Origin of the sequence: Microvirga splendida (assembly GCF_016427565.1) — a bacterium.
Classification (GTDB): domain Bacteria; phylum Pseudomonadota; class Alphaproteobacteria; order Rhizobiales; family Beijerinckiaceae; genus Microvirga; species Microvirga splendida.
This window is the reverse complement of sequence record NZ_JAELXT010000014.1, coordinates 1-55772: the sequence shown is the minus strand read 5'-3', so window position 1 is coordinate 55772 and position 55772 is coordinate 1. Positions and strand designations below refer to the sequence as shown.

Genomic DNA, 55772 nt, shown 5'->3' with positions numbered 1-55772 from the left:
CACCTGCGGCTCGACCTCGGGCGTGTCCACCACCATGAACCTGATGCAGCTCTTCCAGCAGCAATACCGGATTTTTGGGTCCTTCGGCTGCCGGATCGAGAACATCTCCCAGTCGCTCGACAAGATGGCCCAAGGCATGAGCCCGGTCATCGACGCGGTCTTCCCCCTCGACGAGTTCCAGAAGGGCCTGGAGCGGCTCGAGGGCCGCAAGGTCTTCGGCAAGGTGATCGTGACGTTCTAAGGAGGAGGCCTTGCGCATCGTCACATGGAATGTTTGCGACGGCTTTAACCGTAAGTTCGGGCACCTTGAAAGGCTGGACCCAGACCTCGCGATCATTCAGGAGGTCAGGCCGGGGTGCCTTGCCTTTGCCGGATTGTCTGAAAGGTCGCTCTGGCTTGGCGATGAAGGACAGAAAGGCTTAGCGGTCATCGGTTACGGCGGCTGGAAGCTATCGCCGGCGATGAGCATTTCCGAGCGCTGGTTCTGTCCGGTCATCGCACATAATGGGTCTCAGGTTTTGCATATAGTGGCGGTGTGGGTCGACTCGTCGCAAGAATGCGGCCCACCCACTCTGAGTGCTCTTGCCAAGCTGCGAGACTTTGTTGAAGCCGCTCCGACAATCATTGCTGGAGACTTCAATCATTGCGTTGCGATGGACAAGCGAAAGTCTCCGGGTAAGCGCTTCAGCGATGTGCTGAAGATTTTCGACGAGCTCGGCCTCGCAAGCGCTTGGCACGACCACAAACAAGAGGAGCATGGCCAAGAAACTGCCGCTACGCTTTACTGGACCTGGAACCGTGATCGCCAATTCCATATCGACTTTCTGTTCCGATCGCGCAGCATAGATGTAGAACAGGCTCTGCTTGGCACCTATGAGCAGTATGTTCCCACGAAGATCAGCGATCACGTCCCACTGGTTGTCGATCTAAAGATCTGATATCTGGCCACATTTCCAGCCCGCAGCTCAACGGACGAGCCGAGAATTCGGCCTGATACATCGAACAGGACCATCTTGTGAATTCCTCACACCGCCCCCGCAGCCTCGTCTCGCGCCTCACGGAGACGGTCATGGTCGGCGTCGTGCGCGGCGTGTTCGGCCTGGCGCGCGCCCTGGGTCCTGAGCGCTCCGGCGCAGTCGGAGCGGCGCTGACGCGCACCTTCGGCCCTTTGCTTCGCGCCCACAAGACGGCCCTGAACAACATCCGCGCGGTCTATCCGCAGAAATCGGAAGCCGAGGTGAAGGCGCTCGCCACGGCGGCCTGGGACAATCTTGGCCGCACGGCCGGCGAATACCCACATCTTGGGCGCCTGTTCGATTTCGATCCGGACAGCGACGTTCCCGGCCGCACCGAGGTCGACGGGATCGACCATTTCCTTGAGCTTCGCGACGACGGCAGGCCCGGCCTCATCTTCTCCGCCCATCTCGCCAACTGGGAGCTGCCGGCCATCTGCGCCGCCCGGTTCGGGCTCGACACCACGGCGGTGTTCCGCGCACCCAACGATCCGGCCATCGCCCGCGTGCTGCACGAGATCCGCAGCGAGACCATGGGCAACCTGGAAGCGGCCCGGCAGGGCGCGGCCTTCGCCATGCAGGGGGCGCTGGAGAAGGACGGGCATCTGGGCATGCTCATCGACCAGCATTTCACCCGCGGGGTGATCGTCAGCTTCATGGGCCGCCCGGCCCTGGTGAACCCGATCCTGGGAAAATTCGCCCGCCGCTTCGACTGCCCGGTCCACGGGGTGCGGGTGATCCGGCTCCCCAACCACCGCTTCCGCCTGCAGCTCACGCCCCCCCTCGATCTGCCGCGGGACCCGGACGGCCAGATCAACGTGCAGGGCGCGATGCAGGCCATGACCTCCGTGGTGGAGGAATGGGTGCGGGAATACCCGGAGCAATGGCTGTGGATGCATCGCCGTTGGCGGGTGCCTGCCAAAGCATCGGACCCAAAAGTGGGTCCCGCATTTGGGATCTGATCCGATGCTCCAATCGTTGAAGAGCACATCGTGCGCGGCCCGCTGGGTCCGCACGATGTGCTGGTGCTCAAGGTAAAGTGAGTTCACCTTGAGGCGGAATTCATGTTCCATGGCGGCATCATGGTATCCCAATTGAAAGCGACCCTGGCGGCCCTTGCATTTGCCGCTTCTCTGCAGCCTGCCTGGGCGGAACCGCCCCGTGCGGTGGTCGAGCTCTTCACCAGCCAGGGCTGCTCATCCTGCCCGCCGGCGGACCAGCTTCTGGTCGAATATTCCCGCCAGCCGGACATCGTGGCCCTGTCGCTGCCGGTCAATTATTGGGATTATCTCGGCTGGAAGGACACGCTTGCCCATGTGTCCTTTACCGAGCGGCAGAAGGCCTATGCCCATTCCCGCAACGACCGGCAGGTCTTCACGCCGCAGATCATCGTCAACGGCAAGAAATCCTCCATCGGGTCCGACCGGGCAAAGGTCGAAAAGGCGATCCAGGTCACCACCAAGGGCCGCAGCACACTGCCGGTGAACGTGATCATCACCGAACGGGACGGCACGGTCACGATTGCCGTCGAGGAGACCCCCGACACCACGCAGCGCGAGGCCGAGGTGTGGATCCTGCCCGTGCTGAAGTCCCAGACGGTGCCGATCGAGCGCGGCGAGAACAAGGGCAAGACCATCACCTACGCCAATGTGGTGCGCAGTCTGAACCGGGTCGGCGAATGGCGCGGCGGCTCGGCCCGCTTCGAGGTGCCGCTCGACATGGCCCGCAAGGATGGCGATGCTTATGTGGTGCTCGTGCAGGGCACGGATGCGACCCGGCCCGGCATCATCCTCGGCGCCGCGAAGGGCCCCGGGCTTTAGAGCCGATTCAACGGAATCGGCTCTCTGTCCTTGGACTGCCGCATTTTTTGACGGCGAACCGGATCCACTTCGCCGAAAATGCTCTAATCCAGCAGAATGACCTTGTTGGGCAGCTCGTTCACGTCGTCGACCCGTGGAGGGGCGTGCTCGGCCAGGATCGCGCCCGTGCGCCCGATGGCCTCCTCCAGCCCCTCGATCATCCGGCCCTCCCGGATCGCCGCCGTCAGGTCCGACACGATGCCGGCCCAGATGCCCGGCCCGGCCCGGTCTGCAATGCCCGTATCGGCCAGGATCTCCGCATGGCGCTCGGCGAGCGCGAGATAGATCAGCACGCCCGTCTTCTCCCGCGTGCGGGTCATTCCGCGCCGCAGGAACTCGCGCGAGGCGGCCTCGTGCGCCTGGGCATGCTTGACGGAGCGCGGCACCAGGGCAAAGCGCAGCTTCGGCCAGGAGAGCAGGAGGCTCAATGCGAGTGCGACCGCGAGTTGGATCAGGAAGATGCGCGCGGTGCCGATCTGCGTGAGCCAGATCAGCGGCCAGGGCGTGACGAGGGCCGTGAGCATGGCCCAGATCAGCGGAACGGCCCGGTAGTGCCCGGCCTGCTCGGCGATCACGAGAACCACCTCGCCGGAGGTTCCAGTCTCCACGGTGCTGATGGCGCCGGCTAGGCGGGCCTGTTCCTCGGTTGAAATCATCTACCAGCTCCCCGAAGCGCCGCCGCCGCCCGACGAGCCGCCCCCTCCCGAGAACCCGCCTCCGCCGGACCATCCGCCGCCGCCGCGCGACCAGCCGCCGCCTCCCCACCCGCCGGTGGTGACAATCCACGGGCCATGGCGGCCCCGCCGGATGCCTCGCCTGCGGCCCGCGCCCATCAGACGCGAGATCAGGAAGAACAGGATCAGCAGGATGATGAAGGCCACAACGGGGTCGATGGCGGTGGTGCTGTCCTCGCGCACCTGGGCGCGCCGCTGCCATTCCTCCGCGTCGCCGGTGAGAATCGACAGGATGGCGTCGATTCCCGCATCGATGCCGCCCACGAAATCGCCCCTCTGGAACTGGGGCGCGATGGCCGTGGCGATGATGATTTTCGACAGGGCGTCCGTGAGGGCGCCCTCGAGGCCGTACCCCACCTCGATGCGGACTTTCCGCTCCTGCGGGGCCACGAGGAGCAGGGCGCCGTTGTCCTTGCCCTTCTGACCGAGCTGCCAGTGGCGGAACAGGCGATTGGCGTAATCCTCGATCTCGTAGCCTTCCAGCGAACGCACGGTCGCGACCACCACCTGGTCGGTGGTCCTGTCCTCATGGGCTTTCAGCTTCGCTTCAAGCGCGGCCTGCTCCTCGGGCTTCAGGAGATCGGCCGCATCGACCACCCGGCCGGTGAGGGGCGGGAAGGTCTGGGCGAGGGCAGGGAGGGGGAAGAGAAGGAGCGTGAGAAGGGCGATGATGAGCGCCGCCATTCTTCCCTCCCCCTTGCGGGGAGGGGCAGGGGTGGGGGTCGCGCAGCCGGGCGCACGGCGCAACCAGAGCCCGCTGTAGCGGCCACATGCATTCTGGACAAGGTATGGAGCTCTGACGATCCGACCCCCACCCTCGATCGCTCCCCGCAAGGGGGAGGGAGGATCACCAGTGCCCCTCATCCGCTTAGAATTTCACCGGCGGCGGGCGGTCGGATCCGGCCGTTGCGGTGAACGTCTCCATGGGCTTCGCGTCCGGGTACACGATGGAAGCGACCCAGCGGCCGGGAACCGTGCGCAGCTCCGTGTTGTAGGACTGAACGGCGGAGATGTAGTCCCGCCGGGCGACGGCGATGCGGTTCTCGGTGCCCTCGAGCTGCGACTGCAGAGCCAGGAAGTTGGCGTTGGACTTCAGCTCCGGGTACCGCTCGACGGTGGCGAGCAGCCGGCCGAGCGCGCCGGAGAGCTGGCTCTGCGCCTCCTGGTATTGCCGGAACTTCTCAGGGTCGGTGACCGTGGAGGCGTCGACCTGGATCTGCGTAGCGCGGGCGCGGGCCTCCGTCACCTGGGTCAGCACCTCGCGCTCCTGCTGGGCGAAGCCCTTCACGGTCTCGACGAGGTTGGGAATGAGATCGGCTCGGCGCTGGTACTGGTTCTGCACCTCGCTCCAGGCGGCCTTGGCCTGCTCCTCCAGGGTCGGAACGTTGTTGATGCCGCAGGCCGACAATCCGAACGCCAGGATCAGGCCGGTCAGGGCCATACGGATCCGGGCGGGTGAGAGCAATGCGGTCATGTCTGTCCTTCTCGCGGATTTTGGTTCTTCTTATCCCGTCCGGATCAACACATGGAGCAGGGGCGGCGTTTCAACAAGCGGTTTTCCGGTAGCCGTGCACACGGGATTGAGGCATGATCCCGCCGCTTCGACCGGATCGCATCCATGACCTTCCTGCCCGACGTCAGCACGCTCATCACCTACTCGCTCGCCGCCACCCTGCTGTTCATCACGCCGGGCCCGGACATGAGCCTCTCCCTGGCCAAGACCATGGCGGGCGGGCGCAGGGCCGGCATGGCCGCGATGCTGGGCGCGATGGCAGGCTGCGGCGTCCATACACTGCTGGCGGCGCTCGGCCTCTCGGCTCTGCTGGCCGCTTCCGTCACCGCCTTCACGGTGCTGAAAATTGTTGGTGCGCTCTACCTGTTGTGGATGGCGTTCGACGCCGTGCGCAACGGCTCGGCCTTGAGCGTGAAGGACGAGGGCCGGGCGGAGATCCCGTTCTGGAAGACCTTCTTCCTGGGGGTGGGCATCAATCTCACAAACCCCAAGGTGGTGCTGTTCTTCGTGACCTTCCTGCCGCAATTCGTCGATCCGGCCGACCCGCATGCCGCCGACAAGCTCCTGTTCCTGGGCCTCTACTTCATCGTGCTCACGGCCCCCATGGGCGTGCTCATGATCCTGGGTGCCGACAAGGTGATCGCGCTGCTGCGCGGTCGTCCGAAGCTCATGCGCGGGATCGACTATTCCTTCGCCGGCCTGTTCTCGGTCTTCGCCGTCAAGATCCTGACGACGGCGCGGTAGGGGCGGGCCGCCTCGGTTCGCGCCCGCCGATGATCGCCCAGTAGACGAGGCCGGCGACGGCGCCGGTGAGCCCCAGCACGAAGCTCACATGCAGTTCCTCGGGGCTGGCGATCCGCGCCTGCCCGCGCAGGATCCAGGGCACCGCCGCCGTCAGAACGGCCGTGGCGAGCACGTGCCAGAGGAGGCTGCGCATCCCCAGCACCTCGCTGACGATGGCGACCAGCAGCGGCGGGAAGATCAGCAGCGTGAACATGATTCGGCCGACCGCCAGGAACGCATCCTCCACGACGGGCCCGGGATCCTCAGCGGCAAACACCGCATCGAGCAGAGACCAGAAGCCGACGAAGAGCGTGTCGCCGGTCAAAAGCGCCATCACCGGGTCGACGATCGAGGCGATAAGGAAGAACGTGCCGCTCGCGCCGACGGCGATGAGGAGCGCGAAGGGGATGAGGATGAGCCAGCGGATCATGGCTCATAACTAAAGGAGCCTCGGAGCATCCGCCAGTCAGCCTGTGGAGAAAGCGCCGCGCTGAGGGCAGCGCGGCGCCATTCAGGGCTTACTCCCCGTTCCCCACCGCATACACACCCTCAGCCCCGATGCCCTGTTCGGCCATCATGCGGGCGCGGGCGCGCAGCTTTTCGGTCTCGCTCTTGAGCTGGCCGCAGGCGGCCAGGATGTCGCGGCCGCGCGGGGTGCGCACGGGGGATGCGTAGCCGGCCCGGTAGACGATCTCGGAGAAGCGCTCAATCCGCTCCCAGTCCGAGCACTCGTATTTCGAGCCGGGCCAGGGATTGAACGGAATCAGGTTGATCTTCGCCGGAATGCCCTTGAGCAGCTGGACGAGCTTGCGGGCGTCGGCATCCGAATCGTTCACGCCTTTCAGCATCACGTATTCGAAGGTGATGCGGCGCGCGTTCGACAGGCCGGGATAGGCCCGGCAGGCGTCGAGCAGCTGCTTGATGTCGTATTTGCGGTTGATCGGCACCAGCTCGTCGCGCAGTTCATCGCGCACGGCGTGGAGCGAGATCGCCAGCATGGTGTTGGCTTCCGCGCCCAGGCGCTCCATCTGCGGCACGACGCCGGAGGTGGAGACCGTGATGCGCCGGCGCGACAGGGTCAGGCCCTCGCCGTCCGACATCACGTCGATGGCGGCCACCACGTTGTCGGTGTTGTAGAGCGGCTCGCCCATGCCCATGAACACGATGTTGGACACGAAGCGTCCGCCGTCGCTGGGCACGAAGGCGCCGTCCGGCGGCGTAGCGCCGGGCCAGTCGCCGATGGCGTCGCGGGCGACGATGAGCTGCGCCACGATCTCGGCCGAGGTCAGGTTGCGCACGAGGCGCTGGGTGCCCGTATGGCAGAAGGAGCAGGTGAGCGTGCAGCCGACCTGGCTCGACACGCACAGCGTGCCGCGGTCGACCTCGGGAATGTACACGCACTCGATCTCCGCGCCCTTGTCGAGGGGGCCGGTGGAGGCCATGCGGATCAGCCACTTGCGGGTGCCGTCCTTCGAGACCTGCTCGGAGACCACCTGCGGGCGGGCGAGCGTATAGGCTGTGCTGAGCTTGGCGCGCAGCTCCTTGCCCATGTTGGTCATCTCGGCAAAATCCCTGGCGCCGCGGAAATAGATCCAATGCCAGAGCTGGGCCACGCGCATCTTGAGCTCGCGCTCGGGCACGTCGATGGCAGCCAGCGAATCCTTCAGCTGGTCGCGGGTGAGGCCGACGAGCGAGGCGCCGCCGGGAGCGGCCCCGGCCACGACGTTCAGCTCCGCGGTCTTTTCAATGAACCCGGCCGCGCGCGCGGCATCGCTCACGGCCAGGGGGGCCGCATTGGGGTTGCGCTTGGCGATGTCGAGCACCGTCGCCATGGGAGATCATGCCTTCGTTTTTGGGAATTCGGTGGTCTTATAACACGATTGCGCCGGAAAAGTGAGCGCTTAAACGCAAAATCCGGGCCTCAGGCCCGGAAGATGCTCATCGAAGCGACCTTTTTCAACCGCGCGGAGACCCTACGAAGCGCATTCCTTGCGGGCGTGCTCCAGGGCCTTGGTGAAGCCGTTGAGCGAATAGCGGTCGGTGAGATTCGAGCCGCGGGCCGACTGCGACTTCACGGTCATGGTGCCGCTCTTCGCCATGCTGGCGATGGCCTGGCCTTCCTCAGCCGGGTTCTTCAGCCAGGCATTGGTCGCCTTGGCCACGAGAGCATAGGATTCCTTGCCGACGGAGACTTCGGCCGGGCCGTTCTCCTTGGCCGTGAAGCCGAACTCGAAGGCCACCTCGTTCTTCACGTTTTCCGCAGGGCGGAAGGAGACGAAAAGATAGGCCGGGTCGCGATTGACGTTCTTGGGCGTCCAGTCCTTCGGACGGCTGAGCGCATAGCAGATCTTCGAGCGCCCGGTCTGGGCCATGTAGACCTCCCAGTCGCCGTAGGACGTCACGAGCGAGCCGCCAGGGCTCGCGGCAGCCCGCGCCGGCTTGGCCGCGCCGGCCGCCGCTGCCGCTCCAGCCGCCGCTGCGGCAGGCTTGGCCGGCGAGGTCTTGGCGGCAGAAGGCTTGGCGGCCGAGGGCTTGGCCGGGGAGGCCGGCTTGGCTGCGGGTTTGGCCGGAGCCGAGCGAGTGGATGGCTGCGTCGGACGCTGGGCCTGAGCCAGGGCTGCAGGTCCGGTTCCGAGGACGACGAGGGCGGAAAGGATGCCCGCGGCGATGCCGCGCTGGAGAGATGCAGGAATCATGGGGCGGGACGATACAGGCCGATGGTTAAGAACTTTTCACCATCTCCGATAAGGCCGCATTGCAGGATCGGCGATGCGTCGAAACGTGGCGGTTGCTTCAGGAGTACCGACCGGGCTGAGCCGCAGCCCAATAAAAAGGGCCGCCTGGGCGACCCGATCAGTATCCTTCAAAGCTTGTTCGTTTTTGAAAAGTCGGAGGAGTTGAAATCACTTTAGTGCTAACGGGAATCACTTATAACGCCAAGAAATAACATTGCAATAAGTATATATTCTTCTTGAGCCTGCGCGGGCCAAAACTGTCGCTAAGCTTTCCCTTGCGTCTCGGCCAAGGTCGTCCGGGCTTTCTCCCGGTGCTCTTCCGTGATGGAGCCGGCCACCTGGGTGATGGCGGCCGCCAGCACCGCGGCATCGTCGGCAAAGCCGATCAGGGGCAGGAGGTCGGTGATCGCATCCGTCGGGAACACGAAATACGCGATCGCCCCGATGAGAATCAGCTTCACGCGGCTGGGAGTCGACGGATCGGTCGCACAGTAGAAGGCGGCCACCAGGTCCTCGGCGAAGGGGATCTTGCCCGCCACGCGCTTGAGCTTCTCCCAGAAGCGGCGCTTGAGGCCTTCCTCGTCACGGGTCGCCTCGCGCATGGCCTCCATCTCGGCCTTGGTGAAAGGCTTCACGAAGGGTTCGCTCATCCGGTGTGTTCCTTCCATGGTCTGCGTTCCCGTTCCGTCGAGGATACCGTAAGACGTGTCCCGACACAGGGAGAAAAGCGATGAAGCTCGACAAATTGATGGCAGCAATCGTCACCGGGGGCGCTTCCGGCCTCGGCGAGGCCACGGCCCGCATGCTGGCCGCCAGCGGCGCGAAAGTGGCCATTCTCGATATGAACGCGGAACGCGGCGAGCAGGTTGCCCAGGACATCGGCGCCATCTTCTGCCGGACAGACGTGACGGACGAGGCCTCCATCGATTCGGCGCTGGCGGCGGCGCGCGCGGCGAACGGCATCGAGCGCATCCTCGTCAACTGCGCCGGCATCGCGCCGGGCAAGCGCACGGTGTCGAAGAAGCGCGACACCGGCGAGCTGATCCCGCACGATGTCGCGAGCTTCCGCCGCGCGGTCGAGATCAACCTGATCGGCACCTACGCCATGATCACCAAATGCGCCGCCGCCATGGCGGGACTGGACCCGGTGACGCCCGACGGCGGGCGCGGCGTCATCGTCAACACCTCGTCCGTGGCCGCGCAGGACGGGCAGATCGGCCAGGCCGCCTATTCCGCCTCCAAGGGCGGCGTGCACGGCCTGACGCTGCCCGTCGCCCGCGATCTCTCGGGCTTCGGCATCCGGGTGATGACGATCATGCCGGGCCTGTTCCACACGCCGCTCTTCGAGGGCATCGCCGAGGATTACCGCAAGGCGCTGGAAGCCAACGTGCCGTTCCCCTCGCGTCTCGGGCGGCCCGAGGAATATGCAAACCTCGTCAAGGCGATCATCGAGAACGACATGCTCAACGGCGAGGGCATCCGCCTCGACGGCGCGCTGCGCATGCAGCCGAAGTAAGAGCTTTCAAGGAATATCACCCCGGTTCTCGGGAAAGCTCTTGAGATCCGGGGTGCAGAGCCAGGTCTCGCGTCGTTTCGTCCAGGCCTCGTAGGTCGGCGTGAACAGGCTCGGCTCGTCGAAGGCGCCGAGCTTGATCTCGATCTCGTCCACCGCGTCGCGGTCGAACACCTGCGAGCCGCAGACGGGGCAGAAGCAGCGCTCCGTCTCCGGCGTCGCGGACCATGTACGGACCTCGCCCGTGATCGTCACCTGATCGACCGGGTAGATCACGAAGGCGTTGAAGGGCGCGCCGCTGATCTTGCGGCAGGTCATGCAATGGCACAGGCCCACGCGCTTCGGTTCGCCCTGCGCCCGAAAGGTCAGCTGCCCGCACGCGCAGCCTCCCGTGACTGTTCGGTCGTGTGCCATGGCCTATCTCTTCGTCAGCCCTGCGGCCATCTGGTCCATGCGCTGCGCCAGCTCGACGTCGCGGCGGGTGAGCCCCTTGGCGTCGTGGGTGGCCAGCGTGACCTCGACCCGGTTGTAGGTGTTCGACCATTCGGGATGGTGATTCATCGCCTCGGCGGCGAGCGCCACGCGGGTCATCCAGCCGAAGGCCTGGCTGAAATCCTCGAAGACGAAGCGCTTGGTGATCGCATCGCGGCCCTCCACCATCGCCCAGCCGTCGAGGGCGGGCAGGAGTTCCTGACGCTCGGAATCGGACAATCGGGGCATCGGCGCACTCATCCTGAGAAAAGACACCCTCTAGTGATGAAGCGGCGAGACGCGGTTTCAAGGCCTCAAGGGATGCCGAGCAGGCGGATGAGGCCCAGGCTGATGGCGACCAGCACCAGGAGCGAGAGCGTCACGGCGAGCGTCACCCGCCCGCCGACTTTCCCCAGCACCTTGAGGTCGACGCCGAGGCCGAGCGCCGCCATCGCCACGATGGTGAGAAAGGTGGTGACCGGCATGACGACCTGCAGGAGCGCCTCGGGAATCGCCCCGAGGGAGCGCAGCAGCGCGAGGCTTAAGAAGCCGACGATGAACCAGGGCACGAGACGGCCGAAGGCGAGGCCCGGTTTCGGTCCCTCCGCCTGTCGGCGGGCCAGAACCGATAGCCCGATCACCACCGGCCCCAGCATCAGCACGCGCACGAGCTTCACGAGGGTGCCGAGCTGCGTGCTCACGAGGCCGACCGGCACGGTGGCGGCGAGCACCTGCGGCACCGCATAGACGGTGAGTCCCGCAAGCACGCCGTATTGGGTCATCGACAGGCCGGCGAGCGGCACCAGCAGGGGCAGGGCGATCACGACGATCACGCCGAGAATAGCCGTGAAGGCGATGGAGGAAGCGACATCTGCAGGCTTCGCGCCGATCACGGGCGCGACCGCCGCGATCGCCGAGTTGCCGCAGATCGCGTTGCCGCAGGCAACCAGCACCGCCATGCGCTTCGGCAGGCCGAGCATCCGGCCGATCCCGTAGCTCGCTCCGAGGGCCAGGGCCACCACGACCGCGATGCCGAGGATGAGGCCGGGACCCGCATCCAGCACGGCCTGGAAGCTGATCGAGGCGCCGAGCAGCATCACGGCGATTTCGAGCAGGGTCTTGGCGGAAAAGCCGATGCCGGGAGCCCAGCGCCTGCCTGGATTCCAGAGGGTGCGCAGGAGGGTTCCGAGCAGGATCGCGATGACGAGCGCCTCGAGCCAGGGCCGCCCGGTCCAGTGCTCTTCGAGCCGCTGCAGGCCCATCGCCGCAAGCGCGATGGCTGCGCACAAGGCGATGCCCGGCGCCGTTTCGGCGATGCGGTTGCGGGTCATGGGATTGGTTTAGGTCCTGCGCCTCGTCAGGAGGGGCTAGCCTCGCTTACGTAACAATACAAGCCCGAAGAATGGAAAGCGCCTGGCGACAGGCTTGGAGGTTAAGGTGGAAGCTAGATTAACCTTGTCCGAAATAAAAGTATTGAGACAGGGCGCTTTCATCTAAAGTCCTATCATTATCGTACAGCGAGAACTTTTCTATAGGAAAGCAAATCATGACGGCCGATCCTGTCATTCGCGAGATAAGCGATGAAGATATCGGGCAGGTTGTTGCCATCTGGCACGCATCGGGTGTTGCCAAACCATGGAACGATCCGGAAAAGGACATCGCGTTTGCTCGCCGCAACCCTCATTCAACAATTCTGGTCGCCTTATCGGGCGAGCAAGTTGCAGCGACGGTGATGGTCGGAGAGGATGGACATCGGGGCTGGGTTTATTATGTCGCGACTGCCCCGCAGGATCAGGGAAAAGGGCTAGGGCGAGCCGTCATGGAGGCTGCCGAGCGCTGGTTGGCAAAGCGTGGTGTATGGAAGCTCAATTTGCTCGTGCGAGATGACAATGAGCGCGTGAAGCAGTTCTACGAGCATCTCGGCTACAGCGATACACGCACCACCTGCTTCCAAAAAATAATCCAACCAATTTGAAGCTCAAGCCGAAGCGCGTTCCGCAAACCCATCCTCGATGGCGCGCCAGTCCTGCTCGAGCGTGAAGGTGTCCCGGTCGATGACGATGAAGCAGCCGCCGCCAGGGTGCTGTGGACGGCTCTCCCGGCCGATCTCCACCTGCTGAAGGTGAGCCGTGAGCAGGCACCCGACGGCGCCGTGGGAGACGACCACGATGTCGCCGGAGGTCTGGTCCTCGCGCAGGATGCGGTCGATGGCCGTCACGATCCGCGTCTGCGCGTCGACGGCGCGCTCCCAGCCGCGGATGCTCTCGTGCGGCCGGCCGAAGAATTCGCGCACCACGTCCCAGAATTCCGGCGGGGCGATGAAGCCCGTGGAGGAGCGGTCGTTTTCGCCGAGATCCTCATGCTCCTCGTAGGGTAGCCCGAGACGCTCCGCCACGATGGCGGCGCCATCGCGCGCTTTCCGCTCCGTGCTCGCATAAACGGCCGTGATATTGCGGCCGGCGAGCAGATCCACGAACCGCTCCATGCGCCTGCGTCCGATGGCGTTCAGCGGCCACTCGGTGATCGGCTGGGCGGGATCGATGACCACCTCTGGGTGGGTGATGAAGATGAGCGAAGCCATGGGCGTTGCAGTAACAGGCCTGCATCCGAGCGTCGAGGTCTAGCTCAAAGGATAGGCTGCTTCGATCACGTAGGGGCCGCCGCCCACGGAGGCGCGGGAGGAGTACAGGACGAAGCGCTGCGCCGTGAAGGTGAGCTTCGGGAAGCGCCCATGGGTTGCGATGTAATGGGCCACGTCGACGGGGGAGACATGCTTCAGGCGCGCCAGGGTGACGTGCGGGGTGAACTTGCGCGCCTCGGCATCAAGACCGACTTGCCGAAGGAGACGCTCCTGCTCCCCCTGCAGGTCGTTCAGCTCGCCGTTGCCGGAGGTGCGGGCGAAGACCGCGCGGGGTTTCGAGCCCCCGAAGCTGTCGAGCCCGTCGATGGTGATGGTGATCGGCGCGCGCTGGCGCCTCTCCCCGAGAATCGAGGTGACATCATCAGCCATGCGCTCGTCGATGTCGCCGATGAAGCGCAGGGTGATGTGGTAGTTCTCAGGCTCGACCCAGCGCGCGCCGGGGATCCCGCCGCGGAAGCCCGACAGCGCCAGGGCGATCTCAGGGGGAATCTCGATGCCGGTGAACAGGCGTGGCATGCGGCACCTCCCGAGGCTGGTCGTGTCGAATCAGACGATTGGTGGCGGGGTTTGTTCCGGTTGAACCGTCTTCGCCGTCATCCCCGGACTTGTTCCGGGGATCCACGTCTTAACCCGCGCAAGGACGTGGATGGCCGGGACAAGCCCGGCCATGACGTGAGGGGACGATTACGGGCACGGGTTGCAGTGCTCGACATGGATGGCGTCGATGCGCTTCTCCAACTCCGGCGTGATCGTCACGTCGACGGAGGCGATATCCGTCTTCAGCTGCGCCATGGAGGTGGCGCCGATGATGTTGGACGTGACGAAGGAGCGGGAATTGACGAAGGCCAGCGCCATCTGGGCCGGATCGAGGCCGAATTCCTTCGCCAGCGCCACGTATTTGCGGATCGCCGCCTCGGCGGTGGGGTTCTCGTAGCGCTGGCCGCGGCCGAACAGGGTCGTGCGCGTTCCCGGCGGGCGGGCGCCGTCGAGGTACTTGCCGGTGAGATAGCCTTGAGCCAGCGGCGAATAGGCGAGCAGGCTCACATTCTCCTGCATGGTCACCTCGGCCAGCGCCACCTCGTAGGTGCGGTTGAGGAGGTTGTAGGCGTTCTGGATCGACTGTGCCCGCGCCAGGCCCTTGGCGTCCGCGTGCTTGAGGAACGTCATGGTGCCCCAGGCGCTCTCGTTGGAGAGGCCGAAATGGCGGATCTTTCCGGCCTTCACCAGGTCGGTCATGATCTCGACCGTCTCGGCGATGGGGTGGGACTTGCCTTCCAGATGGCGGAAGACCGTGGGGTTCGAGCCCCAGGGCATGGGGCGGTCGGGCCAGTGGATCTGGTACAGGTCGATGTAGTCGGTCTGGAGCCGCTGGAGGCTCTTGTTCACCGCCTCCTCGATCTGCCCCCGGGAAAGCTCGGCCTTGGAGCCGTCGTCCCGGTACCAGGTGCTGTCGGAGCGGCCGACCACCTTGGAGGCGAGGATCACCTTGTCGCGGGTGCCGCGGGACTTGAACCAGGAGCCGATGATCCGCTCCGTGGAGCCTTGGGTCTCGGGCTTGGGCGGGATCGAGTAGAGTTCGGCGGTGTCGAAGAAGTTCACGCCCTGGTCGAGGGCATAATCCATCTGCTCATGGCCCTCGGCCTCCGTGTTCTGCTGGCCCCAGGTCATGGTGCCGAGGCAGATGAGGCTGACATTGAGGTCCGTGCGGCCGAGGCGGCGATATTCCATAGGTTCAGGCTCCTCGCGGCGACATGATCCGCCGCGTTCAGGCAAGAAGGGGGCGCTGACGACGATCAGCGCTGGGCAATGCGGGCGAGAAATTTCTCGACGCTGGGCAGGATGCGCTCGACGATGATCTCGATTCCCTTGGCCGTCGGGTGAAGCCCGTCGGGCAGGTTGAGGGACCGCTCGCCGGCGACTCCGTCCAGGAAGAAGGGATAGAGCACAAGGTCGTGCTTCTTCGCAATGTCCGGATAGAGGCTGTCGAATTTCTGCACGTAATCCGGCCCGAGATTGCGCGAGGCATACATGCCCGCGAGCATCACCGGGATGTTGCGGGCCTTCAACCGCTCGACGATGGTGTCGATGTTCCGGCGGGTGAGCGCCGGATCGAGCCCGCGCAGCATGTCGTTGGCGCCGAGCTCCAGGATCACCCCGTCGGTACCGTCGGGCACCGACCAGTCGAGCCGGTCGAGCCCGCCCGACGAGGTATCGCCGGAGACCCCCGCATTGGTGATCTCCACATTGTGGCCCCTCGCTTTCAGCGCCCGCTCCAGCACCACCGGGAACGCCGCCTCCTGGGGCAGGCCGTAGCCGGCCGTCAGGCTGTCGCCGAGGGCCACGAGGCGAATCGGCTGGCCTTGCGCCTGGGCCGCCGGGAGGGTTGCGATCATGGCGGCAAGGGCCGCCGCACACGCAAATATGATCGTCATGAATGGGCCGGATTGGCGCTTCATCAATAGGCTTCCCATCTATGCCGGACTAGAACCGGGTTGAATCCAACTTTCCAACAGATCGGGTGAACGGGCATGCAGGACAAGGCCATCGCGCTGCACGATATCGATTTGAGCCTCGGGCGCGGGGCCGCGCGGGTGCATATCCTGAAAGGCATCTCCCTCGATATTCCCAAAGGCGAGGCGGTGGGGCTGGTCGGTCCCTCGGGCTCCGGCAAGTCGACCCTGCTCATGACCATGGCAGGTCTCGAGCGTCCCGATTCAGGGAAAGTCGTCATCGACGGCACCGATCTGTCGGGCCTCGACGAGGACGCCCTGGCGCGCTTTCGCGGCCGCCGGATCGGCATCGTGTTCCAGTCCTTCCACCTCGTGCCCACCATGACCGCGCTGGAGAACGTGGCGCTCCCCCTGGAGCTTGCCGGCGAGGACGAGGCCTTTGAGCGGGCGGAGGCCGAGCTGCAGGCCGTGGGCCTCGGGTCTCGCCTGCACCATTACCCGGCCCAGCTCTCGGGCGGCGAGCAGCAGCGCGTGGCGATTGCCCGCGCCATCGTGCCCAATCCCGCGATTCTCGTGGCCGACGAGCCCACCGGCAACCTCGACGAGAACACGGGCGGATCCATCATCGACCTGCTCTTCGCCCTCAAGCGCGATCGGGGCGCGACCCTGGTGCTCGTGACCCACGATCTCAACCTCGCCCGCCTCTGCGACCGCATGGTGCGCCTGCGCTCAGGCCAGCTGGAGGCCGGCGCCGCCTCCGCCATGGCGTAAGGAAAAAAGCCCATGCACGGCACCCTTCCCGCCTCGCCGCAGAAGCGGTCTTCTTCCGCGTCCCGCCTGCCGCTCCTGCTGCGCCTCGCCTTCCGCGAGCTGCGCGCGGGCCTGAAAGGCTTCGGCATCTTCCTCGCCTGCATCGCGCTCGGCGTGGCGGCGATTGCCAGCGTCTCGTCCCTGTCGCGCTCGCTCACGGAAGGCATCTCCCGCGAGGGGCGGCGGATCCTCGGCGGCGACATGGCCTTTTCCCTGATCCAGCGCGAGGCCGGGGCGCCCGAGCGGGCGTTCCTGGAATCGAAGGGCCAGGTCAACGTGATCGCCACCATGCGGGCTATGGCGGTGGCCGGCGACAAGGGCTCCGGCCTCGTGGAGATGAAGGCGGTCGATAGCGGCTATCCCACGGTCGGAGCGCTCGAGACCGATCCGCAGCTTCCCCCCGCCGACCTCTTCGCCGAGCGGGACGGCGCTTTCGGCGCGGCGGTCGATCCGGCGCTGCTCGCGCGGCTCGACCTCAAGGTGGGCGACCGTGTGACGGTGGGCGCCGCCAATGTGGAATTGCGGGCGCGCCTCGTGTCCGAGCCCGACAAGATCGCCGACGGCATCGGCTTCGGTCCGCGGCTCCTGCTCTCGCAGGAGGCGCTGGCCGCCACCGGTCTCGTGCAGCCCGGCAGCCTCGTGCGCTGGACCTACCGGCTTATCCTGCCGCCGAGCCTCTCCACCGAGGAGGGGCTGACCCAGGTCGAGGCGGAGGCGAATCGCGTCCTGCCGGAGGCAGGCTGGAACGTCCGCACGCGGCTGAATGCCGATCCGCGTTTTGCCCGCAACATCGAGCGCTTCACACAATTCCTCACGCTGGTCGGCCTGACAGCCCTGCTCGTGGGCGGGGTGGGCGTCGCCAATGCGGTGCGCGGCTTCGTCGACCGCAAGCGCGCCTCCATCGCCACCCTCAAGAGCCTCGGCGCGCCGGGCGGCCAGGTGGTGATGCTCTACCTCACCCAGGTGATGCTGATCGCCATCGTGGGCATCGGCATCGGCCTCGCTTTCGGGGCGGCCCTGCCTTTCGTGATCACGGGGTTGTTCGGCCATCTCCTGCCGATCCCGATCCAGCCGACGCTGGCCTGGAGCGAGCTCGGCATCGCGCTGCTCTATGGGGTGCTCACCGCGCTCGTCTTCGCCATCGCGCCCTTGGGCCGTGCCCACGACGTGCCGGTGTCGGGGCTGTTCCGCGACCAGATCGACCCGGAGCGGCGCTGGCCGCGCAAGCGGTACGTGACGGCCCTGGTGCTCTCCGTTGTGGCGCTCGTGGGCCTGTCGCTGCTCGCGGCCTATGACCGGCGGGTGGCCCTGATGTTCGTGGGTGCGGCTGCCGGCTCCTTCGCCCTGCTGCGCATCGTCGCCTTCGGGATCATGGCGCTCGCCCGCCGCCTGCCGCGCCCGCGCAGCACGGCCCCGCGGCTCGCGCTCGCTAACATCCACCGGCCCGGCGCGCTCACGCCCTCCCTCGTGCTGTCGCTGGGCCTCGGGATCACGCTTCTCGTCACGCTTGCGGTCATCGATTCCAACTTCACCCGGCAGCTGACGCAAAGCCTGCCGCAGCAGGCGCCGAGCTTCTTCTTCCTCGACATCCCGAACCAGCAGGCCGATGCCTTCGAAGGCTTCCTGAAGAACCAGGCCGCCGACGCCAAGATCGAGCGCGTGCCGATGATGCGCGGCCGTCTGGTGACCCTGGGCGGCCGTCCGGTCGGCGAGATCAAGGCCGAGGAGGACATCGCCTGGGTGCTCTCGGGCGATCGCGGCATCACCTATGCCGACACGGCGCCGGAGGGCTCGAAGATCGTCCAGGGCGAGTGGTGGCCGGAGGATTATCGCGGCAATCCGCTGGTCTCCTTCGACCGCAAGATCGCGGAGGGCTTAGGGCTGAAGATCGGTGACGAGATCACCGTCAACGTGCTCGGGCGCAACATCAGCGCCACCATCTCCAACCTGCGCGAGGTGGAGTGGCGAAGCATGGGGATCAACTTCGTCATGGTGTTCTCGCCGAACACCTTCGCCGGCGCCCCCCACACGCATCTGGCCACCGTCACCTTCCCGAACGGTTCCGACGATGCGATCGACGCAAAGATCCTCCGCAGCTCGGCCCAGGCCTATCCCATGGTCACCAGCGTGCGGGTGAAGGATGCCCTGGAGGCGGTGAACGACGTGGTCTCGCAGCTCGTCATGGCGATTCGCGGCGCCAGCTCCATCGCGCTGATCGCGAGCCTCCTGGTGCTGGCGGGCGCTCTGGCAGCCGGCCACCGGGCCCGGCTCTACGATGCCGTGGTCCTCAAGACCCTGGGCGCCACCCGCGCCCGGCTGCTCTCGGCCTATGCTCTCGAATACGGGCTGCTCGGGCTCGCCACGGCAGTCTTCGGGCTGCTCGCCGGGACATTGGCGGCCTATTTCATCGTCGACCGGATCATGAACCTAAGCTTTACCCTAGACTTGTCGGGCGCCATCTTGGCTTCAGCCTTGGCGGTTCTCGTGAGCGTCGGTTTAGGCCTGATGGGAACCTGGCGGATCCTAAGTCAAAAGCCGGCGCAGTATTTAAGAAACCTTTAAGCCGCGAAGATACGAGCGCGTTATAAAGGAGCGCCAAAAGCTTAATGAGGAGCAGCAGCTACTCTGCTCTTCATTTTTCTTGTTTCACGAAGATTTGAAGCTTGACCTTGCCTCTTGCGAAAAACCCTCGGCCCTCACATATTCGTGGTGTCGCCAAAAAAGCGGCGGCCGAGGGCTGACCCCAGCCCTTCGAGGGAACAACGGGACACCGCGAGAAAGGACTCCGATGCAACCGTATGAGCAAAACCAACACGCCTATGGCACCGGCTTTGCCCGGACGGCGGCTCAGGTCGACCAGGGCCTGCGCGCCTTCATGCTCGGCGTCTACAACAACATGGTCCTGGGCCTTGCCATCTCGGCCCTGGTCGCGCTCGGCATCAACATGCTGGCCACCACTGGCGATCCGTCGCAAGCGGTTGCCCGGATGGGCGGTGTCGGCCTGACCCAGTTCGGCGCGACCCTGTATGGCTCGCCCCTGATGTGGGTTGTGGCGCTGGCGCCTCTGGCCTTCATCTTCTTCTTCTCGTTCCGGATGGACCGGATGTCGGCGGCGTCCGCCCGCGGCACCTTCTTCGCCTTCGCGGCGGTGATGGGTGCTTCGCTCTCGACGCTTCTCATCCGTTATACCGGCGCGAGCGTCGTGCAGGTGTTCTTCATCACGGCGGCCGCCTTCGGCTCGCTGTCGCTCTGGGGCTACACCACGAACCGCAGCCTGTCGGGCATGGGCTCGTTCCTGATCATGGGCCTCGTCGGCCTGATCCTGGCCTCGATCGTGAACATCTTCGTCGCGTCGAGCATGCTGCAGTTCGGCATCTCGGTGATCGGCGTGCTGATCTTCGCAGGCCTGACCGCCTATGACACGCAGAAGCTGAAGGAGATGTACCTCTACGGCAACTTCGACTCCGAGGCTGCCGCCAAGGTCTCCGTGTTCGGCGCCCTGACGCTGTACCTGGACTTCATCAACATGTTCCAGTTCCTCCTGGCTCTCGTGGGCAACCGCAACGAGTAAGGTTGAGCGGATCGTCTGATCGCGAAGCCCCGGCTGAAAAGCCGGGGCTTTTGTTTTGGGTCTATGTCTGCGCCGACCGGTAGCCGAACCAGGCGCTCGCAACCGCCGCCGCCGCGCAGATCAGGGCCACGAGCCCGAACCCGCCGGCCATGGCGGTGGCATACAGATCCTGCAAGGCGCCGGACGTCACCCCGGAAGAGGGCGGGGGCGCACCGAAGGTCGCCTGCGCGAAGAGACCCGTCAGCTCCGGTTTCGTCCATGCCGCAGCCTGCTGGAATCCGAATGTCGCAAGGGCACCAAGTCCAGCCACTGCCATCAGGCCTGCGACGCGCGAGATCGCATTGTTGATCCCGGAGGCTATTCCGATGCGCTCGTCAGAGGCGGCGTTCATGACGGTCGTGGACAAGGGCGCGACCGTGATTCCCATGCCAACCCCCATGACGGCCATGACCGGCACGACCGCGATCCAATAGCCGCCATGAAAGACGGCAGGAGCCAGAAGCGCGAAGCTTAAAGCCGTGATGAGCGGGCCTACCGTGAGGAGCATGCGGGTGCCGAAACGGTCGGCCAGGACGCCACCGAGGCGGGAGAGCACGGCCATGACGAGGGTGAACGGCAGGAACACGGAGCCTGCCCGGGCGGCCGAATAGCCATGAGCCTCGATCAACGCCATGGGCAGGAAGAACAGGGCGCCGCTCAGCGCAAAATACAGCAGCAGGGTCAGCGCATTGACGTTGGCGAAAGCCGGAACGCGGAACAGGTCGAGGGGCATCATCGGGGCGGCGCTGCGCCTCTCGTGCAGGACGAACAGAACGAGGATCGCCGCGCCGGCCATCGTCAGCAGGAGAGCGATGCTCCGCTGGCCGTCTCGTTCGCCGAGCGCCGTCAGCCCATAGGCGAGAAGGCCCAGGCCCAGAATGGCAAGCGCGGCGCCGAGCCAGTCCATGGTTGTCTCGTCCCGTACCGCACTTTCGGGCACATGCCTCCAGCACAGCCAGAGCGCCAGCGCGGCGACCGGCACGTTGATCCAGAAGATCGCCTGCCACGGGCCGATATCGATGAGCCAGCCGCCGAGGATCGGCCCGAGCGCCGCCGCGATGGCGGAGGCGGCCGCCCAGGTGCCGATGGCCCTGCCGCGCGCCTCCGGCGGGAAATGGGCGCTGATGAGCGCCAGAGAGCCCGGCACCAGCAGGGCGCCGCTGACGCCTTGAAAGGCCCGGGCCACGATCAGCATCCCGGCCGACTGCGACAGCCCGCACCAGAGCGAGGTGAGCCCGAAGGCCGCGATGCCGATCATGAAGATCTTTCGCAGACCATAGGCATCGCCGGCCGCGCCGCCGAGGAGCAGGAAGGCGGACAGCGTCAACGCATAGGCATTGGTGACCCACTGCATTTCGGACAACGATGCCTGCAGGCTCTCGCGCATCTGCGGAATCGCCACGGTCACGATGGCGCCGTCGGCAAACACCATGCTGGAGCCCAATATCGCACTCCAGACCACGTAATTCCGGGCATGTGACCCGACGGCCGGCTGCATCTCGCCTGGGCTGAGCTGGTTCACCGGCAATCCCTTCTCATGAGGCTTCATGCTAATCCTGAAGCAGGAACAAAGACAGTCCCGGCGAGCCGGCGCCTGTTCATCGGGAGCCTGCAGGTTTAGAGATTACCCATGAGCTTCGTCATCCGCCCTTCTCTCGAAACCGACATTCCCGCCATCACGGCCATCTACGATCATGCGGTGAGGCACGGGACGGCCTCATTCGAGCTCGATCCGCCAACGGAAGCCGAGATGGCGCGCCGCCGCGAAGCGATCCTGGAGGGCGGCTATCCTTATCTGGTGGCGGAGCGCGGCGGGCAGATCCTGGGCTATGCCTATGCGGGCGCCTACCGCACGCGGCCCGCCTATCGCTCGACGGTCGAGGACTCGATCTACGTCGCTCCCGACGCGCAGGGACAGGGTGTCGGGCGCGCGCTTCTCATCGCGCTGATCGAACGCTGCGAGGCCTTGGATTTCCGGCTCATGGTGGCGGTGATCGGCGATGAGGAGTCACGCGGCTCCATCGCCCTGCACAGGAGCCTCGGCTTCGAGCCTGTCGGGGTTCTCAAGGGCATCGGCTACAAGCACGGGCGCTGGCTCTCCACCGTGCTGATGCAGCGCCCCCTCGGGCGCGGCATGGCCGAGCCGCCGACCCGGCCTATCCCGGCAAGCTAGTTCGCCACCACCTTCGGCTTGTCGAGCACGCGCAGCACCTGGTCGAGCTCGTGCCCGCGCTTAAGGATCAGGCCGGTCGAGACGATGACGGAATACGCGCCCTGCTTCTTGGCGAGCTTCGGGTCTTTCTCGATGCGGTAGAGGGGCATTTCCGAGGTGCGGCGGAAGATGGAGAACACGGCCTTGTCCGGCATGAAGTCGATGGCGTAATCGCGCCACTCGCCGGCGGCCACCATGCGGCCGTAGAGGTTGAGAATGGCCTGCAACTCGGCGCGGTCGAAGGACACCTGTTTCGGCGCGGCGGGGAAGGGCACGATATGGGCCGAGCCCTGACTCGAGCCGCCGCGCAGCGGCTCTCCGATGTCACCTTCGCTCATGACGCCTCCCATGGCTGTTAACATATCCAGATGATGGGCGTAGGCGGCTAACGGATCAACCCGTCGGGACACAATGAATCACTGCTTCCTTTGCAAATCTTATTCCTGCCTCATTCGCGCCGAAATGGGGCCGCACTGAACCCCGTAAATGCTTAAGTTGCCTCGACGGCCCGGCTCATCGAACGGCTTGGACACGTCAGCCCCCCAGCCCTCCGGGTCGCGAGAGGAGCCGGGCCACTCCAGTCGAGACACAGGGCTGCCTTACGGGGCAGCCTTTTCTTTTCAACGAAGGGCTCGCGATCTGTTCAGATCGCGAGCCCTTCGCATATCCTCCTCTGAGGATCCTCAGAATCCCGAGAGCACGATCTTGCCGCGCGTGCGGCCGCTCTCGATAAGCGCGTGCGCTCGCTTGAGATTGGCCGCGTTGATCGGCCCGATCACATCCGAGAGCGTCGTTTGAATCGTTCCCGCATCCACCAGGCGCGAGGCCTCGTTTAGGATCTCGTGCTGGCGCTCCATGTCGGCTGTCTGGAAGGTCGAGCGGGTGAACATGGATTCCCAGTGGATCGACACGCTCTTGCTCTTCAGGAGGCTGATGTCGAGGGGTGTCTTCGGGTCGTCGATGAGGGCGAATCGGCCTTGCGGGGCAAGGGCTTTCGCGATCTCCGCAAAATGGTGTTCCGTGTGGGTGATCGAGAACACGAAGGCCGGCGCACCGATCCCGAGGGCTTCGACCTGCGCGGCGAGCGGCTGGCTGTGGTCGACCACGTGGTGGGCGCCGAGCTCCTTGACCCAGGCCTGCGTTTCCGGCCGCGAGGCGGTGGCGATCACCGTCAGGTCCGTCAGATGGCGTGCCAGCTGGACGGCCACGGAGCCCACGCCGCCGGCCGCGCCGACGATGAGGATCGCGTTGGCCGCGCCCTTGACCGGGCGCTTCACGTCGAGCCGGTCGAACAGGGTCTCCCAGGCGGTGAGGGTGGTGAGCGGAAGGGCAGCCGCCGCCTCGAAGCCGAGGGATTGGGGCTTGGCGCCCACCAGCCGCTCGTCGACCACGTGGAATTCAGCATTGGTGCCGGGCCTTGTGATGGCGCCGGCATAGAACACCGCGTCGCCCTCCTTGAACAGCGAGACCTCGGAGCCCACTCCGCGCACGATGCCGGCTGCGTCGAACCCCAGCACCTTCACGCCCCCTGCCTCGGGTTGAGCCCGCATGCGCACCTTGGTGTCGACCGGGTTCAGGGAGACCGCCTTGATCTCGACGAGCAGGTCTCGCGGGCCTGGCTCGGGCCGGGGCAGGTCCACGTCCATGAGGGAGGCGTCCTGGTCGATGGGAAGGGATTGCTGATATCCGACGGCGCGCATGGCTTGTCTCCTGTTCGCGCATCGTGCGGACCCAGCGGGCCACGCTAGCGAAAAGTGGACCCGGTTTTCCGGCCCACACGATGCGCATTCTCAAAAGCTGAGCATCGGATGGATCCCAAAAGTGGGCTCCACTTTTGGGTCCGATGCTATAGAGATATAGTTGAGCATAGTGTTTGAGCCCGCAAGAACGCACAAAAACAGTCCATAGTGTCAAAAAGGATACCGTGATGCCGAGGGTGTCGTCGAAAGTTCCGGGAGTTCAGGGTTGCGCCGTCGAGCGCACGCTCAGCCTCATCGACGGCAAGTGGAAGATCGTCGTTCTCTACAAGCTCCTGCGCGGAACCCTGCGCTTCAACGAGCTGCGCCGGCTCATCCCCAACGTCACGCAGCGCATGCTCACGCACCAGCTGCGCGAGCTGGAGGCCGACGGGCTCATCGTCCGCACGGTCTATGCCCAGGTGCCGCCCCGAGTCGAATATTCCCTGTCCGCACGCGGACGGAGTCTTGAGCCGGTGCTCATGGCCATGAAGGAATGGGGCGATACTAATCTTTCGTCTCAAGAGGCTCAGGCAGCATAAAGTGTTCGTGCGCTGCAAGAACTTAACCCTACGCGGCGCGCTTCTGCAGGCTGTCCTTGCGCCGCCTGCCGCTCTGTGGCAACGCTCCCGCAACAACGACAATCAGAGGATGCGCGCATGAAGCTGGATACCCCCACCAGCGGAAGCGAGTTGACGGCCGAAGCCGTCGCCGTGCTGGAAGCCGGACACAAGGCTACCCCTCCGACCTTCGTGCGCGACCTGTACGGGCGAGTGCCGTCCGAGGATCTCGCCTTCTATTCCCCGCAGGCCCTGGCGGATCTCGCAGCGGAAGCCTTCGAGCATCTCAAGGCCTCCCGCACCGCCGACGGGGCGGATATCCGCCTCATCGACGTGGAGGTCGAGCGCGAGGGAAGGCGGCAGGACGTGACGGTGCTCGAGATCGTCAACGACAACATGCCCTTCCTGCTCGACTCGACCCTGGCCGAGATCGTCGACCAGGGCTACGACCCGCTCCTCGTGGCCCATCCGATCCTGGCCGTCGAGCGGGATTCCGGCGGCGCCCTCGTGCGCCTCGTGGGCGAGGCCACGGCGGCCCTGCGGCTCGGCGTGAAGCGCGAAAGCTTCATCCATATTCACCTGCCCCGCATCGACGACGCGGACACCCGCACCCGGCTCATCGAGGCCATGGGGCGCGTCCACAGCGACGTGTCCCTGGCGGTGCACGACTGGCCGGGCATGCGCGCCCGCGTCACCGAGATCGTGCACAATTACCGCCTCAACCCGCCGCCCCTGCCGGACGACGAGGTGAAGGAGGCCATCGCCTTCCTCGACTGGATCGCCCGGGACAACTTCACCTTCTTGGGCCTGCGCGAGTACCGTCTGCCGTCCGGCGACACCGCGGCCGACCCGGTGGAAGGCTCGGGGCTCGGCCTCCTGCGCGACCCCAACGTGCGCGTGCTGCGCCGCGGCCGCGAACTGGTCTCCATGTCGCCGGAAGTTCGCGCCTTCCTGGCGCGGCCCCAGGCGCTCATCATCGCCAAGGCGAACGTGAAGTCCCGCGTCCATCGCCGGGCGCATCTCGACTACATCGGCGTGAAGCTCTTCGACGGCAATGGCCACCTGCAGGGGGAGCTGCGCATCGTCGGCCTGTTTACGGCCAGCGCCTACACCAACACCACCGGCGAGGTGCCCTACCTGCGCCACAAGGTGGCGAAGGTCACGGCCCGCGCGGGTTTCGACCCGGCGAGCTATGCCGGCCGCGCGTTGCTCAACGTGCTCGAGAGCTATCCGCGCGACGAGCTGTTCCAGATCGACGAGGACACGCTCTACCACTTCGCCATCGACATCATGAACCTGTCGGAGCGCCCGCGGGTGCGGGCGCTGGCGCGTCCCGACGAGTTCGACCGCTTCGTGTCGGTGCTCGTGTTCGTGCCCAAGGACCGCTACGACACGCAGGCCCGCCTGCGCATCGGCCAGTTCCTCGCCGGCATCTACGAGGGGCGCGTCTCCGCCTCCTATCCGTCCTATCCGGAAGGCCCGCTGGCGCGCACCCATTACATCATCGGGCGCGACGAGGGGCGGACCCCGCAGGTCGCCCGCGAGACCCTGGAAAAGGGCATCTCGGCCATCGTCCGCACCTGGAGCGATGCGTTGCGCGACGAGCTCGACGCGTCGGTCGGCGGCGCACGGGCGCGCTCGCTTGCCTCCCGCTACGGAGAGGCCTTCAGCGCCGCCTACCGCGAGGCCTTCGGGGCCGAGCAGGTGATCCGGGACATCAACCTGCTGGAGCAGCTCTCGGAAGCCCGTCCCCGCGCGGTCGATCTCTACCGCCGCGAAGGCGATGGCGAGACCCGCGTGAACCTGAAGGTGTTCTCGCTCAACCAGTCGATGCCGCTGTCGGACCGCGTGCCGCTCCTGGAGAACCTCGGCTTCCGCGTGGTGAACGAGCGAACCTACCGGGTGGTCTTCACCGCCTCGGAGCGCGTGTGGCTCCACGACATGACCCTGGAGCGCGCTGCGGGCGGCACGATCCAGATCGACGAGATCCAGGCGCTGATCGAAGCGGCGCTGCTCGCCCTCTTCCGCGGCCTCGCGGAATCCGACGGCTTCAACCGCCTCGTACTCGAAGCGGGCCTCGGCTGGCGCGATGTCGCCATGATCCGGGCCTTCGGCCGCTATCTGCGCCAGATCCAGGTGGCTTACTCGCAGGACTACATCGCGGAAACGCTCGCCCGCCACGGCGCCATCGTGGCCGATCTCGTGAAGCTCTTCTATGCCCGCTTCGACCCGCGCCACGAAAAGGGCCGCGAGGCCGCCGAGGCGGTGATCCGCGAGCGGATCGAGGAGCAGCTGAAGCAGGTCACGAGCCTCGACGACGACCGCATCCTGCGCCGCTTCATCAACCTGATCGATGCGGCGACCCGCACCAATTTCTTCCAGCTCGAGGATAACGGCCTGCCGCGCCAGACCATCGCGTTCAAGTTCGAATGCGCCAAGGTGGAAGGCCTTCCGCTGCCCCGGCCCCTCTACGAGATCTTCGTCTACTCGCCGCGGGTCGAGGGCGTGCATCTGCGCTTCGGCAAGGTGGCGCGCGGCGGCCTGCGCTGGTCCGACCGGCCGCAGGATTTCCGCACCGAGGTGCTGGGCCTCGTCAAGGCGCAGCAGGTCAAGAACGCCGTCATCGTGCCGGTGGGCGCCAAGGGCGGCTTCGTGCCCAAGCTCCTGCCGCCGCCGGGTGACCGGCAGGCTTGGCTCGCCGAGGGCACCGAGAGCTACCGCATCTTCGTGCGCACCATGCTGCAGCTCACCGACAACATCGTCGGTGACAGCATCGTCCCGCCGCCCGACACGGTGCGCCACGACGGCGACGATCCCTATCTCGTGGTCGCGGCCGACAAGGGCACGGCCACCTTCTCCGACACGGCGAACGCGCTCTCCATCGAGAAGGGCCACTGGCTCGGCGATGCCTTCGCGTCCGGCGGCAGCCAGGGCTACGACCACAAGAAGATGGGCATCACGGCCCGCGGCGCCTGGGAGGCGGTGAAGCGCCACTTCCGCGAGATCGACATCGACATCCAGACCACTCCGGTGACGGTGGCGGGCGTGGGCGACATGTCGGGCGACGTGTTCGGCAACGGCATGTTGCTGTCGCGGGCGCTGAAGCTCGTGGCCGCCTTCGACCACCGCGACATCTTCCTCGATCCGAACCCGGATCCGGAAGCATCCTTTCTGGAGCGCGAGCGCCTGTTCAATCTGCCCCGCTCCAGCTGGCAGGATTACGACAAGGCGCTGATCTCGTCGGGCGGCGGCGTGTTCTCGCGCAGCGCGAAATCGATTCCGCTCTCGGCCGAGATGCGTGCGCTTCTCGATATCGACAAGCCGCAGGCCACGCCCGCGGAGGTGATGAACGCCATCCTGAAGGCCCGCGTCGACCTGCTCTGGTTCGGCGGCATCGGCACTTATGTCCGCGCCGCGTCCGAGACGGACGAGCAGGTGGGCGACCGCGCCAACGATGCGATCCGGATCGCCGGCTCCGACCTGCGCGCCAAGGTGATCGGCGAGGGCGCCAATCTCGGGCTGACCCAGCGCGGACGTATCGAGGCGGCGCAGAAGGGCGTGCGCCTCAACACCGACGCCATCGACAATTCGGCGGGCGTCAACACCTCCGACGTGGAGGTGAACATCAAGATCGCGCTGACCACGCCGGAGCGCGACGGACGCCTGAACGAGGAGCAGCGCAACGAACTGCTTGCGGACATGACCGAGGACGTCGCAGCCCTCGTGCTGCGCAACAACTACCTGCAGAGCCTGGCGCTGTCGCTCTCCGAGCAGCGGGGCCAGGCCGATCTCGGTTTCGCCCGCCGGCTCATGCACATGCTGGAGGCGCAGGGCCGCCTCAACCGCACGGTGGAATACCTGCCCGACGACTCGACGCTCACCGAGCGCGCCCGCCGCGGCGAGGCGCTGACCCGGCCGGAACTCGCGGTGCTGCTGGCCTATGCCAAGCTCTCCCTGCACGACGCGCTGCTGGAGAGCCCCGTGCCGGACGATCCGTACCTCGGCAAGGAGCTCGACCGCTACTTCCCGGCCGAGATGCGCGAGCGCTTCCCCGACGCGATTGCAGGCCATCGCCTGCGGCGCGAGATCATCGCCACGCAGCTTGCGAATGCCATCATCAACCGGGGCGGTCCCACCATGGTGGCCCGTCTCGTGGACCAGACCGGCGCGGATGCGCCGACCATCGCGGCGGCCTATGCGGCCACCCGCGATTCGTTCAATCTCACCGAGATGAACATCGCCATCGATGCCCTCGACGGCATCGTGCCGGGCCGCGTTCAGCTGCGCCTCTACGGCGAGTTGCAGGACCTGCTCATGAACCGGATCGTCTGGTTCATCCGCAACGTGGACTTCGCCAACCACTCCCTCGACCAGATCGTCGGCGCCTACCAGACGGGGATCGCCGAGGTCGAGAACAGCCTCGACGATGCGCTCTCGCCCGAAGCCAAGGCGGTGTGGGAAGCGCGCACGAAGGCGCTGGTGGACGAGGGCGTTCCGGAGGACCTGGCGCGGCGCATCGCGTCCCTGCCGGACCTCGTTGCGGCGCCGGACATCGTGCAGACGGCGCAGAAGATCGGCAAGCCGGTTTCCGACATCGCCTGCACCCATTTCGCTCTCGAAGCCTCCTTCCGTCTCGGCGCCCTCATCGGCGCCGCGCAGGAGATCAGCGTCAGCGATTACTTCGACCGCCTGGCGCTGGACCGCGCCATCGACAGCATCGCCTATGCCCACCGGGGCCTCACGGCCGAAGTGGCCTCGCAGGACCAGTCGGGCACGGAAGCCGTGCGCAGCTGGAGCGAGAAGCGCGGCGGCGATGTCAACCGCATCAGAAGCGCGGTCGACGGCATCGTCTCGTCGGGCCTGACCCTGTCGAAGATCACCGTGGCGGCGAGCCTGCTCGGCGATCTCGCACGGACGACCTGATCCATCGCGAGCCCTGCTTCCACAGTGCCAAAGTCGGGAACAACCGACTTGGGGTGGGGGAGGGACGATATCGGTGCACGTGTCATCCCCGGCGGCCGTAGGCCGGGAAGGGGATCCATGGTGCTGAGCGTGTGAGTGGATTCCCTTCCCCTCCGCTGACGCTCCGGCCGGGAATGACACTGAACCTTTCCACATCATGGCCGGGCCTGTCCCGGCCATCCAGATCATGTGAAGCGCAGCGCCTTTCTGATCGAGATCACCGGCACAAGGCCGGTGATGACAGGGGGGAAGCGCTAGAGTGGAAGCCAGACTCCCTTGAGAGACGCCAACACCCTCACTCCCTCACAAAAAGCCTCGCGCCCCGCAATCCTGGGCTGGCTCCTGTTCGACTGGGCGTGCCAACCCTTCTTCACGCTCGTCACCACCTTCGTCTTCGCACCCTATTTCGCATCGGCCCTGGCCTCTGATCCGGTGAGCGGCCAGAGCCTGTGGGGCTACGCGACGGCGGCGGCCGGGCTCGTGCTCGCCATCCTGTCGCCGGTGCTCGGTTCCATCGCCGATGCCACGGGGCCGAAGAAGCCGTGGATCGCGGCCTGCGGGCTCGTGCTGGTGATCGCATGCTCCGCGCTCTGGTACGCCGCGCCCGGACAGCCCTCCGCCATTGCCATTGCGCTCGTGGCCTTTGCCTTCGCGACTGTGGCCGTGGAGGTGGCGGCCGTGTTCAACAATGCGATGATCCCGCATCTCGTGCCGCCGGATCGCTACGGCCGGCTCTCCGGCACCGGCTGGGCCATGGGCTATCTCGGCGGGCTCGTGTCGCTGGTGATCGTGCTGGGCTTTCTCGCCGCCGATCCCGTGTCGATGAAGACCGTGTTCGGTCTGGATCCACTCTTCGGCCTCGACCCTGCCACGCGCGAGGGCGACCGCATCACGGGACCATTCTCGGCCCTGTGGTTCCTCGTCTTCGTGCTGCCGCTCTTTCTCGTCACGCCCGATGTCCCGCGCTCAGGGATGAGCCTCGGACAAGCGGCCCGAAAAGGGCTGGAGCAGGTGAAGAACACCGTCGCGGATGCGCGGCGGCACGCAAGCGTCGGGCGCTTTCTCCTCGCCAACATGGTCTATCAGGATGCGCTCGTGGCGCTCTTTGCCTTCGGGGGCATCTACGGGGCCGGCGTGTTCGGCTGGCAGGCCATCGAGCTCGGGCTCTTCGGCATCCTGCTCACCATCACCGGCACCATCGGGGCGCTGATCGGCGGACGGCTCGACGACCGCCTCGGCGCCAAGCCGGTGATCCTCGGCGCCGTCGTCCTCCTCGCCCTCGTGTGCCTCGGCGTGCTGTCGCTCGGGCGCGACACCATCTTCTTCGTGGTGCCGACGGCGGCGCCAACGCCCGACGATGGCCTCTACGGCTCGGCGCCCGAGAAGGTGTTCGTGCTGCTCGGCCTCGTCATCGGCTCCGTGGCGGGCCCGCTGCAGGCGTCCTCGCGCAGCCTCCTGGCGCGCCTCGTTCCCGCCCAGGAGGCAGGCCGCTATTTCGGCCTGCTGGCGCTGTCAGGCAAAGTCACGTCCTTCCTTGCGCCGCTGGCGGTTGCCATCGCAACAGCGACGTTTCAAACGCAAGCAGCGGGACCGGCGGTGCTGATCCTGTTCCTGCTCGTCGGCTTTGGGCTGTTGAGCGGCGTGAGACGGGTGTGAGGCGCACCCTTGTTCTCCTCAGGCCAAGCGAAGCGAGGGAAGGGGATCCACCCGCACGCACAGCGCTATGGATTCCCTTCCCCTCCGCTGGCGCTCCGGCCGGGAATGACACCGATATGGTTCACTCCAGCGTCACCGCCGTGCCGCTCACCGACACCATCATCATGCCCTCGTTCTTGCCGAGCGCGCCGTAATCGAGGTGAACGCCCACGATGGCGTGCGCTCCAAGGCGCTGGGCCTCTTCGATCATCTCCTGCAGGGCGGTGTCGCGTCCGTCGCGCAAAACCCGCTCGTAGGAGCCCGCACGCCCGCCCACCACGTCGCGGATGGAGGCGAAGAAGTCGCGAAAAACGTTGGCGCCGAGGATCGCCTCGCCCGAGACGATGCCGCGATAGGAACCGATCCGGCGGCCTTCGATGGTGGGTGTCGTGGTCACGATCATAGGTTTCTCCCTCTGCTCCGCTTCAGATGGGGAGCGTGAGGAGAAATGTCATCCTGGACGAAGCGTAGCGAAGATCCGGGATTGTTTTACAAGTGAAGCGCGGATGTCCCCTCCCTCCTTGTGGGGGAGGGTGGCCGCGGCAGCGGCCGGGAGGGGGGTGCTGGCGCTAAGCTGGTTCCAGTGCAGCGCTGCACCCCCCTCTCCATCTCTCCCCCACAAGGGGGGAGAGGGCTGCTTGCGTCATTCCTCTCACGCGATCGCGGGTTCCACTTTGCGGCCCCGGGATGACGCGGTTTTTAGGTTCAGTGCCTGAAATGCCGGTGCCCGGTGAACACCATCGCGAGCCCCGCCTCGTCGGCAGCCTTGATCACCTCGTCGTCGCGCATGGAGCCGCCGGGCTGGATCACCGCGGTGGCGCCGGCCTCGGCTGCGGCGAGCAGGCCGTCGGCGAAGGGGAAGAAGGCGTCGGAGGCCACCACCGATCCACGGGCGAGGGTCTCCGGCAGGTTGGCGGCTTTTGCGGCTTCCGCGGCCTTCCAGGCGGCGATGCGGGAGGAATCGACGCGGCTCATCTGGCCGGCGCCGATGCCCACCGTGGCGAGGTCCTTCGCATAGACGATGGCGTTCGACTTCACGTGCTTGGCGACCCGGAAGGCGAAGCGCAGGTCGGCGAGCTCGCGCTCCGTGGGCGCGCGCTTCGTCACCACCTTGAGGTCCATGGAATCGACCACGGCGTTGTCCCGATTCTGCGCCAGGAAGCCGCCCGCCACCGTGCGCAGGGTCAGGCCCGGTGCACGCGGATCGGGCAGGGAGCCCGCGAGCAGCAGGCGCAGGTTCTTCTTGGCGGCGACGATCGCGATGGCCTCCTCGCTCGCATCGGGCGCGATGATCACCTCGGTGAAGATCTCGGTGATGGCCTTGGCCGCTTCCGCATCGAGCGTCCGGTTCATGGCCACGATGCCGCCGAAGGCCGAGACCGGATCGCAGCGCAGGGCCTTCTCGTAGGCGTCACGGAGGTTCGCGCCTTCCGCCACGCCGCAGGGGTTGGCGTGCTTGACGATCACGATGGCGGCCGAGCGCTCCGGTGAGAACTCCGCCACAGCCTCGTAGGCCGCATCCGTGTCGTTGATGTTGTTGTAGGAGAGCTGCTTGCCCTGCACCTGGCGGGCGGTGGCGACGCCGGGGCGGTTTTCCGGCGTACGGTAGAAGGCAGCGGACTGATGTGGGTTCTCGCCGTAGCGCATCACTTCGGCAATCGCGCCGCCGAGCGCCCGGAACGGCGGGGTGGCCTCGTTGAGTTCGTTCGCGAACCAGTTGGAGATCGCCGCATCGTAGGCGGCCGTGCGCGAATAGGCCTTCTGCGCCAGGCGCCGGCGCAGGGTGAGCGTCACCGAGCCCTCATGCTGCGCGAGATCGTCGAGAACGGCGGCATAATCGGCCCCGTCCACCACCACGGCCACGTCGCCGTGGTTCTTGGCCGCCGCGCGGATCATCGCCGGGCCGCCGATATCGATGTTCTCGATGCAGTCGTCGTAAGGCTTGCCGGCCGCCACCGTGGCCTCGAAGGGATAGAGGTTCACCACCAGCAGGTCGATGGCCTGGATGCCGTGGGCCAGCATCGCCGCCTGGTGCTCCGGGTTGGAGCGGATCGCCAGCAGCCCGCCATGGACGGCCGGGTGCAGGGTCTTTACGCGCCCGTCCATCATCTCGGGGAATCCCGTGAGCTCGCTCACGTCCTTCACGGGCAGGCCTGCTTCGCTCAGAGCTTTATGCGTGCCGCCGGTGGAGACCAGCTCGATGCCGCGCTGGTGCAGCGCGCGGGCGAAGTCCACGAGACCCGTCTTGTCGGATACGGAAAGCAGAGCGCGGGTCACGCGCTTCAGGTCGCTCGGCATGGCGGCCGCTCCATTCAAGGAAAAAGATGCGGGCGCGATACCACGGCGGGAGGGGGATGGGAACCGGGCGGGCCGGAGTTTCGGGCCGCGCGGGCGTTCTCGACGGCCGGGAGAGAGGGAGGGCATAAGCCCTCCCCCGCAGGGTTTACTGACGCCGTGCGCCTTCCTCGAACTTGGGCGCGTTCTTGAGCTGATCCTTGGTGGTCATGACCACGATCACCATGTCGTCCGCGCCTCTGTTGCCGGCGGCGGCCGTGTTCTGCCCGGCCGTCCCGGTCGCGCCTGTGGTGGTCGTCGTGCCCGTCGAGCCGGTGGTGTTGCCGGCGGCGGTGGTCCCAGCCGTGCCGGTCGTGGCGGCATTCCGCTGGTTGGGCCGCATCTGGACCTGCTGCATCGGGATCGCCACATGGGTTTCGCCGATGCCGAGGAAGCCGCCGACATCGACAACGACGGCGCGGACCTGCCCGTTGCGGTCTATCAGCACGTCGCCGATCTCGCCGATGTCCTCGTTGTTGGCGCCCATCACGTCCTTGCCGATGAGCTCGGAGGCGCTGTACATGCCCGGCTCGCGCTGGGTCATGAAGCTGCCGCCCGCCATGGTGGCATTGCCGGCGGCTGCGCCCGTGGTGGCGTTGGGGTTCGCACCCATGGTCGAGCCGGCCGGTCCGGCGGGCGTGGTGACGGGAGCCGTGTTGGTGGCCGGAGCCGTCGGCGAGGTCTGAGCGAGAGCGGGAGCCGCGATCAGGCCGGTGGCCATCAGACAGACGGCCATATGGGTCTTCAGCATGGGCATTCTCCTGAGAAAAAGGGATGCAGGCTCACGGGAGCCCTATCGCATAACGTTGCATCGCACTGTTAAGTTCAAAACGACCGGAGACTGCCGAAAGTCCAATGTTCTAAGCCGATTGGCTCTCCTGAATCGGGAGGCAGGATTTCCTTAGTAGCAGTCGTTCCATAGGCCTAATGTAGCCGGTTGCCCGGTCGGACGGTCAACGCTCTGCTCCGTCCCGGCATGCGGTTGGCACCACTTGCTTCACACTCGAGAAGCTTGGCGGACGATATAACATCTGCTGGGCTTCCCGCCATGATCAACCGCGCATCATGGCTTACCCACAATTCACGTACCTCAAAGGGTGCGCGGGATGGGTATTGCGCCGATGCGTGCGTGATCATTCCCGAGGACCCTCCCGAGGCGGGTAGGGTCCTGACGTTCTCTGCTCTCCTCATGTCGATTGTGGAGAGCAGGCATGAACACATATTTCCCTTCGCCGAAACGCAAGTCCCGTTTCTACCCGGCCATTCGCACCATCGCGCATGCTGTGTCGTGGACAGCGGGAATTCTCGCATCGTGGAAGCGCTTCAGCGAGCGGCGGGCCTTGCAGAGATTGGATCATCTCAACGATCACGCGCTGCGTGACGTCGGCCTGTGGCGCGAGCCCGAAGCCCGAGTCGACGAATGGTGGATGATGAATCCGCCGCCCTGAACAATCGAAGGCTCAGGGAGCTTGGATTTCCCCGAGCCTCTTTGATCGAATGGCAGCCCGCTCTCAAATCAGCTCCGCCTGCTCCTGCGGCTGGTTCGGCTCGAAGGTGCGGGCCAGGCGCTCGAAGCGCCAGCGGATCGTCGGGGTCTCGCTCGGGCGGACCGTCAGCACGATCTGCTCCGTGCGGCGCATGCCGTCGGCGGTGGCGAGAAAGACGCTGTCCTCGATCTCCGCCTCGACGGGGAGGGCCGAGAACTGCCAGGCCTCGCGGTTGGGCAGCACCAGCATGACCACGCGGCCGCCCTGCGCGCGGCTCGCCTTGATGCCGGGCGCAAGGTGGAAGCGGATGATGGCCTGCGCCGTGCCGGACGGGCCGCTCTGGCCGCCCGCACTCCAGAAACTGTCCTCGCCTTCGAGCACGTTGCCCTTGGGCGCGAGCTGCCAGCGGCGCTCGTGGGTGAAGCCGAAGCGCGCCTTGTAGCCGTCGTGGCTGGCGGAGAGAATCTGCGCGTGCTCGCGCTCGCTGCGCTCGGCCGCCACCCGCTCGGGGCCGCTGAGGATGACGGGGCCGACCCGGCGCAGGAGCCAAGCCGACACCCGGCGCTGCAGCCATGTGCCCTTCTTGTCGACGATCTGGCACGACGAGACGTCGTTGATGGAGGCGGTGGAATGCGCCGCCGTCGAGCGCGAGGCCTGGATGATCGGATCGGTGGCGATCTGCGGCATGCCGCAATTGACCACGATGCGCTGCGCGGCGCTGGAGAACTCGAACGACAGGCAGCCGGCCGCCGCCTCCTGGGACAGGGGCCGCGGCGGCGGCGCGCCCACATCGGCCACCAGCAGCGTGCGCCCGGCCTCCAGCCGCTCATAGCCGGACAGCGGCGCGTGGTGGATAGGCTGGCTGCGCATGTCGTCATAGGTGAGCAGCGTCGCGAGATGATCGGCCGCCGTCACGCCCATGCCGTTGAAATGGGAGAGCGTGCCGTCCCCATGCCGGAACAGGCGCACCATCGGCAGCATGCGGTCGACGGAACGCAGCAGCGCCTCCGGCGTGTCGACCTCGCGGCTGGCGAACATCTGGCGCAGGGGGAGCAGGTCGAACAGCAGCTCGACGACGATGCGCGGGTTGCGGCTCGCGTGTCCCCCGTCGGCAAGGATCTGCCGGTCGAGCTCGCGGGCGAGCAGGCGGCTCGCGCGGCGCAAGGAGCGGTCGAGGCCTTCGCAGCACAGGCCCGCATAGGAGAGGGCGATGGCCGCCATGAGCTGCTGATAGGGCAGGGCGCCGGCGCGGATCTGGCGCTCCAGGATGCGCACATGCTGGCCGATGATCTTCAGGAAGCGCTGGTAGAAGGCGTGGTCGGCGCCCTCCAGGATCAGCGGCGACTGGCTGATGAAGGACATGAGCCGGCGCGCGGCGATCTCCGTGCTGCAGGCGATCCTTTTGTCGCCGAGCTTCGAGGTGACGAACTCGTCCACCAGGGAGCGGGCATTGGCCTGGGCGAGCGCGGTGCCGGCGGCGCGCAGGTGGCGCAGCCAGCCGAAACCGTAGAGCGCCTCGCCCCAGGCGCGGCTCGGGGGCGGAAACGCGAAGGGCGAGCGCCCGCCGGTGGTGATGGCGCGCCCCGAAAAGGCGAAGAATCCGGAATAGATGTCGGTCGCGATGGTGGGATCGGCGGTGCGCAGATCCTGGGGCGCGAAGAGCAGCCGCGTGGGCACGGGGGCGCTGGAGAGCCGGGACAGGCTCCAGACCATGCTTTCACGCGTGGCGCGGCCTGCCTCACGAAGGCTAAGCCTGTACAAACGCCAGCGATCCGGCCCGAAATCCACCCGTGGCGCTCCTCTTGTTCGCTCGAGAGCCGCTCACAAACCACCTGAGCCTCATCCTGAGGAGGATTGCGGAGCAATCCGTCTCGAAGGACGAGGCGTCTCCAGTACGTTCTGGACCCTCCTTCGAGACGCCTGCTGCGCAGGCTCCTCAGGATGAGGGGTTTGTTAGGCACTCCAAATCATCGTCAACTTAAGAGAGGAGTTCCTGCTGACCGGTTAACAACCGGTAAGAGACGATTCACTACCTTCACGATCCTTTGTGAACAAACCGTGCGACAAAGAAGCCGTCGAGTCCGCTGCGGTCGTGCTCGGCGAGCGCCATCTGGCTCGGCAGGGTCCGCAGGTCCCCTTCCGGCGTGATGCAGTCGCCCCAGCCGCCGATCTCGTCCGGCGTGACGGGCATGCGGGTGAATTCGGGATGACGGGTGAGGAAGCTTTCCGCCTGCCGCTCGCCTTCCTCGGCCTCCAGCGAACAGGTGCAATAGACGAGCCGCCCGCCGGGCTTCAGCAGGCTCGCGGCCTTGTCGAGCAGCCGGCCCTGGAGCCCTGCGAGCTTGCGGATGTCCTCCTCGGTTTTTGTCCAGGCCACGTCCGGGTGGCGGCGGATGGTGCCGGTGGCGGAACACGGGGCATCGAGCAGGATGGCGTCGAAGGGTTCGGCCTCGAGCTTTTCCGCATCGATGGCGCGGGTCTCGGCCTTTAGGTTCAGGCGGGCGAGGTTTTCCTCCAGCCGCTGGAGGCGCTTGGCCGAGCGGTCGACCGCCAGCACCTCGGCCCCGGCGGCAGCGATCTGAGCGGTCTTGCCGCCGGGGGCGGCGCAGAGATCGGCGATGCGCTCGCCGGGCTTCGGGCTGAGCAGGCGCGCCGGCAGGGCAGCGGCGGCGTCCTGCACCCACCACTCGCCCTCCTCGAAGCCTGGAAGTTCACGGATGGCGGTGCGTTCCCGCAGGCGAATGCTGCCGGTGGGCAGGAGAACGCCGCCGAGGCGCTCGGCCCAGGATTCGGGATCAGCCTTCACCGTCAGGTCGACGGAGGCCATGGAGCGGTGCGCCTCGGCGATCGTCTGGGCGAGCGGCTCGCCATATTGCGCGATCCAGCGCTCCTCCAGCCAAGTGGGCGTGTCGAGCCAGGGATCGCTCTCGGCCAGGATCTGCTCGCGCTCGCGGGCGACGCGGCGCAGGACGGCGTTGATGAAGCCGCCCGCGTGATGGAGCTTGGGGTCGTTCTGCGCCAGCTGCACGGCGCTGTCGACGACCGCATGGTCCGGCACGTCGAGAAACAGGATCTGCGCGGCCCCGGTGGCGAGCAGGTGCATCAGGCGCTCGTCCTTGGGCGGCTTGTTGAGCCGCTCGCTCAAGGCGCGCCCCAGGGTGCCGAGGCGCCGGAAGGTCACGATGGCGATGGCCCGCGCCAGCGCCTCGTCGCGAGAGGAGAGTTTTTCGGCGCGCGCCAGCTCCTCCATCACGTCGTCGAGCGGCACGCGCCGCTTCATGGTCTCCGTCACGGCCATCCAGGCGAGGCGGCGGGGGCCGAGGCCCGATTGTTCGTCCGACTGACTCAAAAACTTATCCCCAGGGCCCGCGGCGGGTGCCGGTCGAGCCTCCAATGGAACCCCATGGGCCCGATGAACTCTGTGCGAAGAAGCCGCTTTGCGGCGTGGAGCCCATCTCCTGCGCCAAAGCGTGGAGCGCCGCAATCCGGTTTTCGGTCGCGGGATGGGTCGAGAACAGGTTGTCCACGCCCTGGCCCGACAGCGGGTTGATGATGAAGAGCGAGGCGGTGGCCGGGCGGCGCTCCGCATCGGGGTTCGGAATATGCGCCACGCCGCCGGCGATGCGGGCCAGCGCCGAGGCGAGCGCCAGGGGCTGGCCGGAGATCGCGGCGCCCATCCGGTCGGCGTCGTATTCCCGCGAGCGGCTGATCGCCATCTGGATGATCATGGCGGCAATCGGCGCCAGAAGCGCGGTGCCGAGCATCACGATGGGGTTCGGCCGCTCACCGCCGCGCCCGCCGAACAGGAAGCCGAACTGCGCCAGCGTCGCGATGGCGCCGGCGACCGTCGCGCTCACGGTCATGATCAGCGTGTCGCGGTTCTTGATGTGGGCGAGCTCATGCGCCATCACGCCGGCGATCTCGTCGCGGGAGAGCATGTGCAGCAGGCCCGTGGTGGCGGCGACCGCGGCGTTCTCGGGGTTGCGCCCGGTGGCGAAGGCATTGGGCTGCGGGTTGTCGATGAGATAGACCCGCGGCATGGGAAGCTCGGCACGCTGGCTGAGATCGCGCACCATCTGCACGAGCTCGGGCGCGGTGCGCTCGTCCACCTCGACCGCATGATGGGCGGCGAGCGCCAGCCGGTCCGAGTTCCAGTAGGCGAAGAGGTTGGTGGCAAGGCCGAAGCCCAGCGCGATCATCATGCCGGTGCCGCCGCCGAGGAAATAGCCGACGACGCCGAACAGGGCCATGAGGCCCGCGAGCAGCATTCCGGTCTTGACGGTGTTCATCGGGGTCTCCACCTCGTGGTCAACACGATACCCATTCTCCGATTCCTATGTGGGAACGGTCCAGCTCTGTCCCAAGAGGGCGAGAGATCTGGCGGAAGGCAGATTATGAGCACAAACGACAACACCCCTCCAGACCGCCCCGTCGAGGGCGCCGCCCCCGGCAAGACCCTCACCCCCGCGGCCCAGCGGGCGCTCGAGGAGGCGGCTCAGCGCCGCCTGGAGATCGATGCCCGCGCGGCCGAGATCGCCCGGGAGAAGGAGCTTCAGGGCCGCGGCGGCCTCGAGCCGGTCCGCTACGAGGATTGGGAAGTGAAGGGGCTGGCGAGCGACTTTTAAAAAATCTTCGGGTCTCATGTCACATCCGGCTGTCCCGTCTCGTCTTAGCATCGTCAGCAACACGACAATGAGGACCTAAGACGATGAAAGCCCGGTTGATTCCCTACGAAGTCGCCCCCAGCTCCCTGAAGCCGATGATCGAGCTGGAAAAGACCCTGAAGAACAGCGGCCTGGAGCTTACGCTCATCGAGCTGGTGAAGACCCGCGCCTCGCAGATCAACGGTTGCGCCTATTGCATCCACATGCACACCAAGGATGCCCGCGCCAACGGCGAGACCGAGGAGCGGCTCTATCTCCTCAGCGCCTGGCGGGAATCGCCCCTCTACAGCGACCGTGAGCGGGCGGCGCTGGCCTGGACCGAAGCCCTGACGCTCGTGGCCGAAACCCATGCTCCGGATGAGGATTACGAGGCGCTGAGCCGGCACTTCACGCCCGCCGAGCAGGTCAACCTGACCCTGCTCATCGGCGCGATCAACGCCTGGAACCGGCTGGCCATCGGCTTCCGGTCGGTCCACCCGGTCGAGGCTGGCCGTGCTGCCGCCTGACGGTGACGCCGCGGACCGGTTCCAGCCCCTCAGGCCGGGGCTGGTCCGCCTGGCCTACCGGATGCTCGGCTCCATCGCGGAGGCCGAGGACGTGGTGCAGGAGGCCTATATCCGCTGGCACCAGACGGACCGCACCCTGATCCGCGAGCCGGGCGCCTTCCTGTCCAAGACCGTCACGCGCCTGTGCCTCGACATTCTGAAATCGGCCAGGGTCAAGCGCGAGACCTATATCGGCCCCTGGCTGCCCGAGCCGGTTCTGGAAGCGGGCGACGAAGATAGGGCCGAGGACCTGTCGCTGACCCTGATGATGGCGCTGGAGCGGCTCTCGCCCCTGGAGCGCGCGGCCTTTCTCCTCCACGACGTGTTCGGTCTCGGCTTCGACGAGATCGCCGCGACCCTCGACCGGGATCCTGCCGCCTGCCGCCAGCTTGCGGCGCGAGCCCGCAGGAACGTGCGGGCGGAGCGGCCGCGCTATGCCATCGACCGGGAGGAGGGCGAGCGGATGACCGACGCCTTCTTCGCCGCCTCGCGCAGCGGCGACCTGACGGCTCTGCGCCATCTTCTGGCGGAGAACGTCGTGGCCCAGACCGATGGCGGCGGCATCCGGAACGCGGCCCTCAATCCGCTCTTCGGTATTCGCAGAGTCGCCGGCCTGTTCCTGGGCGTGGCGCGCAAGGGCGGAGGCCGGTTGCCGCCTGTCCTCTACAAGGGATTGATCAACGGCTTGCCGGGCTTCGTCACTCTCGAACAGGACGGCATGGTGCAGACCACCGCGCTCGACATCGAGGACGGCCGCATCGTCGGAGTCTATATCGTCCGCAATCCCGAAAAGCTCCGGCACCTGGCGGATCTGGCGGACTAAAGAACGGTCGACAATTCAATCTTCAGACAACGGGAAGGTTGTTACGTCCGTAGCCTCCCGCTACTTTGGCCCGGGGGAGAAGCTCATGATCGGGGCGAGCGAGACGGCACGGCTTGAGATGTTCCGGGATCTCCTGGCCGACGTCCATCGGGCGCTCGACCTGCAGTTCGGCTTCGAGCTGTGGGACGGCTCGACGATCCCGGCCGACCTGCCGTCCTACGCCATGCGCCTGGTGATCCGGCGCGAGAGCGTGATCGCCGCCCTGGTCCGCCGTCCCAAGCTCGATACCGTGCTCAACGCCCATGTGGCGGGGCTGCTCGACCTGAAGAACGGCACCCTCTTCGACCTCGCCGACCAGCGCCCGCAGAAGATCGGGCGCCGCCTGAGGGCGGTGAGCAAGAGCAAGGCGCTGAAAACCGCCTACCATTTCCTGCGCGCGCCCGCCTCCATGCCGCGTCCGCTCGAGCGCAGAACGGAGGGCGCCGGCGCCCGCGACGGCAAGCCGTCCACGAACAAGGCCAACATCGCCCACCACTACGACGTGTCGAACGCCTTCTACCGGCTCTTCCTCGATCCGGAGATGGTCTATACCTGCGCGTACTTCCAGCCCGACTGGCACGACGATCTCGCCCACGCGCAACAGGACAAGCTCGACATGATCTGCCGCAAGCTGCGACTCAAACCGGGTGAGCGCCTGCTCGACATCGGCTGCGGCTGGGGGGCGCTCATCTGCCATGCGGCGCAGCATTACGGCGTGAAGGCCACCGGCGTGACGCTCGCCGAGGAGCAGGCGGCGCTGGCCCGGGAGAAGATCGCCAGCTTAAGCCTGCAGGACCGGGTCGAGGTGGTGCTCAAGGACTTCACGCAGGTGGAGGGCGAGTTCGACAAGATCTCCTCCATCGGCATGTTCGAGCATGTGGGCATCGCCAACCACGCGGCCTATTTCCAGGCCGTCCACGGGCTGCTGAAACCCCGCGGGCTCTACCTGCATCACACCATCGCCCGGCGGGCGAAGCGCACGGACAGAGCCTTCGGCCGCCTGCGGCCCGAGGCGAAGGCGATCATGCGCTACATCTTTCCCGGTGCGGAGCTCGATCATCTCGGCATGTCGGTGGCCAATCTCGAACGCTTCGGCTTCGAGGTGCACGACGTGGAGGCCTGGCGCGAGCACTACCAGCGCACCACGCGGCTCTGGTGGGAGAACCTGAGCGCCCGCCGGGCGGAAGCGGAGGCCGAGGTCGGCCCCGAGACCACCCGCGCCTGGCTGCTCTACCTCGCCGGCGTGTCGCTGGGCTTCGCCCGCGGCGTCATCGGCGTCAACCAGACCCTGGCCTCCAAGCGCACGCGCGGCCCGTCGGGTTTGCCGCCGAGCCGGGCGGATTTGTACGCTTGAGAAGAATCCTCCGCTGTCATCCCCGGCGAGCGTAGCGAGGGAAGGGGATCTATGGCACTGAGCCTGTGAGTGGATTCCCTTCCCCTCCGCTACGCTCCGGCCGGGAATGACACCGCAGCACAGGGCCAGCAATGACGGCTCCCTACGGAACCACCACCACCCGCGTGCCCACATTCACCTGGTCGTAGAGGTGCACGATGTCCTCGTTGAGCATGCGGATGCAGCCGTAGGACGCATAAGTTCCGATGGAACTCGGGCGGTTGGTGCCGTGGATGGCGTATTCGTCGAGGTTGAGGGTCAGCGCCCGTGCGCCCATGGGGTTGTTGGGCGCGCCGCCGGGGATCACGTCGGGCAGCCGCGGGTTGTCGCGCTTGACCTCTGCCGGCGGCGACCAGGCGGGGCGGACATACTTGCCGTCGATCCGCGCCTCGCCGAACCATTGCTTGCCGGGCTTGCCCACCGCCACGCGGTAGCGCAGGGCCGTGCCGTCGCCGCGCACGTAATAGAGCCGCCGCTCCGCCGTCTTGATCACAATGGTGCCGGGCGACACGCCAGCCTGGAACGGCACGACCTCCCGGGCCGATGCGGTCGTCGCCGTGACGGCGAGGCCCAGGATGGCGGCGAAGGCGATACGCATGCTCATGGGTCGAACCCTCCTGAAACATCAGTGAGGGTGAGACGCGAAAGATAAGGCTACGGTTCCTAGGATGGCGAAAACAGCACCGCTGTCATCCCCGGCGAGCGGAGCGAGGGAAGGGGACCCCACGATCAAGCTCGGCGCCGTGGATTCCCTTCCCCTTCGCTGCGCTCCGGCCGGGAATGACACCCTTCCACGTCATCCCCGGACTTGTTCCGGGGATCCACGTCTTTGAGACGATTGAAACTCTAAGCCCTCATCCTGAGGAGCAGACGTAGTCTGCGTCTCGAAGGATCATCCAGTACCCACTGGACCCTCCTTCGAGACGGCGCTGACGCGCCTCCTCAGGATGAGGCCGGAGGGAGACGAAGCGACGCCAAGACGGGGATGGCCGGGACGAGCCCGGCCATGACGAGGAGAATTCGGAAGGCGATCCCGGATCGCCTGCGGCGTCCGGGATGACGCGACTGACAGCTCAAGCCGCCTGCGTGCGCTTGTTCTGGCGGTTGGTGATCAGGTCGTCGACCACAGTCGGGTCGGCGAGCGTCGAGGTGTCGCCCAGCGAGCCGAACTCGTCCTCGGCGATCTTGCGCAGGATGCGGCGCATGATTTTTCCAGAGCGCGTCTTGGGCAGGCCGGGCGCGAACTGGATCAGGTCGGGCGACGCGATGGGGCCGATTTCCTTGCGCACCCAGGCCACCAGCTCCTTGCGCAGTTCCTCCGACGGCTGTTCGCCCGCCATCAGGGTCACGTAGGCGTAGATGCCCTGGCCCTTGATGTCGTGCGGATAGCCGACGACCGCTGCTTCCGACACCTTCGGATGGGCGACGAGGGCGGATTCCACCTCCGCCGTGCCCATGCGGTGGCCGGACACGTTGATCACGTCGTCCACGCGGCCGGTGATCCAGTAATAGCCGTCCGCATCGCGGCGGCAGCCGTCACCGGTGAAATACTTGCCCGGATAGGTGGAGAAGTAGGTCTGCACAAAGCGCTCGTGGTCGCCGTAGACCGTGCGCATCTGGCCCGGCCAGGAATCGGCGATCACGAGATTGCCCTCGGCCGCGCCCTCCAGCACCTTGCCCTCCGCGTCCACCACCTGCGGCTGCACGCCGAAGAACGGACGGGTGGCCGAGCCGGGCTTCAGCTTGGTGGCGCCGGGCAGCGGCGTGATCAGGATGCCGCCGGTCTCGGTCTGCCACCAGGTGTCGACGATGGGGCAGCGGCTGTCGCCCACCACCCGGTGATACCATTCCCAGGCTTCCGGGTTGATCGGCTCGCCCACGGAGCCGAGCAGGCGCAGCGATTGGCGCGAGGTTGTCTTCACCGGCTCCTCGCCGGCCTGCATGAGCGACCGGATGGCCGTGGGCGCGGTGTAGAAGATGTTGACCCCGTGCTTGTCGATCACCTCCCAGAAGCGGGAGATCGACGGATAGGTGGGCACGCCCTCGAACATCAGCGTGGTGGCGCCGTTCGCGAGCGGCCCGTAGAGGATGTAGGAGTGGCCCGTCACCCAGCCCACGTCGGCGGTGCACCAGTAGATGTCGCCGTCGTGATAGTCGAACACGTATTGGTGCGTCATCGCCGCGTGGACGAGATAGCCGCCCGTGGTGTGCAGCACGCCCTTCGGGGTGCCGGTGGAGCCTGAGGTGTAGAGGATGAACAGCGGGTCCTCCGCGTTCATCTCCTCGTAGGGGCACTCGTCGGTGACCTGGGCTGCCGCCTCGTCGTAATAGACGTCGCGGCCCGGCACCATGTTGACGGCGGAGCCCGTGCGGCGCACCACCAGCACGTGGTCGACCACGCCGGGGCCGACGCGCTCAAGCGCCGCGTCCACGTTCACCTTCAGGGGCACCTTGCGGCCGCCGCGCAGGCCCTCGTCGGCCGTGACGATGAAGGCGGATTTGGCGTCCTGGATGCGGCTCGCCAGCGAATCGGGCGAGAAGCCGCCGAACACCACGGAGTGGATGGCGCCGAGCCGCGCGCAGGCGAGCATCGCGTAAGCCGCTTCCGGGATCATCGGCATGTAGATCGTCACGCGGTCGCCCTTGGCGACGCCGCGGTTGCGCATGATGTTGGCCATGCGGTTCACCTCCGCGGAAAGCTCGCGGTAGGTGATCTTTTTCGACTCGGAGGGGTCGTCGCCTTCCCAGATGATGGCAACCTGGTCGCCGCGGGTGTGGAGATGGCGGTCGACGCAGTTATAGGCCACGTTGGTGACCCCGTCCTCGAACCATTTGATCGACACGTCGCCGGGGCCGAAGTTCGTATTCTTGATCCGGGTCGGCTGCTTGAACCAGTCGATGCGCTTGGCTTCCTCGGCCCAGAAGCCCTCCGGGTCCCTGACCGAAGCCTCGTACTTGGCCCGGTAGCCCGCGTCGTCCAGATAGGCGCGGTGGGTCCACTCGGACGGCACATCGTAGATCTTCTCTTCCATGGCGCTTCTCCCAGACGCTGGCCTGATGAATTTAGCGCTAGATTTACGGAAAGAGAGAGGGGTCGGGCAAGCGGGGCCGGGATCGGACTTTGGTCTTTGCTACTTTTGGGGTGCAGTGCAGCATGGCCGTCCCGGGCGGAGGCTCCATCAGGCGCGGGAGTTCAGGTTCAGGCTTCCCTCACTCCCACGCCTCACGCTTTTCGAGGCGACTTTGCTCAAGGTTCCCGGTTCACAGGATCAGGAAATCCTCAGCGCCGAACTCGGCGACCGTGCGCCCGACGAACAGGACGCTGTTTCCGTTCCCGAGATCCAGAGTCGTGCCGCCGGCGGCGGCACTCAGGGCCTCGAGTGCATTGAAGCCTGCCGCGAAACCGGACAACTGGACCACATCCTCGGTCGGGTCGAAGTCCACGATCAGATCGACGCCTGTTCCACCATCGCTGTCGCCGCCGGTTTCATCGTCGTCAGGCTCCCCGCCTGACACCCGGAAGACGAATGCATCGGCCCCATCATTGCCAATCAGGAAATCATTGCCGGCTCCGCCTTCGATCGTGTCTGCAGCATTGCCGCCGATCACCGTATCGTTGCCGGCATTGCCGTGCAGCAGGTCCGCAGCAGTGCCGGCCGTGGGCGAGGTGGCAAAAGCCCGGATGAGATCGTCCCCGGCGCTGCCCCGGATAGTATCGGCCGCCACATCGCCGCCGAGAATGGTGTCGTTGCCGCCTCCGCCGAAGACGAGATCCCCGGTCGGGTCGTTCCAGGCGATGAAGTCGTTGCCTGCGCCGGCCAGAACGACATCCCTGCCGGCCATGCCTCCGATGGTGTCATCGCCAGGGCCGCCGAGCACAACATCGTCGCCTTGGCCGGTGTTGATGGTGTCGTTGCCTTGGCCGCCGGACAGGAAGTCGGTCCCTGCGCCGCCAATGATCGAGTCGTTGCCGGGCCCGCCCAGGATGATATCGGCCTCATCGGCGCCGGTCAGGGTGTCGTTGCCGGAAGTACCAGGAATGAATGCCATGGTTCTTCTCCATGTCTGATGTCATGACAATGTGTGTTGAAACTCAGGTCGCCGCCTTGCAGGATGCGGCATCTACAAAGATGATCAACGCAACGCAAACAGCAAAAAACGGTGTTGTTACAGAATGCAGGTCGTTCGCCAAAGATGTTGCGAGCGCTATCAATTGGCAGTCGCACTTTGAGAACGCTACGCTTGCAATAGCGTGCTGCACGACCATTGCGAGTCGCGCGCCATGTGCTATGGCGCGCCCGAACTTCTACTGAGACTTTGACTTAAAACAGGAAGGCCGAGTGCGGTCAAAGCGCGCTACCGACAGAGGGGTACCCTGTCGGGTTTCGCGGACAGCCTTCCGTGCATCCAAACGCGCCCCGGCATCTGACGGTCCCGGATCGCGCTTCCGGGCGATACTGTGGGGATCGTTACAGCCCGCCCATCCGGCACACGATGGTCCATTCCTCGTCCGTCACCGGCTGTACCGAGAGGCGGGAATTGTTGACCAGAATCATCTTCTCGAGGCCGGGTTCCTTCTTGATGTCGTCGAGGGTCACGGGTTTCGGGAAGGCCTTCACGGCCTTGATGTCCACCATGCCGAACTTGCCCGTCTCGTCGGTGTGGTCGGGATAGTATTCCCGGATCACCTCGACGATGCCCACCACCGCCTTGCCCTCGTTGGAATGGTAGAAGAAGCCCTGCTCGCCGATCCTCATGGCCATCAGGTTCTGCTTGGCGACGTGATTGCGCACGCCGTTCCAGTGCGTGCCTTTCGCGCCTTCCGCGACTTGCTGATCCCAGGACCAGACGGAGGGTTCGGACTTGTAGAGCCAGTGGGCCATTCTCAGTTACTCTTTAGAAATGACGCATGATCTTATCGGAAAACCGGTATCCACTTTTCCGGATCATGCTTCAATGCTCGGACTTGATCGGACGGTTCATGAGCGCATCGACCGCCTGTTCGAGGGTCCATGCGCCGGACAGGACCTGCTCGACGGCCTCGGCAATCGGCATGTCGATGTTTTTTGCCCGCGCCAGCGCCACGAGAGCGCTCGCGGTCGTTGCGCCTTCGACCAGCTTGCCGCCCGAGGCCTCCGCGACGCTCATTCCCTGGCCGAGGCGCTGGCCGAAGGCGAAGTTGCGCGATTGCGCCGTGGAGCAGGTCAGCACGAGGTCGCCCAGGCCTGACAATCCCATCAGGGTCTCGGGCTCACCGCCATAGGCGCGGGCAAAGCGCAGGAGCTCGGCGAAGCCGCGGGCGATCAGCGCCGCCTTGGCGCTCTCGCCGAGGCCCTTGCCCGCTACCGCTCCGCAGGCGATGGCCAGCACGTTCTTGGCTGCGCCGCCGATCTCGACCCCGCGCACGTCGCCGCGATGATAGACGCGAAGGGCCGGGCCGGAGAGGGCATTGGCCAGCGCCTCGGCCAGAGCCGCATCGCGGCAGGCCAGCGTCACCGCAGTGGGCAGGCCGCGCGCCACGTCGTGGGCGAAACTGGGGCCTGACAGCACGGCCACAGGGGCGCCGGGGCGCACCTCCTCGACCACGTCGCAGAGAAACGCCCCGCTGCCGCGCTCGATGCCCTTGGCGCAGAGCAGCAGCGGGGTTGCGGAAGGCAGCACACGGGCGAGCGCCGCCGTCACCTCCCGGGTGGTCTGTGCAGGCGTGACGAGAAGCACGGCGCGACATGCGGCGAGTTCGTTCAGATCGGCGGTGGGGCGGATGCGGTCGTGCAGCGTCACGCCTGGCAGGCAGCGCTCGTTGCTGCGCGTCGCCGCCAATTCCTGAGCCTGCTCGGGCGAGCGCATCCAGAGCACCACATCGTTGTCTGCAGCGGCGGCCGCGTTGGCGAGTGCCGTGCCCCAGGCTCCGGCCCCGGCGATGCCGATCGGTTGCGATGCCATCAGGCCTTCGCTCCCGCCTCGTCGCGGCTGGTGTCGAGGGGCCAGCGGGCGCGGGCCGGGGCGCCGATGTCGTCGATGAGGCCGAGGCGCATGCGCTCGAGACCCGCCCAGGCGATCATCGCGCCGTTGTCACCGCACAGGTGCACGGGCGGCGCCACGAGCTTGAGGCCGGCTTCCACCGCGAGCCGCTGCAGGCCCTGGCGCATGCCCTGGTTGGCCGCGACGCCGCCCGCCACCACGAGGGCCGCCGGATGGCCGGCGATCTCGCGGAAGGCGCGCAGGCCCACGCGGGTGCGGTCCACCACCACGTCCACGATGGCGGCCTGGAAGCTCGCACACAGATCGGCGATGTCGCTGGCGGTGAGCGGCGCGATCTTCTCCGCCTCGATCCGCACGGCCGTCTTGAGGCCGGAGAGGGAGAAGTTCGGCTCCGCCCGGCCCTGCATCGGGCGCGGGAAGGCGAAGCGCTCCGGGTTTCCTCGTGCCGCCTCGCTCTCCACATGCGGGCCGCCGGGATAGGGCAGGCCGAGCATCTTGGCGACCTTGTCGAAGGCTTCGCCGATGGCGTCGTCGATGGTGGTGCCGATGCGCACGTAATCGCCGACGCCGCGCACCGCCACGAGTTGCGTGTGGCCGCCGGAGGCGAGCAGCAGCAGGTACGGAAAGCCGATGCCGTCGGTGAGCCGCGCGGTGAGCGCGTGGGCCTCGAGATGGTTCACCGCCATCAGGGGTTTGCGGGTCACGAGCGCGATGGCTTTCGCCGTGGTCAGCCCCACCAGAACGCCGCCGATGAGGCCGGGTCCGGCCGCCACCGCGATGCCGTCGATGTCCTTCACGGAGCAGTTCGCGTTCTTCAGGGCGCGGGCCACGAGCCGGTCGATCACCTCCACATGGGCGCGCGCCGCGATCTCCGGCACCACGCCGCCATAGCGGGCGTGCTCGGCGATCTGGCTCAGCACCTCGTTGGAGAGGATCTCGCCCCGTCCGTCGAAGCCGACGCCCACGACGGCGGCCGCGGTCTCGTCGCAGGTGGTCTCGATGCCTAGAATGCGCATGATCGTTGGCTGCTCGATTTAAGGTGTTGTCCGGACTTCCGGCCCGGCGCTCCTCCCCCTATAGTCCGCCGCGCCGCACAAGATCAAACGCCGAAATCATTCTTCAGGAGAGCAGAACCGGAATGGCCTCTTCCCCCACCCTGGTCATCGGTACGCGAGGCAGCCCCCTGGCGCTCGCCCAGGCCCACGAGACGCAAGACAGGCTGGTCGCCGCCCATGGCTGGACCGTGGAGCACCTGCCCCTGTCGATCATCAAGACCACGGGCGACGCCATCCAGGACCGGCCCCTGTCGGAGGCCGGCGGCAAGGGGCTCTTCACCAAGGAGCTCGACATCGCGCTGCTCGAAGGCTCCATCGATCTCGCGGTCCACTCCGCCAAGGACCTGCCGACGACCCTGCCGGAGGGCATCGTGATCGCCGGCTTCCTGCCCCGCGAGGACGTGCGCGACGCCTTCATCAGCCACCGCTACAAGAGCATCGCGGATCTGCCGCAGGGCGCCGTGGTGGGTTCCGCGTCGCTGCGGCGGCAGGCGCAGATCCGGCGCCTGCGGCCGGACCTCCAGGTCACGTTGCTTCGCGGCAACGTGCAGACGCGGCTCGCCAAGCTCGAGCGCGGCGAGGTCGATGCGACCCTGCTCGCCATGGCGGGCCTGCGCCGCCTCGGGCTCACCGACCACGTGACCACGATGCTGGAGACGGACGACTTCCTGCCCGCCGTCGGGCAGGGCGCCATCGCCGTCGCGATCCGGGCCGAGGACGAGCGGGTGCGGGAAGTGCTTCAGCCCATTCTCGATGCGCCGACCGGTCAGGCGCTCGCGGCCGAGCGGGCCTTCCTCACCATCCTCGACGGCTCCTGCCGCACGCCCATCGCCGGGCACGCGCGGCTCGTCGGCGGCGAACTCGAATTCCGCGGCCTCGTGCTGCGCCCCGACGGGTCGGAGAGCCTGGAAGCCCTGCGCCGCGGCTCACTGGGCGACGCGGTGGCCCTCGGGCGCGACGCCGGCAGCGAGCTGCGCGCGCGCATGCCGCCCGACTTCCTGAAGGCCTGATGCGGGTCCTCGTCACCCGCTCGGCCGTGGATGAGGCACGCACGGCGGAAAAGCTCGCCGCCCGCGGCCACGAGGCGTGGCTTGCGCCCGTGACCCGGATCGTGCCCACGGGCGATCCGATGCCGTCGGAGCCCTACGACGCCCTGATCGTCACCAGCGCCCATGCGGAGGCGGCCCTGGCGGGCCTGGACCGGACCAAACCCGTCTTCGCCGTCGGCGAGCGCACGGCCGAACCGGTGCGCGCGGCTGGCTTTGCCAACGTCACGGTGGCGGAGGGCGATGCGGTGTCCCTGGCGCGGCTGATTCGCGGCACGCTGCCGTCCGGCCTGACGCTGCTTCATGTGACGGCGCGCCATCACAAGGAGGAGCCGGCCGCCTCCCTGAAGGCCGCCGGGTTCAACCTCCTGCAATGGGAGGCTTACGAAGCCGAAGCGGTCGGTACGCTGCCGGACCGCGCCGCCGAAGCCCTGCGCTCTGGCCAAATCGGCGCCGCGCTCCATTATTCCCGAAGGAGCGCGGATCTCGTCATCCGGCTGGCAGGGGAGGCCGGGCTGGCATCGAGCCTCTTAGGGCTTCTCCATCTCTGCCTGTCGGCCGACGTGGCCGCACCCCTGACATCGGCCGGCGCCGCGACCCTCGTGGCGGAGGATCCGTCGGAGGAGGCCCTGCTCCGGCTTCTCGACCGGGTCTCATGACCTTCGCCGACGCTTCGGATACGATCCCCCAGGGGATCTTTGTCATAAGGAGAGGATCATGGTCCCATGGGCCTGCCGTTCTTGGACGATCACCGGCTGTTGAGGGAACGAAACCTCAGCGCCCAAGCTTGCCTCAATTGCCTAGCACACTGCCCTTTTGAAGACCGCGCCCCAGGGAGATCTTTTCCTGGCGACCCTGCAAGAGTGACCCGTGACCGATTCATCTGATCCCAGACGCTCGAAATCCTCCCGCAAGAAATCCTCGCGCGAGCCGGCCACCATCGACCTGAAGGCGACCGTGATCGACGACGGCACCGTCCAGGCCGATCCCGAGCCTGCCGCCCAGGATACGGTCGGTCAGGCGACTGTTGGTCAAGAGACCATGGGGCCGGACGCCGCCGGCGAGGAGCTTCGCGCCCAGGAGACGACCGCCGCGGCGGACAGCCTGCCCGGCGGGCAGCGGGACGAGACCATCGCCAGCGGCAGCGAACCCCCGGCCGAGGAGGTGGTGGCGTCCCCGGAAGCCAGCCTCGATTCGGGCGCGGGCACCGATACGCTGCCCTCCGAGGGCTTCATCAACGACCCGGCCGGGCGGGATACCAGTTCGAGCAGCAACTCCTCCCGGGATTCTTCCACATCGGACCCGCGCGCGGATTCCACGCCTCCGCCGCCCGCTCCCGAGCGGCGCAGCTCCGCCGGGGCCCTCATCGGGTCGAGCCTGCTCGGCGGTCTCGTCGGCGCAGGCCTCGTCTACGGGCTGCAGACCTGGCAGGGAGAACCGCCCGCCCAGGAGGATCCCCGCATTGCCCGGCTCGAGCAGCAGGTGAATGCCCTGCGCCAGCAGCCGGCAGCCCCCGGAGACCAGCCGCAGGGCGACACCCAGGCCCTGGACGGACGCCTCCAGGCGCTCGAGACCGCCAGGAGCGAACTCGACCAGCGGCTCCAGGCGATCCAGGACACGGCCCAGCAGGCGGCCGGCCAGGCGCAGGAGGCGCTGAACCGTCCGCTGCCCGAGTCGACTCAAGCCTCGACCGAGAATGAAGCGGCCCTGTCGGATCTCTCCAACCGCCTCGGGGCGCTCGAAGAGCAGGTGCGGACGAATGCCCAGACCGCCACGAATGCGGCGAACGCTACGCAGGAGCTCGATAGCCGGATTGCTGACCTCGATCGCCGCTTCGGCGAGCGGGAGCAGCGCTTGTCCGACATGGATCGGCGCCTCGGCGAACTCGACCGCCAGTTGGCGGACGTCAACAATCGGTTCGGCACCATCGATCAGCGCCTCGGCGAGCAGGAACAGCGCCTTGCCGCCCTGTCCCGGCAGGCGACCGAGAACACGAAGGCCGTCGAGGAGGCGAGCCAGACCGGAACGCGCGTCGTCCTGGCCGGGCGCCTGAACGACGCGCTGCAGAACGGCACGCCCTATGCGGAGGTCCTCGAGGGCGTGAAAAAGGCCGGTGCGGATCCTGCCCGCGTGGCGCCGCTCGAGCCTTTCGCCCAGGAGGGCGCCCCGACGGCGGCCGCGTTGGCGCAGCGCTTCGACCCGGTGGAGACCGCGATCCTGCGCGAGAGCCGCGGCCCGGCCGAGGGCTGGTCCGACCGGCTCCTGCGCATGGCCGACAAGGTGGTGACGGTCAGGCCGGTGAACGAACCCGGCGGAAGCGGCGTTCCTGCTCAAGTGGGCCGTATCCGGCAGGCCCTGGAGCGCGGCGAAGTGGTCGAGGCCGCCGCCGCCTGGGATTCCCTGCCGGAGCCGGCACGACAGGTGTCCGAGGAATGGGGCCGGCAGGCCAAGGCTGTCGCCGGGGCCCATCAGGCGGCGCAAGCCATCAGCGCCGACGCCCTCGCCACCCTCAACCGTACGACGCAGTAAGAAAAGGATCAGCCCAGCATGTGGCGCGCTCTCGTCTTCATCGGTCTTCTCTGCGTCGCGGCCTTCGGCGCCGTCTGGCTCGCGGAACGGCCGGGCACGGTTCTGATCACCTTCGCGGGCTACGAGATCCAGATGTCGGTGGCGGTCGCCGCCATCGCGCTGGCGGGCCTCGCGCTCTTCCTGGCGCTGCTCTGGTCCCTGGTCTCCGGCCTTCTGCATCTGCCCTCCCGCCTGACCTTCGCCTCAAGGGCCCGTCGGCGCTCCCGGGGCTATCAGGCGGTTTCCCGCGGCATGGTGGCCGTGGGCGCGGGCGACACCATCGCGGCCCGCCGCTATGCCAACGAGGCCGAGCGGCTTCTGGGCCGTGAGCCCCTGACACTCCTGCTCAAGGCCCAGGCGGCCCAGGTCTCCGGAAACCGCGAGGCGGCGGAGGCCGCCTTCGGCCAGATGATGGAGGAGGACGAGACCCGCGTGCTCGGCCTGCGCGGCCTGTTCGTCGAGGCCCGTCGCCGGGGCGATGCGGGCTCCGCCCAGCAATACGCCTCCGAGGCGGTCCGACTGGCTCCGGCCGCCGCCTGGGCGAGCGACGCAGTCCTCGAGGCGCGCTGCGCCGATCACGACTGGCGCGGGGCCTTGGAGGCGGTCGAGCGGCGCGCGTCGCTCGGCCTCCTGAACAAGGCCACGGCCAAGCGCCACCGGGCCGTGCTGCTCACGGCGGATGCCCTGGAGCGGGTGGATCACGATCCCGACGGAGCGCTCAGGAGCGCCCAGGACGGGCTGAAGCTCGCGCCCGACCTCGTGCCGGCCGCGGCCCTGGCCGGCCGCCTGCTGTCGCGCAAGGGCGATCTGCGCAAGGCCGCCAAGGTGATCGAGACCGCCTGGCGCAGCCTGCCCCACCCGGATCTGGCGGACGTCTATCTCAACCTGCGCCCGGGCGATTCCGGCCTCGACCGCCTCAAGCGGGCCGAAACCCTCATGAAGCTCTCCGGCGGCGCGCCGGAGGGGCGGCTGGCGGTAGCCCGCGCGGCCCTCGAAGCGCGCGAGTTCGCCCGCGCCCGGGATGCCCTGGAGCCCCTGCTGCAGGAGCGGCCGAGCATGCGCGTGTGCCTTCTCATGTCCGACCTGGAGCAGGCGGAGCACGGCTCCACCGGCAAGGGCCGCGAATGGCTTGCCCGCGCCACCCGCGCGCCGCGGGACCCGGCCTGGATCGCCGACGGGATCGTCTCCGATCACTGGCTGCCGATCTCGCCGGTCACCGGTCGCCTCGACGCCTTCGTGTGGCAGGCGCCGCCCGACGTGCTGGTCGCCCCCGAACTCACCCTGCACGACGATGTGACGGCCGATCTCGACGAGGAGCCGAAGCCGCTGCCGGTCATGCCGGCGCCAGCGCCGACGCCGGAACCCCAGCCCGTCTCCGAGATCGTATCCGCGCAGGAGCCGGCTCCCGAGCCGGAACACGACGTTCTGAAGAGCGAGCTGAAAGCGGCCCTGAACTCTGCCGAACCCGTGCAGGCAGAACCGCCGCCACCGCCACCGCCGCGGGAGCCCGTGGTCTTCCCGGCCACACCTCCGGACGTGCCGAAGCCGAAGGAGGAGGCGGCCCCCCGCCGCAGCGTTTTTTCGGTCTGGTAGGGCCTTTCCCTCCCTGCCTGCCCTTGCCAAGCGGCGGGCGAGGGGGTAAGAGGGCGGCCTCTCGGATCGCAATATTTGCGATGCCGCAATAGCTCAGCTGGTAGAGCACCTCATTCGTAATGAGGGGGTCGGGGGTTCGAATCCCTCTTGCGGCACCATCCCCATTCTTGGCATTCGCCGGCGGTGGGGAAGGAAGGGTAGGGGGCCATAGCTCAGCTGGGAGAGCGCTTGCATGGCATGCAAGAGGTCGGCGGTTCGATCCCGCCTGGCTCCACCATTCCTGTTGAATCTGAGAGGGAGCGTGCGGGTGTAGCTCAGGGGTAGAGCACAACCTTGCCAAGGTTGGGGTCGAGGGTTCGAATCCCTTCGCCCGCTCCATTTCCTTCACGAAGGAAATTCATCGACAAGGCGCCTTTGGGCGCCTTTCGTGTTTTCCAAGCCTGCCCACGCAAAACGGGCCCCTCCGTGTGAGAAAGGGGCCCGCGGTGACTCGAGGTCACACGTCATCGACGTTTATCCGGGTCAACCCGGTCAAATCTTCCAGTGATGTCGGGCCGAAGAATGCCTCGACGCTCAACGCATGATCGTGGAGGGAGCTTTCAGCCCAGGCGAGATCGCGATGCGAGCCTCCATCCGTTCAGGCCGAGGCGGGTGCCCGGCTCATCAGGCTGCGAGATCGGCGTCCGTGAAGAACCCACTCAGAGCGTCATGCCGATCCATTGTCCGTGACGGGTACTTCCAGGTTTGGATCTCGACCCGCCATGACTAGTAAAGCGCTCAACGGGCGCTTGTTTCAGCGTGGCGGCAAAGAAAAAGATCCGGCTCACCATTGCCGGGTCCTTCTGCTTTCCGTCAATCGGCGGGTGGTGCCTTAAGCGGCCTTCACGCCCTGGAGGAAGTCTGCGACCTCGCGGGAGAGGTCGTTGGAGTGGCGCGACAGCTCCTG

General features: G+C 66.7%; 52 protein-coding genes and 3 tRNA genes (1 of these 55 running past the window's edge). 26 read left to right on the top strand and 29 right to left on the bottom strand.

Translation table 11 applies throughout. The annotated features are described in order from the left end of the window. The 4 genes from JAO75_RS14330 to JAO75_RS14315 form a co-directional block, all read left to right on the top strand. On the top strand, positions 1-241 hold the 3' end of the coding sequence (locus JAO75_RS14330) for a zinc-binding dehydrogenase (protein ID WP_199049819.1). It extends 782 nt beyond the left edge of the window; 241 of the gene's 1023 nt are visible here — the last part of the coding sequence; its start codon lies off the left edge, out of view; its stop codon occupies positions 239-241. Positions 242-251: 10 nt separating this feature from the next. Continuing rightward, the gene (locus tag JAO75_RS14325) at positions 252-938 is read left to right on the top strand and encodes an endonuclease/exonuclease/phosphatase family protein (RefSeq protein ID WP_199049818.1); all 687 of its coding nucleotides are present in this window, start codon (positions 252-254) and stop codon (positions 936-938) included. Positions 939-1015: 77 nt separating this feature from the next. Continuing rightward, a complete protein-coding gene (locus JAO75_RS14320; protein ID WP_343234619.1) occupies positions 1016-1975 on the top strand; it encodes a lipid A biosynthesis lauroyl acyltransferase in 960 nt (319 codons plus the stop codon). A 102-nt stretch (positions 1976-2077) separates the two neighbouring features. Then, on the top strand, positions 2078-2833 hold the full coding sequence (locus JAO75_RS14315) for a DUF1223 domain-containing protein (RefSeq protein ID WP_199049817.1): 756 nt from the start codon (positions 2078-2080) through the stop codon (positions 2831-2833). Positions 2834-2916: 83 nt separating this feature from the next. Here JAO75_RS14315 and JAO75_RS14310 read toward each other — a convergent pair whose 3' ends face one another. The 3 genes from JAO75_RS14310 to JAO75_RS14300 form a co-directional block, all read right to left on the bottom strand. Beyond that, positions 2917-3528, bottom strand: a complete 612-nt coding sequence (locus JAO75_RS14310) for a TPM domain-containing protein (RefSeq protein WP_199049816.1) — start codon at positions 3526-3528, stop codon at positions 2917-2919. Continuing rightward, on the bottom strand, positions 3529-4290 hold the full coding sequence (locus tag JAO75_RS14305) for a TPM domain-containing protein (RefSeq protein WP_199049815.1): 762 nt from the start codon (positions 4288-4290) through the stop codon (positions 3529-3531). Positions 4291-4474: 184 nt separating this feature from the next. Continuing rightward, entirely contained in the window at positions 4475-5080 is a 606-nt protein-coding gene (locus JAO75_RS14300; RefSeq protein WP_199049814.1) for a LemA family protein, read from the bottom strand. A gap of 144 nt (positions 5081-5224) precedes the next feature. Between JAO75_RS14300 and JAO75_RS14295 the strand changes: the two genes are divergently transcribed. Then, positions 5225-5863 (top strand): LysE family translocator, encoded by a 639-nt coding sequence (locus JAO75_RS14295; RefSeq protein ID WP_199049813.1) that lies wholly within the window; start codon positions 5225-5227, stop codon positions 5861-5863. Here JAO75_RS14295 and JAO75_RS14290 read toward each other — a convergent pair. The 4 genes from JAO75_RS14290 to JAO75_RS14275 form a co-directional block, all read right to left on the bottom strand. Next, the gene (locus JAO75_RS14290; RefSeq protein WP_199049812.1) at positions 5838-6332 is read right to left on the bottom strand and encodes a hypothetical protein; all 495 of its coding nucleotides are present in this window, start codon (positions 6330-6332) and stop codon (positions 5838-5840) included. The two genes, JAO75_RS14295 and JAO75_RS14290, sit on opposite strands and share 26 nt — an antisense overlap. 88 nt (positions 6333-6420) lie before the next feature. Beyond that, on the bottom strand, positions 6421-7734 hold the full coding sequence (rlmN, locus tag JAO75_RS14285; RefSeq protein WP_246742507.1) for a dual-specificity RNA methyltransferase RlmN: 1314 nt from the start codon (positions 7732-7734) through the stop codon (positions 6421-6423). 141 nt (positions 7735-7875) lie between these two features. Next, positions 7876-8598, bottom strand: a complete 723-nt coding sequence (locus tag JAO75_RS14280) for an invasion associated locus B family protein (protein ID WP_199049811.1) — start codon at positions 8596-8598, stop codon at positions 7876-7878. 302 nt (positions 8599-8900) lie between these two features. Then, on the bottom strand, positions 8901-9287 hold the full coding sequence (locus JAO75_RS14275) for a YkvA family protein (protein WP_199049810.1): 387 nt from the start codon (positions 9285-9287) through the stop codon (positions 8901-8903). 80 nt (positions 9288-9367) lie between these two features. On the opposite strand from JAO75_RS14275, the gene JAO75_RS14270 reads away from it, so the two are divergent. Then, entirely contained in the window at positions 9368-10153 is a 786-nt protein-coding gene (locus JAO75_RS14270; RefSeq protein WP_199049809.1) for an SDR family NAD(P)-dependent oxidoreductase, read from the top strand. A 6-nt stretch (positions 10154-10159) separates the two neighbouring features. Here the strand turns inward: JAO75_RS14270 and JAO75_RS14265 are convergent, their stop codons facing one another. The 3 genes from JAO75_RS14265 to JAO75_RS14255 all read right to left on the bottom strand — a co-directional run bounded on the left by JAO75_RS14265 (position 10160) and on the right by JAO75_RS14255 (position 11952). Beyond that, entirely contained in the window at positions 10160-10564 is a 405-nt protein-coding gene (locus JAO75_RS14265) for a GFA family protein (protein WP_199049808.1), read from the bottom strand. Between the two features lie 3 nt (positions 10565-10567). Further along, positions 10568-10870 (bottom strand): 4a-hydroxytetrahydrobiopterin dehydratase, encoded by a 303-nt coding sequence (locus JAO75_RS14260; RefSeq protein ID WP_199049807.1) that lies wholly within the window; start codon positions 10868-10870, stop codon positions 10568-10570. Between the two features lie 65 nt (positions 10871-10935). Next, a complete protein-coding gene (locus tag JAO75_RS14255; RefSeq protein WP_199049806.1) occupies positions 10936-11952 on the bottom strand; it encodes a YeiH family protein in 1017 nt (338 codons plus the stop codon). 215 nt (positions 11953-12167) lie between these two features. Here JAO75_RS14255 and JAO75_RS14250 point away from each other — a divergent pair, with 215 nt between their 5' ends. Next, positions 12168-12596: a GNAT family acetyltransferase gene (locus tag JAO75_RS14250; protein ID WP_199049805.1), complete on the top strand. Its 429-nt coding sequence runs from the start codon at positions 12168-12170 to the stop codon at positions 12594-12596. Positions 12597-12599: 3 nt separating this feature from the next. On the opposite strand, the gene JAO75_RS14245 is transcribed toward JAO75_RS14250, so the two are convergent. The 4 genes from JAO75_RS14245 to JAO75_RS14230 form a co-directional block, all read right to left on the bottom strand. Next, entirely contained in the window at positions 12600-13202 is a 603-nt protein-coding gene (locus tag JAO75_RS14245) for a histidine phosphatase family protein (RefSeq protein WP_199049804.1), read from the bottom strand. Positions 13203-13241: 39 nt separating this feature from the next. After that, on the bottom strand, positions 13242-13778 hold the full coding sequence (gene thpR / locus JAO75_RS14240; protein ID WP_199049803.1) for an RNA 2',3'-cyclic phosphodiesterase: 537 nt from the start codon (positions 13776-13778) through the stop codon (positions 13242-13244). Positions 13779-13946: 168 nt separating this feature from the next. After that, positions 13947-14990: an aldo/keto reductase gene (locus tag JAO75_RS14235; RefSeq protein WP_199049802.1), complete on the bottom strand. Its 1044-nt coding sequence runs from the start codon at positions 14988-14990 to the stop codon at positions 13947-13949. A 65-nt stretch (positions 14991-15055) separates the two neighbouring features. Then, the gene (locus tag JAO75_RS14230) at positions 15056-15718 is read right to left on the bottom strand and encodes an arylesterase (RefSeq protein ID WP_199049801.1); all 663 of its coding nucleotides are present in this window, start codon (positions 15716-15718) and stop codon (positions 15056-15058) included. Positions 15719-15790: 72 nt separating this feature from the next. Here JAO75_RS14230 and JAO75_RS14225 point away from each other — a divergent pair, with 72 nt between their 5' ends. The 3 genes from JAO75_RS14225 (at position 15791) to JAO75_RS14215 (ending at position 20093) form a co-directional block, all read left to right on the top strand. Continuing rightward, positions 15791-16483, top strand: a complete 693-nt coding sequence (locus JAO75_RS14225; protein ID WP_199049800.1) for an ABC transporter ATP-binding protein — start codon at positions 15791-15793, stop codon at positions 16481-16483. A gap of 12 nt (positions 16484-16495) precedes the next feature. Then, positions 16496-19084: an ABC transporter permease gene (locus JAO75_RS14220; protein ID WP_199049799.1), complete on the top strand. Its 2589-nt coding sequence runs from the start codon at positions 16496-16498 to the stop codon at positions 19082-19084. Positions 19085-19310: 226 nt separating this feature from the next. Next, the gene (locus JAO75_RS14215) at positions 19311-20093 is read left to right on the top strand and encodes a Bax inhibitor-1/YccA family protein (protein WP_199049798.1); all 783 of its coding nucleotides are present in this window, start codon (positions 19311-19313) and stop codon (positions 20091-20093) included. A 61-nt stretch (positions 20094-20154) separates the two neighbouring features. Here JAO75_RS14215 and JAO75_RS14210 read toward each other — a convergent pair whose 3' ends face one another. Continuing rightward, positions 20155-21681, bottom strand: a complete 1527-nt coding sequence (locus tag JAO75_RS14210; protein WP_246742506.1) for an MFS transporter — start codon at positions 21679-21681, stop codon at positions 20155-20157. An 81-nt stretch (positions 21682-21762) separates the two neighbouring features. On the opposite strand from JAO75_RS14210, the gene JAO75_RS14205 reads away from it, so the two are divergent. Continuing rightward, positions 21763-22305: a GNAT family N-acetyltransferase gene (locus JAO75_RS14205; protein ID WP_199049797.1), complete on the top strand. Its 543-nt coding sequence runs from the start codon at positions 21763-21765 to the stop codon at positions 22303-22305. On the opposite strand, the gene JAO75_RS14200 is transcribed toward JAO75_RS14205, so the two are convergent. Both JAO75_RS14200 and JAO75_RS14195 read right to left on the bottom strand, forming a co-directional pair. Next, a complete protein-coding gene (locus JAO75_RS14200; RefSeq protein ID WP_199049796.1) occupies positions 22302-22682 on the bottom strand; it encodes a DUF2794 domain-containing protein in 381 nt (126 codons plus the stop codon). The two genes, JAO75_RS14205 and JAO75_RS14200, sit on opposite strands and share 4 nt — an antisense overlap. A 345-nt stretch (positions 22683-23027) precedes the next feature. Next, positions 23028-24044 carry a zinc-binding alcohol dehydrogenase family protein gene (locus JAO75_RS14195; protein ID WP_199049795.1) on the bottom strand — a complete coding sequence of 339 codons (1017 nt, stop codon included), beginning with the start codon at positions 24042-24044 and terminating at the stop codon, positions 23028-23030. A gap of 227 nt (positions 24045-24271) precedes the next feature. Here JAO75_RS14195 and JAO75_RS14190 point away from each other — a divergent pair, with 227 nt between their 5' ends. The 3 genes from JAO75_RS14190 (at position 24272) to JAO75_RS14180 (ending at position 31258) form a co-directional block, all read left to right on the top strand. Next, positions 24272-24622 (top strand): winged helix-turn-helix transcriptional regulator, encoded by a 351-nt coding sequence (locus JAO75_RS14190; protein ID WP_199049794.1) that lies wholly within the window; start codon positions 24272-24274, stop codon positions 24620-24622. Positions 24623-24739: 117 nt separating this feature from the next. Continuing rightward, positions 24740-29563 (top strand): NAD-glutamate dehydrogenase, encoded by a 4824-nt coding sequence (locus JAO75_RS14185; RefSeq protein WP_199049793.1) that lies wholly within the window; start codon positions 24740-24742, stop codon positions 29561-29563. Positions 29564-29878: 315 nt separating this feature from the next. Continuing rightward, positions 29879-31258, top strand: a complete 1380-nt coding sequence (locus tag JAO75_RS14180) for an MFS transporter (RefSeq protein WP_199049792.1) — start codon at positions 29879-29881, stop codon at positions 31256-31258. 121 nt (positions 31259-31379) lie between these two features. Here the strand turns inward: JAO75_RS14180 and JAO75_RS14175 are convergent, their stop codons facing one another. From JAO75_RS14175 to JAO75_RS14165, 3 genes are all read right to left on the bottom strand, one after another. Beyond that, positions 31380-31700, bottom strand: coding sequence for a heavy metal-binding domain-containing protein (locus tag JAO75_RS14175; RefSeq protein WP_199049791.1), 321 nt, complete (start codon positions 31698-31700; stop codon positions 31380-31382). 302 nt (positions 31701-32002) lie between these two features. Continuing rightward, entirely contained in the window at positions 32003-33595 is a 1593-nt protein-coding gene (gene purH / locus JAO75_RS14170) for a bifunctional phosphoribosylaminoimidazolecarboxamide formyltransferase/IMP cyclohydrolase (protein ID WP_199049790.1), read from the bottom strand. 145 nt (positions 33596-33740) lie between these two features. Continuing rightward, positions 33741-34382, bottom strand: coding sequence for a PRC-barrel domain-containing protein (locus JAO75_RS14165; RefSeq protein WP_199049789.1), 642 nt, complete (start codon positions 34380-34382; stop codon positions 33741-33743). 460 nt (positions 34383-34842) lie between these two features. Here JAO75_RS14165 and JAO75_RS14160 point away from each other — a divergent pair, with 460 nt between their 5' ends. Beyond that, positions 34843-35079: a hypothetical protein gene (locus JAO75_RS14160; protein ID WP_199049788.1), complete on the top strand. Its 237-nt coding sequence runs from the start codon at positions 34843-34845 to the stop codon at positions 35077-35079. 63 nt (positions 35080-35142) lie between these two features. On the opposite strand, the gene JAO75_RS14155 is transcribed toward JAO75_RS14160, so the two are convergent. From JAO75_RS14155 to htpX, 3 genes are all read right to left on the bottom strand, one after another. Then, a complete protein-coding gene (locus JAO75_RS14155; protein ID WP_199049787.1) occupies positions 35143-36906 on the bottom strand; it encodes a heparinase II/III domain-containing protein in 1764 nt (587 codons plus the stop codon). Between the two features lie 247 nt (positions 36907-37153). Continuing rightward, entirely contained in the window at positions 37154-38467 is a 1314-nt protein-coding gene (rsmB, locus tag JAO75_RS14150) for a 16S rRNA (cytosine(967)-C(5))-methyltransferase RsmB (protein WP_281433518.1), read from the bottom strand. A gap of 4 nt (positions 38468-38471) precedes the next feature. Then, the gene (gene htpX / locus JAO75_RS14145; RefSeq protein WP_199049786.1) at positions 38472-39407 is read right to left on the bottom strand and encodes a zinc metalloprotease HtpX; all 936 of its coding nucleotides are present in this window, start codon (positions 39405-39407) and stop codon (positions 38472-38474) included. 105 nt (positions 39408-39512) lie between these two features. Between htpX and JAO75_RS14140 the strand changes: the two genes are divergently transcribed. The 4 genes from JAO75_RS14140 to JAO75_RS14125 all read left to right on the top strand — a co-directional run bounded on the left by JAO75_RS14140 (position 39513) and on the right by JAO75_RS14125 (position 42543). Continuing rightward, a complete protein-coding gene (locus JAO75_RS14140; protein ID WP_199049785.1) occupies positions 39513-39743 on the top strand; it encodes a DUF1674 domain-containing protein in 231 nt (76 codons plus the stop codon). 83 nt (positions 39744-39826) lie between these two features. Next, the gene (locus JAO75_RS14135) at positions 39827-40288 is read left to right on the top strand and encodes a carboxymuconolactone decarboxylase family protein (RefSeq protein WP_199049784.1); all 462 of its coding nucleotides are present in this window, start codon (positions 39827-39829) and stop codon (positions 40286-40288) included. Further along, positions 40275-41150, top strand: coding sequence for an RNA polymerase sigma factor SigJ (locus tag JAO75_RS14130; protein ID WP_199049783.1), 876 nt, complete (start codon positions 40275-40277; stop codon positions 41148-41150). Before JAO75_RS14135 ends, JAO75_RS14130 begins: the two co-directional genes overlap by 14 nt. Positions 41151-41235: 85 nt before the next feature. Continuing rightward, a complete protein-coding gene (locus tag JAO75_RS14125; RefSeq protein WP_199049782.1) occupies positions 41236-42543 on the top strand; it encodes a class I SAM-dependent methyltransferase in 1308 nt (435 codons plus the stop codon). A 142-nt stretch (positions 42544-42685) separates the two neighbouring features. Here the strand turns inward: JAO75_RS14125 and JAO75_RS14120 are convergent, their stop codons facing one another. From JAO75_RS14120 to tsaD, 6 genes are all read right to left on the bottom strand, one after another. Next, positions 42686-43186 (bottom strand): L,D-transpeptidase, encoded by a 501-nt coding sequence (locus tag JAO75_RS14120; RefSeq protein WP_199049781.1) that lies wholly within the window; start codon positions 43184-43186, stop codon positions 42686-42688. Between the two features lie 469 nt (positions 43187-43655). Then, positions 43656-45614: an acetate--CoA ligase gene (gene acs, locus JAO75_RS14115; RefSeq protein ID WP_199049780.1), complete on the bottom strand. Its 1959-nt coding sequence runs from the start codon at positions 45612-45614 to the stop codon at positions 43656-43658. Positions 45615-45843: 229 nt separating this feature from the next. After that, positions 45844-46632 carry a calcium-binding protein gene (locus JAO75_RS14110; RefSeq protein ID WP_199049779.1) on the bottom strand — a complete coding sequence of 263 codons (789 nt, stop codon included), beginning with the start codon at positions 46630-46632 and terminating at the stop codon, positions 45844-45846. A gap of 419 nt (positions 46633-47051) precedes the next feature. After that, positions 47052-47465, bottom strand: coding sequence for an EVE domain-containing protein (locus JAO75_RS14105; RefSeq protein ID WP_199049778.1), 414 nt, complete (start codon positions 47463-47465; stop codon positions 47052-47054). Positions 47466-47535: 70 nt separating this feature from the next. Continuing rightward, positions 47536-48525, bottom strand: coding sequence for an NAD(P)H-dependent glycerol-3-phosphate dehydrogenase (locus tag JAO75_RS14100; RefSeq protein WP_199049777.1), 990 nt, complete (start codon positions 48523-48525; stop codon positions 47536-47538). Next, positions 48525-49580, bottom strand: a complete 1056-nt coding sequence (gene tsaD / locus JAO75_RS14095) for a tRNA (adenosine(37)-N6)-threonylcarbamoyltransferase complex transferase subunit TsaD (RefSeq protein WP_199049776.1) — start codon at positions 49578-49580, stop codon at positions 48525-48527. The genes JAO75_RS14100 and tsaD overlap by 1 nt, the downstream gene beginning before the upstream one ends. 122 nt (positions 49581-49702) lie before the next feature. Here tsaD and hemC point away from each other — a divergent pair, with 122 nt between their 5' ends. The 7 genes from hemC to JAO75_RS14060 all read left to right on the top strand — a co-directional run bounded on the left by hemC (position 49703) and on the right by JAO75_RS14060 (position 55204). Further along, complete coding sequence (gene hemC / locus JAO75_RS14090; RefSeq protein WP_199049775.1) at positions 49703-50629, top strand: hydroxymethylbilane synthase; 927 nt, start codon at positions 49703-49705, stop codon at positions 50627-50629. Beyond that, positions 50629-51324: a uroporphyrinogen-III synthase gene (locus JAO75_RS14085; protein WP_199049774.1), complete on the top strand. Its 696-nt coding sequence runs from the start codon at positions 50629-50631 to the stop codon at positions 51322-51324. Before hemC ends, JAO75_RS14085 begins: the two co-directional genes overlap by 1 nt. A gap of 211 nt (positions 51325-51535) precedes the next feature. After that, positions 51536-53194, top strand: a complete 1659-nt coding sequence (locus tag JAO75_RS14080) for a COG4223 family protein (RefSeq protein WP_199049773.1) — start codon at positions 51536-51538, stop codon at positions 53192-53194. An 18-nt stretch (positions 53195-53212) separates the two neighbouring features. Beyond that, on the top strand, positions 53213-54826 hold the full coding sequence (locus tag JAO75_RS14075) for a heme biosynthesis HemY N-terminal domain-containing protein (protein WP_199049772.1): 1614 nt from the start codon (positions 53213-53215) through the stop codon (positions 54824-54826). An 82-nt stretch (positions 54827-54908) separates the two neighbouring features. Continuing rightward, positions 54909-54984: transfer RNA gene (locus JAO75_RS14070), tRNA-Thr, on the top strand. A gap of 43 nt (positions 54985-55027) precedes the next feature. Further along, a tRNA-Ala gene (locus JAO75_RS14065) sits at positions 55028-55103 on the top strand. 26 nt (positions 55104-55129) lie between these two features. After that, positions 55130-55204 (top strand) — tRNA-Gly (locus JAO75_RS14060). Positions 55205-55772: the final 568 nt, after the last annotated feature.

What these genes read in the sequence shown, in the direction of transcription:
- JAO75_RS14305 (WP_199049815.1), bottom strand. Translation starts at nt 4,290, where the DNA reads ATGGCGGCGCTCATCATCGCCCTTCTCACGCTCCTTCTCTTCCCCCTC.
- JAO75_RS14105 (WP_199049778.1), bottom strand. Translation starts at nt 47,465, where the DNA reads ATGGCCCACTGGCTCTACAAGTCCGAACCCTCCGTCTGGTCCTGGGAT.
- JAO75_RS14200 (WP_199049796.1), bottom strand. Translation starts at nt 22,682, where the DNA reads ATGAGCGAAGGTGACATCGGAGAGCCGCTGCGCGGCGGCTCGAGTCAG.
- hemC (WP_199049775.1), top strand. Translation starts at nt 49,703, where the DNA reads ATGGCCTCTTCCCCCACCCTGGTCATCGGTACGCGAGGCAGCCCCCTG.
- JAO75_RS14290 (WP_199049812.1), bottom strand. Translation starts at nt 6,332, where the DNA reads ATGATCCGCTGGCTCATCCTCATCCCCTTCGCGCTCCTCATCGCCGTC.
- JAO75_RS14295 (WP_199049813.1), top strand. Translation starts at nt 5,225, where the DNA reads ATGACCTTCCTGCCCGACGTCAGCACGCTCATCACCTACTCGCTCGCC.
- JAO75_RS14215 (WP_199049798.1), top strand. Translation starts at nt 19,311, where the DNA reads ATGCAACCGTATGAGCAAAACCAACACGCCTATGGCACCGGCTTTGCC.
- JAO75_RS14260 (WP_199049807.1), bottom strand. Translation starts at nt 10,870, where the DNA reads ATGCCCCGATTGTCCGATTCCGAGCGTCAGGAACTCCTGCCCGCCCTC.
- JAO75_RS14075 (WP_199049772.1), top strand. Translation starts at nt 53,213, where the DNA reads ATGTGGCGCGCTCTCGTCTTCATCGGTCTTCTCTGCGTCGCGGCCTTC.
- acs (WP_199049780.1), bottom strand. Translation starts at nt 45,614, where the DNA reads ATGGAAGAGAAGATCTACGATGTGCCGTCCGAGTGGACCCACCGCGCC.
- JAO75_RS14270 (WP_199049809.1), top strand. Translation starts at nt 9,368, where the DNA reads ATGAAGCTCGACAAATTGATGGCAGCAATCGTCACCGGGGGCGCTTCC.
- JAO75_RS14265 (WP_199049808.1), bottom strand. Translation starts at nt 10,564, where the DNA reads ATGGCACACGACCGAACAGTCACGGGAGGCTGCGCGTGCGGGCAGCTG.
- JAO75_RS14175 (WP_199049791.1), bottom strand. Translation starts at nt 31,700, where the DNA reads ATGATCGTGACCACGACACCCACCATCGAAGGCCGCCGGATCGGTTCC.
- JAO75_RS14315 (WP_199049817.1), top strand. Translation starts at nt 2,078, where the DNA reads ATGTTCCATGGCGGCATCATGGTATCCCAATTGAAAGCGACCCTGGCG.
- JAO75_RS14190 (WP_199049794.1), top strand. Translation starts at nt 24,272, where the DNA reads ATGCCGAGGGTGTCGTCGAAAGTTCCGGGAGTTCAGGGTTGCGCCGTC.
- thpR (WP_199049803.1), bottom strand. Translation starts at nt 13,778, where the DNA reads ATGCCACGCCTGTTCACCGGCATCGAGATTCCCCCTGAGATCGCCCTG.
- htpX (WP_199049786.1), bottom strand. Translation starts at nt 39,407, where the DNA reads ATGAACACCGTCAAGACCGGAATGCTGCTCGCGGGCCTCATGGCCCTG.
- JAO75_RS14255 (WP_199049806.1), bottom strand. Translation starts at nt 11,952, where the DNA reads ATGACCCGCAACCGCATCGCCGAAACGGCGCCGGGCATCGCCTTGTGC.
- JAO75_RS14280 (WP_199049811.1), bottom strand. Translation starts at nt 8,598, where the DNA reads ATGATTCCTGCATCTCTCCAGCGCGGCATCGCCGCGGGCATCCTTTCC.
- tsaD (WP_199049776.1), bottom strand. Translation starts at nt 49,580, where the DNA reads ATGCGCATTCTAGGCATCGAGACCACCTGCGACGAGACCGCGGCCGCC.
- JAO75_RS14220 (WP_199049799.1), top strand. Translation starts at nt 16,496, where the DNA reads ATGCACGGCACCCTTCCCGCCTCGCCGCAGAAGCGGTCTTCTTCCGCG.
- JAO75_RS14110 (WP_199049779.1), bottom strand. Translation starts at nt 46,632, where the DNA reads ATGGCATTCATTCCTGGTACTTCCGGCAACGACACCCTGACCGGCGCC.
- JAO75_RS14140 (WP_199049785.1), top strand. Translation starts at nt 39,513, where the DNA reads ATGAGCACAAACGACAACACCCCTCCAGACCGCCCCGTCGAGGGCGCC.
- JAO75_RS14250 (WP_199049805.1), top strand. Translation starts at nt 12,168, where the DNA reads ATGACGGCCGATCCTGTCATTCGCGAGATAAGCGATGAAGATATCGGG.
- JAO75_RS14125 (WP_199049782.1), top strand. Translation starts at nt 41,236, where the DNA reads ATGATCGGGGCGAGCGAGACGGCACGGCTTGAGATGTTCCGGGATCTC.
- JAO75_RS14135 (WP_199049784.1), top strand. Translation starts at nt 39,827, where the DNA reads ATGAAAGCCCGGTTGATTCCCTACGAAGTCGCCCCCAGCTCCCTGAAG.
- JAO75_RS14300 (WP_199049814.1), bottom strand. Translation starts at nt 5,080, where the DNA reads ATGACCGCATTGCTCTCACCCGCCCGGATCCGTATGGCCCTGACCGGC.
- JAO75_RS14165 (WP_199049789.1), bottom strand. Translation starts at nt 34,382, where the DNA reads ATGCTGAAGACCCATATGGCCGTCTGTCTGATGGCCACCGGCCTGATC.
- JAO75_RS14195 (WP_199049795.1), bottom strand. Translation starts at nt 24,044, where the DNA reads ATGCGCGCCGTCGGATATCAGCAATCCCTTCCCATCGACCAGGACGCC.
- rlmN (WP_246742507.1), bottom strand. Translation starts at nt 7,734, where the DNA reads ATGGCGACGGTGCTCGACATCGCCAAGCGCAACCCCAATGCGGCCCCC.
- JAO75_RS14210 (WP_246742506.1), bottom strand. Translation starts at nt 21,681, where the DNA reads ATGAAGCCTCATGAGAAGGGATTGCCGGTGAACCAGCTCAGCCCAGGC.
- JAO75_RS14085 (WP_199049774.1), top strand. Translation starts at nt 50,629, where the DNA reads ATGCGGGTCCTCGTCACCCGCTCGGCCGTGGATGAGGCACGCACGGCG.
- JAO75_RS14230 (WP_199049801.1), bottom strand. Translation starts at nt 15,718, where the DNA reads ATGAAGCGCCAATCCGGCCCATTCATGACGATCATATTTGCGTGTGCG.
- JAO75_RS14160 (WP_199049788.1), top strand. Translation starts at nt 34,843, where the DNA reads ATGAACACATATTTCCCTTCGCCGAAACGCAAGTCCCGTTTCTACCCG.
- JAO75_RS14100 (WP_199049777.1), bottom strand. Translation starts at nt 48,525, where the DNA reads ATGGCATCGCAACCGATCGGCATCGCCGGGGCCGGAGCCTGGGGCACG.
- JAO75_RS14310 (WP_199049816.1), bottom strand. Translation starts at nt 3,528, where the DNA reads ATGATTTCAACCGAGGAACAGGCCCGCCTAGCCGGCGCCATCAGCACC.
- JAO75_RS14120 (WP_199049781.1), bottom strand. Translation starts at nt 43,186, where the DNA reads ATGAGCATGCGTATCGCCTTCGCCGCCATCCTGGGCCTCGCCGTCACG.
- JAO75_RS14185 (WP_199049793.1), top strand. Translation starts at nt 24,740, where the DNA reads ATGAAGCTGGATACCCCCACCAGCGGAAGCGAGTTGACGGCCGAAGCC.
- purH (WP_199049790.1), bottom strand. Translation starts at nt 33,595, where the DNA reads ATGCCGAGCGACCTGAAGCGCGTGACCCGCGCTCTGCTTTCCGTATCC.
- JAO75_RS14205 (WP_199049797.1), top strand. Translation starts at nt 21,763, where the DNA reads ATGAGCTTCGTCATCCGCCCTTCTCTCGAAACCGACATTCCCGCCATC.
- JAO75_RS14235 (WP_199049802.1), bottom strand. Translation starts at nt 14,990, where the DNA reads ATGGAATATCGCCGCCTCGGCCGCACGGACCTCAATGTCAGCCTCATC.
- JAO75_RS14225 (WP_199049800.1), top strand. Translation starts at nt 15,791, where the DNA reads ATGCAGGACAAGGCCATCGCGCTGCACGATATCGATTTGAGCCTCGGG.
- JAO75_RS14275 (WP_199049810.1), bottom strand. Translation starts at nt 9,287, where the DNA reads ATGAGCGAACCCTTCGTGAAGCCTTTCACCAAGGCCGAGATGGAGGCC.
- JAO75_RS14245 (WP_199049804.1), bottom strand. Translation starts at nt 13,202, where the DNA reads ATGGCTTCGCTCATCTTCATCACCCACCCAGAGGTGGTCATCGATCCC.